The organism is uncultured Maribacter sp. (assembly GCF_947495965.1).
GTDB lineage: Bacteria > Bacteroidota > Bacteroidia > Flavobacteriales > Flavobacteriaceae > Maribacter_B.
Genome location: NZ_CANMBB010000002.1, coordinates 403,700 through 461,370 on the forward strand (window position 1 = coordinate 403,700; position 57,671 = coordinate 461,370).

Consider the following 57,671-nt stretch of genomic DNA (forward strand, 5'->3'; position numbering starts at 1 on the left):
GGAGTTAAGTTTATTAATAAATCTGCCGTAGGAATTAACTCTTGATAAGTACCTACAGTAAATCCGTTTTCTGAAGCATTTTTAAAAGATTGTCTTTTTTCTTTTATAGCTGCATCTCTTAAAGTATAAGAAACATCTAAGCCAGAATCTCTCATATTTAACCCTTGGTTAAGGCCTTGCGCACCACAACCTATAATTACAACTTTTTTTCCTTTCAATGCAGATACACCATCAGAGAATTCTGTAGATTCCATAAACCTACATTTTCCTAATTGTGTAAGCTTATCTCTTAATGATAGTGTATTAAAATAATTTGCCATTTGTGTACTTATTAAGTGTTTTTAATTTATTTAGTTTTGATTAAATTCTTTTAATAATGCCGATATTGGCATTTCTTCTTTGGTAACCGCTATTCTACCAGATCTTACAAATTGCATAATGCCATAAGGTTTTAATAAATCATGCATAGCATCTACCTCATTACGCCTTCCCGTTTTAGAAAGAACAAAAAACTCTCTAGAAACTGTTACAATTTCCGAATTACTTTCTTTTATAATATTTTGAATTTGTCTTTCATCAAAAAGCAAACTCGATTTAATTTTAAACAAAGCAGATTCTTGGTATATAGTTTCATCATTTTTATGATAATAGGCCTTGATAACTTCTATTTGCTTTTCTATTTGACCAACAATTTTTCTAGCATTTTCATTATTTTCTACAATAACAATTGTAAACTTAGAAACCCCGTCTATTTCAGATTTAGAAACATTAAGGCTTTCTACATTAACATGGCGTTTTAAGAAAATCCCTGATATTCTATTTAGTAATCCAACATTATTTTCTGAATAAACCGATATCGTATACGTTTCTTTTTCCATTACTACAAATTCTTTTCTACTTTTTTCTATTATTTTTTTACTGCTAAAATTAATCCTGTAGACCAATTAAATTTAGTAATAACAAAATCTTTACGTTTTTCTAAATATTCTATTAATCCTAAAGCTTTTTCTTGATGTCCTTTTGGCCAATTCGGTTGTTCAGACATATCATCAATTACATAAAACCCACCAATTTCAACTAAATCTAAAATTTCATCTATTTGGCTATATTTTCCAGGCCAAGCATCTGCAAAAACAACATCAAACTTACTACCTTGATGTTGTTTTATCCATTCAGCCCCATCTTGGCATACTACCTCAACACGACAATCTTTCCCAAAATAACCTTTGGCTATTTCTGTTAACTCTGAATCATTATCTACTGTAATCAGTTTAGATTCTTTATCTAACCCATCTATCATCCAGGCTAAAGAAAGACCTATTCCTGTTCCTAACTCTAAAACTCTTGCTCTAGGTTTAGAAGCTATTAATGTCTTTAAAAATGAACCTATGTGTAAATCAGAAGGCATTCCAAAAGAAATATCTTTGGACTTCCTTTCTATCTCTGAAAGAATTTCTGGCTTATTTAAGAGTATTTTATCGTTCACTACTTTAATCTTATTTCTGATACAGAAGCTCCTGAAGGAATCATTGGAAACACATTATCTTCTTTCTCTACGCATACTTCTAAGAAATAAGGTCCTTTAAAAGCTATCATTTCTTCTATAGCAGCTTTTAAATTCTCTCTTTTAGAGATTCTAGTTGCTTTAATATGATACCCTTCTGCAATTTTTACAAAATCTGGGTTTGTCATTACTGTAGATGCATATCTTTTATCAAAAAATAATTCTTGCCATTGGCGCACCATCCCTAAGTGCTCATTATTTAAAACAACTATCTTAACAGGTACATTATGCTGATTTATTACGCCAAGTTCTTGTATTGTCATTTGGTATCCACCGTCTCCAATAATAGCAACAACTTCACGATCCATTGCTCCCATTTTTGCGCCAATAGCTGCTGGTAATGCAAAGCCCATTGTTCCTAAGCCACCAGAAGTAATATTACTTTTACTCTGGTTAAATTTTGCATACCTACAAGCAAACATTTGGTGTTGCCCAACATCTGAGACAATTACTGCTTTATTTTCCGATGCTATGTTTATTTCTTTTAGAACTTCTCCCATAGTTAACCCCTCTTTTGTTGGGTTAAGTTGGTCATTTATTACTTGGTCAAATTCAACTTTATATTTTTCTTTGAATTCATTATGCCAAGCATCGTGCTTATTTTCCTTAATTTTTGGTAAAATTAATTCTAATGTCTTTTTAGAATCTCCTAATACCGCTACATCAGACATTACATTTTTATTTATCTCTGCTGGGTCTATTTCAAAATGAATAACTTTTGCTTGTTTAGCATAATCGTCTAACCTACCAGTAACACGGTCATCAAAACGCATTCCTATTGCTATTAATACATCGCACTCATTTGTTAATACATTAGGCCCATAATTACCATGCATACCAACCATACCTACATTTAATGGATGGTCTGTATCCATTGCAGATAAACCTAATATTGTCCAAGCTGCTGGTATTCCTGCTTTTTCTACTAATGCTTTTAACTCTTCTTCTGCTTTTCCTAAAATTACACCTTGACCAAAAACAATAAATGGCTTTTTAGCGTTATTTATTAATTCTGCAGCAGCATCTATTGCTTCTACTTTTGGTTTTGGAACAGGTTTATAACTACGCACTCCTGTACATTTTTCATAAGAAAATTCAAATTCTTCTAGTTGTGCGTTTTTAGTAATATCTACTAAAACAGGACCTGGTCTTCCAGAACGAGCTAAATAAAATGCTTTAGCCATTATTTCTGGAATCTCGGATGCTTTTGTAATTTGATAGTTCCATTTTGTTACCGGAGTAGAAATTCCAATAATATCTGTTTCCTGAAAAGCATCAGATCCTAATAAGTGTCTAAATACTTGCCCTGTAACACATACCATAGGGGTAGAATCTATCTGAGCATCTGCAATACCTGTAACTAAGTTTGTTGCTCCAGGTCCAGAAGTTGCCATTGCAACACCTACTTTACCTGTTACTCTAGCATAGCCTTGTGCTGCATGCGTAGCCCCTTGCTCATGACGAGCTAAGATATGTGTTAATTTATCTTGAAACTTATATAACTCATCATAAACAGGCATAATTGCCCCTCCAGGGTATCCATAAATTAAATCGACACCTTCTTCTAATAAACAATGAATTATAGCTTCTGCTCCACTAATTTTCATAGTAGTTTTTTTAGTTTCTTTATTTTTTGCTTTTAATGTTTCCATAAGCCATACCCAACAATCTTTTCAGGTTTTTACGGGTTAATTAAATTAATTATTGTTCTAAAACTCATCTGTTACACAACCTTGTGCAGCAGAAGATACTGATCGAGCATATTTATATAAAACTCCTTTTTTAAACTTTAAAGCTGGTTCTACCCATGCTTCTTTACGTTTTGCTAACTCTTCATTAGAAACTTCTACATTAATAGAATTTGTTTCTGCATCAATCGTAATTACATCTCCATCTTTAACTAAAGCAATTGTACCACCTTCTTGTGCTTCTGGAGAAATATGCCCTACCACAAAACCGTGTGTTCCTCCTGAGAAACGACCATCAGTAATTAAAGCCACATCCTTACCTAAACCTGCTCCCATAATAGCTGCAGTAGGTTTTAGCATTTCTGGCATTCCTGGTCCTCCTTTAGGGCCTTCATATCTAATGACGACTACATTTCCTTTTTCTACTTTGCCACCACGTATAGCATCATTAGCATCATACTCACTATTAAAGACTTTTGCTGTTCCTTTAAACAATAAACCTTCTTTTCCTGTAATTTTTGCTACAGAACCATTTTCTGCTAAATTACCGTATAGCATTCTTAAATGCCCTGTTGCCTTAATTGGCTTATCTAAAGGCATAATAACATCTTGACCTTCTTCTAAATCTGGAACATTTTCTAAATTTTCTGCTAAGGTTTTTCCTGTTACGGTTAAACAGTCTCCATGTAAAAGACCATTCTTTAGTAAATATTTTAAAACTGCTGGTATACCTCCTATTCTATGAACATCTTCCATTAAATATTTACCACTTGGCTTTAAATCTGCAATAAATGGTGTAGTATCACTTATATGCTGAAAATCTTTTAACGTAAAATCTATGTCCGCAGCTCTTGCTATTGCCAAGAAATGTAATACTGCATTTGTAGAACCTCCCGTAATAGTTACTAAACGAATAGCATTTTCTAAAGACTTACGAGTAACAATATCTAAAGGTTTTATATCTTTTTCTATAAGAATGCGCATTTGCTTTCCTGCGGCAATACATTCTTCTTGCTTATTATTACTAATTGCTGGATTAGAAGAATTGTAAGGCAAAGACATTCCTAATGCCTCTATTGCAGAAGCCATAGTATTTGCCGTATACATACCACCACAAGCGCCTGCTCCTGGTATAGATTTTTTTATAATGGATTTATAATTTTTTTCATCCATGGTACCTGCTACTTTTTCTCCCCATGCCTCAAATGCAGATACAATATCTAATTTTCTATCTTCATGACAACCAGATGCTATGGTACCACCATACACTAAAATTGCAGGTCTATTTAATCGTAACATTGCCATTAAAGCTCCAGGCATGTTTTTATCACATCCTACAACAGTAACTAGACCATCATAAGACATTCCTTGTACCACCGTCTCCATAGAATCTGCAATAATATCTCTAGATGGAAGAGAAAAACGCATTCCTGGTGTACCCATAGAAATACCATCACTAACACCAATAGTATTAAAAATTAAACCTACAGTTTCCTTAGAGTTGACTCCTTCTTTTACCAATTTTGCCAAATCATTTAAGTGCATATTACACGGATTACCTTCGTAACCAGTACTTGCAATACCTACTAATGGCTTATTAAAATCTTCATCTTTAAAACCAATAGCATATAACATTGCTTGTGCTGCTGGTTGTGTTGGATCTTGAGTAACGTTTTTACTGTATTTATTTAATTCCATTTATACTAATCTTTCTATTTTATATATTCCTTGGATACTCTTAACAAATCAAATATAATTCTTTACTGAAACCAATTTGGTCCATACTTTTTATTGGTTCAAATTCAAGTCTAAGCAATTTTAACTAATAACCTTATAATCAGTAAATTAACACATGCTTTCATATCATATTCAATAGTTTTTACTTCTAATTTTTAAGTCATTAAAAAAGCCTGTATCACATATTTATGATACAGGCTTCCAAACAATAGAATACTATATCATCCCAGTTACGGGACAATAAAAATAGTACTAACTACTGTTCTTGTTAATTTCATAAAGCAATAATAAGTATTCTTTATTTATAAATCAAAAAATTATAAATTATATTTTTTAAAGCAACTTAAAACTAACAGTATCACCGTATTTTTTTTGTGCCAAAACACAAATTGCCCTATCTGTTAACTGTAATACTCTAGGGTAACCCCCTGTTGTTTGCCCATCTTTCATAAGAATAATTAGTTTTCCCGAAGGAGTTAACTGTATTGTTCCGGGCAATGTTGCCGATGTTAACATAGAATAACTTAATCCTTCAATTTCTTCTTTAAGCTGGTATGCCATCCTATCATTCTGGTTAGAAACAGAAAAAGTAGTTGTAAATATTTGTTTTATTTGCGAGGAATTTAAAAGGTTATATTCTGGACCTTTTGCTATTTTTAGTTCCCTTTTATTTAAAATAGAACTTATTTTTAATTCAGAAATTTTCGGGTTAAAATCTTCATACTCGTCATAATTTAACTCTTCCCCTTTTTTAACACAACGAGATTTTGTTATTGGGTAGTAATAAGAAGCGCTATTTAAAACTACTTTAGATTTAAAACCACCTTTTATTGCTAAATAACCTCTAAAGCCTAAGTTTAATTTACCATAAGAAAGTATATCTCCCGTTTTTACTTTATATATTTTGTATGGAGAAATTGGCTCATTGTTTAATGTTACCACAAAATTTGCACCACCAATGCATATATAAGTTGATGCTTTAAATTCTAACGTAGGTCCAGTCATTGTTATCTCTAGAACCGTTGCATTAGGAGCATTCTCCAATAACGCATTTATAGTCTTAGTAGTGTATACATCCATGGAGCCTGATACTGGCACCCCTTTATCTTTAAACCCAAACCTTCCTTGGTCTTGTAAAGTTGTAAACAAACCTTGCTCTATTACTTTAAGCATCTATTTTAATTTTTTGAATAGTATACACTCCAGCTTGATTTTCTATAACACATAAATCATATTCTGCTCTCTCTATAGAAAAGAATTCAACTTTATCTCCTACACTAACAAATATTGGGTTTTCCCTTGTAGCTTCAAACATAGATACAGGACAATTACCAATTATATTCCAACCTCCAGGGGATTGTTGCGGATAAATTCCAGTTTGCTTTCCTGCTAAACCTACAGAGCCTTTTATTACTTTTTGCCTTGGAACCTCCCTTCTACTTACTTCTAAACCCGTTGGCAAGCCTCCCAAATACATAAAACCAGGAAGAAAACCAATGCCATAAATCGTATACGATTTACTAGTGTGCAACGCTATCACTTCTTCCACACTTTTATTCACCTTTGTTGCTACCTCCTCTATATCTATTCCAAAATCAGTAGTATAACACACGGGTAACCTCCATAAATTCTTTTCCCTTTTAATTTCAACAGCACTTTTTTCTGAGTACCATTGCATTATATTATGTTTTAATACATTAAAATTTATTGGAAAATTTCTTTCCACCAATGTTAAAGAATTATATGCCGGTATGATCTCCCATTTCTCTGGAAATAAAAAATTCTTTGTTAAATAGGTTTTAAACTGCAAAATATCTTCCAAAATGGCTTCATCAACAATATTTGGCCATTCTATTAGTATAGCATGCTGTCCAAATGGTCTTATAGAAATGGTATAGTTAGACACTCTTTAGTATATTTAGTTTTGGTAATTCTTTAGAAAGGTAGGTTAAAATATCTAATGCATTAGCACTATCTCCATGAACACAAAAAGTACTTGCTTGTATTGGTATTAAATCTCCTGACACAACTTTTACCTTTTGCTGAAACAACATTATACGTATATGTTCTAAAACAGATTTAGGATTACGTATTAAAGCATTTTTTTGTTTTCTAGATACCAAACTTGCATCCGAATTATAGTTTCTATCTGCAAAGGCTTCATATTTTAGCTTAAAACCTTGTTTTATAGCTTCTCTTGCAATTACCGAATTATAAGGCGAATACAATACAACCTTTTCCTTATAAGCTATAATACTTTCTAAAAAAGTTTGGGCAAGTTCTTTATCCTTAACCAAATCATTATACAAAGCACCATGTGGCTTAATATGATGCAAAACAGCTTTCTTTTCATTTAAGACACCTACAAAATCTCTTATTTGTTCTTTTATAGAATTAACCAATGAGTTTTTGGATATAGCTATAGAAACTCTTCCAAAATTTTCTTTATCTGGGTAAGATGGATGCACTCCTATCTTAACCCCATATTTTATTGCTAAATCTACAGTTACCCTAATAGTGTCTTTTGTACCAAAATGCCCACCACAAGCAATATTACAAGAAGTAAGAAACGGAAACAAGTCAGATTCATTTACAACCCCTTCTCCTACATCGCAATTAATATCTATGTATTTTACACTCATTTAAAACAATCTGTATTGTAAAGATAAAAATTCATTAACAGTAATACCACCCATATACAAACTTAAAGCTACCCAAATTTTAACATTTAAAGTGCAGTTCGTCTAAAAAAATGCAGTTCATCTAAAAGTAGTATGCATTACATCGAAAGAATATAATAATACCAAAAGTACAAGGTTATAATAGTCCCAAATTTTAATGCCCCGATATAAATGACCTGCTTAGAATGCAATAAAGAATTAGGATACCTTGACCATAAAAACGCTATGGAATCTCTTGGTGTAGAACTTTGTGAAAAACACCAAGCGAGAATAGAAAAATTAATAGAGAAAAACAACACACCATTAGAAGCCATACAGTTATACTATGGTTTAAAAGAAGCTGGTATAAGCGCTATGTTAGAATGGTGGGACGGGAAAAAATCCATAGACATTGCAATTTCTAGAGTAAAACTTAATATTGAAATTGACTCTCAATATGACAAACTAAGTCATGAACAAGCTATTAATGATTTAGAAGAAGATATGCATTCTTTTAAAAATGGATTCACAACCATAAGAATTCCGCATGTTCTAATTAGGTATTATTTAAAAGAAACAGTAAATAACATTATAGGTATTATGGAAGGTTTAAAAGCCAATATAAAAACCATATAATTCAAAAAATTAAAGCTATGTCCACAACAAATAAAATACTAAAGACCCCATTACGTATTTCTATTGCTACCTTATTGTTAGGGATGGCTTCCAGAATTTTAAATTGGCCATATGCTTTTCATGTTATCATAGTCTCTTTTATATTAATTGGTGTATTATATACTATTCGTTTTAACAAAAAAGAGAACAAGCAAACTGTAGATTATGTAAAAATGATTTTAGTAGTTTTTTGGACTACAAATGGCGTTCTAAAGCTATTAGATTTTCCATACACTTTGTTTTTTCAAATTGTTACAGCTTTTACATTTATTGCTTGGTTTATTATGGAAGGAACCGCTTATTTTATGGATGAAGATAGAAAAGCAAAAAACACATTAATACAAATTATCTGGAACGTTGCTTTAGTACTAGGTATACTTGCTACAATTGCTGGTGGCTTATTAAATGTTTTACATTGGGAGTATGCAATGCATTTATTATCTGCAGGTATAACGGTAATTACCGGATATATATTAAAAGATCTTTTTATGCCCCAAAAGTTTGAAGACAAAGACCAGAATAACAACGGAGAATATCAATTATAATTTTAAATAAGTCTTTTAACTTTTTGTACGGTACCCAAACTTACTTTACATATTTTAGCGGTACTCCTTAAGGTTTTACCTTTTAAGAGTGTAGCAACCACTTTTTTGTGTTTTTCAAGAACAACTTCTTTAGATTCTACAGAACCTTTTACTCTACCTTTATAAGTTCCCTTTGCTTTTGCAACTGCAATACCTTTTTTTTGCATTTCTAACGCACTTTGTTTTTCCATTTGAAATACATTTGCAAATGCTTTTAATAATAAAACAAAGATTTCATTAGGCTTTCCCTTTACCAAAGACTCTATTCCTAAATTATCTATTTTAATTGTTATCCCTAATTCTTCAAAGATTTTAATCGTAGTTGTAATGTCTTGCAAATTTTTCCCTAATTGATCTATAGAATCTACACTTAAATAGTCTATTTTAAAACCTTCTAGAGTATTTAAAAAATCTAGCAATTCTTTTCCTTTACTTCTTTGTTTAAATGGAATTGCAGCAATACAACAATCTATAAATAATTGCTGATTTTTATATTTTTTTTGGAGTTTTTTTTCTAATGCTTTAGGAAGAGATTCTACTCGTACATACCTTGCTTTCATCCTACAAAATTAAGGCTTAACTAAGATTTGTACTAATTTTAGGGTATATATTTTATACACACTTAATCTAGAAACAAAAATACTTGTAAAATACACATTGTATCATTTTTAAAATAAACTTTAAAATTGATACATTATATATTTTTTACATAAAAAAGTAGTATAATTAAATTAAGATAGCTTAAGCACAATACTCTATTTAACTAAACTTATATAGTTATACACTTCTTCTTTTAAAGAAATAGTCTTATTCACTATATCATTTACTTGTTGTAGTTTTAACTCAACAAAATTAACAGAAAGTCTTAATGTATCTATTAGTTTTAAATGAGCCATTCGTAATAGCTCTAAGTTTAATTTTAGATCCTCAAACTTCTCAAACAATTTATAGGTCTGTGGTTCGCAAGAGTAGGAACATAGGCTATTTTTTAAGAGCATTACATCTCTATAACTACGTTCCATCTTAATTAAACAATTTCCAATTTCGTTTTCTTCATTTAGTTGTCTGCTTTTTATATTTTTTAGTAACATAACTTTTCATTTAAAATTCATATATAATACAATCAAAAAAGTAATTAATCCCCGAAATAAGAAGTATTCGTGGTACTTTTAAGGAAATGCTCTAAAGTCTATACTATGTAAAACCTGAGGTAATTAAAAAAATATTAAAATCTTACACCTAAAGGTAAGAAAAATCTTTATTAAAAAACATGATAAATATCCTTTTAACTTATTTTTTTTAAACGTAAAAGGATATAATAAAGGTAATTATTTCTTACTGTAACCATAGAATTTAGATAATAGAATTTTACACTAACTATTCTTGATTAAGAATTAGTTTCAATTTTAACCCAACCAACCTTCTCTATCTAGGCTACGGTACTGAATAGCTTCGCTAATATGTGTGCCGTTTACTTCTTTTGTATTTTCTAAATCAGCAATGGTACGTGCTACTTTTAATATCCTATCATAGGCTCTAGCAGAAAGATTAAGTCTTTCCATTGCATTTTTAAGCAGCTCTTTAGAAGTTGCATCTAATTTGCAATATTCCCGAATTTGCTTGGTATTCATTTGTGCATTGTAGTGCACGTTTTCTAAATCTTTGAATCGTTCTGTTTGCAATTCTCTAGCAGCTGTAACACGTTTACGTATTTCTACACTACTTTCTCCTTTACGTTCTTCAGAAAGCTTTTCAAAAGGGACAGGAGTAACCTCTATATGAATATCTATTCTATCCAATAAAGGGCCCGATATTTTTCCAAGATACCGCTGCATTTCTGCTGGCGATGAAGTTACTGGAGCATCTGGGTCATTAAAATACCCTCCAGGGCTAGGATTCATACTAGCAACCAACATAAAACTACTAGGATACGTAACCGTAAACCTTGCTCTAGATATTGTTACTTCTCTGTCTTCTAACGGTTGGCGCATGACTTCTAATACACCACGTTTAAATTCCGGTAATTCATCTAAAAACAAAACTCCGTTATGCGATAAAGATATTTCTCCGGGTTGTGGGTATGCTCCACCTCCTACCAGTGCTACATCGGAAATGGTATGATGTGGGCTCCTAAATGGTCTTAAACTCATTAACCCCATATTTTTAACCTTGCCAACAACGCTATGTATTTTTGTAGTCTCCAAAGCCTCATTCAATGTCATTGGAGGCAGAATAGATGGTAAACGTTTTGCCAACATTGTTTTTCCTGCTCCTGGCGGACCAATAAGAATAATATTATGTCCGCCAGCTGCTGCAATCTCCATACACCGTTTAATACTTTCTTGGCCTTTTACATCCGAAAAATCATATTCTGGGAAATCTAAACTTTTAGCAAACTCTTCCCTAGTATTAATTATAGTTTGTTCTAGTGGCGTTCCTTTATCAAAAAAATCTATAACTTCTTTTATATTTTCCACACCATACACTTCTAAATCGGAGACAATAGCAGCTTCTTTTACATTTTCTTTAGGAAGTATAAAACCTTTAAAGCCCTCTTCCCTAGCCTTTATTGCAATGGGCAAAGCTCCTTTTATAGGCTGCAAACTACCATCTAAAGACAATTCTCCCATTATAATATAGGAATCTAAATTATTAGATTCTATTTGGTTTGATGCCGTAAGAATTCCTATAGCAAGTGTTAAATCATACGCAGAACCTTCTTTACGCAAATCTGCAGGCGCCATGTTTATGGTAATCTTTTTTCCTGGTATTTTATAACCGTTGTTTAATAAAGCAGCAGCTATCCTATAATTACTTTCCTTAATAGCGTTATCTGGTAAACCTACCAAATGATACCCAATTCCTTTATCTACATTTACTTCAACTACTATTGTGGTAGCTTCTACACCAAATACAGAACTACCATAAACTTTTGTAAGCATAATCCTATTTACTTTGGACTAAATATAAGCAATGATTTTGAAGTCTCTTGAATCTCTTTTGTATTCAACAACATTTTTCGGAACTGTCCATTTACAAACATCTTTGCTTGATCCTGATAATGAGGACTAAAGGGGTTCCCAGACTGCCCTGTTGGCAATATACTTATACTATTCTCTACATCGGAGAAATCTACAATTCGTCTAGTAGACGGCCCAGAAGTTACTTTATACCTTCCGGTATCATTATATAAAAACCCTAGGTTGTTTATGACTTCCCTAGTGCCATTTACAGGAAATGGTCCCACATTAAAAAAGGAACGCAATGCTTTTACTTTACCAATTGGATGTTCATGTTCTAAAGTGTGTACTTTATTCCACGTCCAATCTTTATAATTTTTTCCAAAATCTTTTTCTAAAGATTTCCATGCTTTATTAAAAGCTGCATATACTACATCTTGTTTTGTTTCTTTCTTTTGAGCAGTACTACTATTATCCCACCATACAGATTCTGATTTCTCTGCCATAGGAGCTATTACTCTTTTTAATAAATGGGTTGCTAAAAATTGAGAATACAATTCTTCTCCCAATTCATCGGAAAAAGTTTCTTCTATAAAACAATAAATCCATCTATGATATATTGTTGCTTCATAGCTATTTAAAGTGTATTCTCCATTCCATTCCTTTAAAACATCTAAAACTTCTATTTGACTTTTATTCAGCAACTTAACATTTACTACCTTACTTAAACCTACAACTACTCCAGGATTAACCGCAGAAGTAACATCTAGCATCATATTACGCACAGATTTCTTATCCCAATCGTTTTTTAGGCCTAATAACTGTGTAATTCTTTTAGCTCTATTTTCTGGCAAATAATAACCAGGATACAACCTACCATTGACAGAATCTGGTTGATTATTGGCTGAATAAACATAGTTCCAAGGTGGATTTATAGCCTTAGGGTTTTCACTAAAATCTAAATATTCAACTCGCTCTTCTTTTCCTTCAGCTCCATTTAAAACCATTTTAGAATGTGTTCCATTTGGTAAAGTGTGTAATTTGGCAGATGCAAACCAAGCTACATTTCCTTCTACATCACCATACATAACATTTAATCCTGGCGCATGAATATTTGGGAGAGCACTTTTAAATTCAACTATAGTATTTGCTTTAGATATGCTATAAAAAGCATCTAGAGCTTTATTCTCGTACAACGTATAGGTCCAAGACATACTAATTGGTTTTTCTCCCATTATTTGCTTAGCTATACCCGTTAATACAGGACCATGCCTTGTTTTTTTATAGGTGAAATTTATTTCTTGCCCGTCTTTTACCTTTATTTTTTTTGTTATGTAGGAGTAAGACTTCCATCCTTCTGGGGTTTTATATTTTGTACTATCTGCAGGGTTCGTTTTTTCATAATAAAAATCCACATCATCATTTTCAAACATTGTTAAACCATACGCTAAGTTTCTATTATGCCCCAAAAGAGGAAAAGGAATTCCTCCTAAATGATAACCGTATTTTTCATAGGTTGGTGTACTTAAATGCGCTTCATACCAAACAGCAGGTTGCGCAAAACCTATATGTGGATCATTTGCAAATAATACGGCACCGCTTTTGGTTTTTTCTGGAGAAATAACCCACCCATTACTCCCTTCAAACAAAGGTAAATTTATGTTTTTCAAAGCATTAGTAACAGACGCACTTACAGAGTTTTTAATTCCTTTTTTTGCTTTTAAAGATTCATAATTTTTTAACCAAACGGTACTAGTGTCTACGTTTATTTCTAAATCCACTAAATAGGCCTCTCCTAATTTATCTTTAATATTGGTAATTAATGGGTCTGTTTTATGCGCCATAGCAAAACTAAATGCCATATACCCCATAGTATTATACATATCTTCTAAACTAAAATTTTGTTTTTTAATTCCGGTTAAATAAAACTCTATTGGCGTAGGACCTTCTTTTATAAATTTATTTACCCCTTCTAAATATGCATTAGATAATTTTACAACAGGACTATCTGTATCTAAACTGGCAACTGTTCTCTTTGTTGCTTCTTCTATATCTAAAGAGAGGAAAAATTTATCTGTAGAAATTAAATCTTTACCAAAAACTTCAGACAATCCACCAGATGCAATTCTTCGCAGTAGTTCCATTTGCCAAAGTCTGTCTTGCGCATGCACATAACCCAGAGCTCTATAAGCATCTTCTTCCGTTTCCCCATAAATATGTGGGATTCCGTATGTATCATAATAAACCGATACTTCTTTTTCTAATGCAGCATCTACTATCTTACCTTCATACTCTGGCTTAAGATGCCAAATTGTTAGATAGCCTATTAAAATTAACACTCCCAACAATAGTAAGACATAAACGGCTATTTTTTTAAATTTCACCATGCTTATTCTTAAGATAAGCGAGTAAGATAAAATTAATTCACCAAAAAAGCACCTAAAAAGATGCTTTAATGATTTACGTTAGGGGAACTATACTTTTCATTAAATAGATATAGAAGCCGCTATGAATATATGATTTATTGACAAGAAGCTATAATACACTGATTAAATACTCTACAAATAGCACCATATAAAAAACTAAACCAAAAAATAACAATAACAGCACTGCTGCTTTTTTTAATCTTATCATTATAATACTACTTTTTATAGATAACGTAGTATTATTCCTACTTATTGTGTTTGTTTATTTAAAATTTTGTAATCCTTTTTTTAGCCATGCTTCATAAGTTGCACTATCTGAAGTTTGTATAGCGCTATTTAAAACTTCTAAATCTGGAGAAAGCAACACATAATATGGCTGAGAAGCTACATTAAAGTTTACATCTTGAAAAGTGCCCCATTTCTCCCCTATTGTTTCTATTGTTTTTACACGTCCAGAATCGTATTTAAATTTAAACTGGGATTCTTTTGGCAATTCTTTTCTATCATCTACATACAAAGAAATCAAAATATAATCTTCTTTAAGTAATTTAAACACTCCCGGCTCACTCCAGACGTTTTCTTCCATTTTCCTACAGTTAACACATGCCCAACCCGTAAAGTCTAGTAAAACAGGTTTATTTACTTTTTTAGCATGCATAAGACCCGCTTCAAAATCTTTAAAGCAATCTAACCCTAAAGGGCAATCGCTTTCTTGTTCAAAAACACTATAAAACTCTGGAGGAGGAAATCCGCTTAACAACTTTAAATTAATAACCTTAGCTGTTCCCAATACCAAATACCCCAAAAAAATAGCACTTACTATTCCCGCAACTTTTCTTCCTGTAGATAATTTTTGCTTAGGACCATCATGAGGGAATTTAAATATACCAAACAAGTATAAGGTTAATAGTAGTGAAAGAACTATCCATATTCCTAAAAATACCTCGCGTTTTAAGAATCCCCAATTCCCTACCAAATCTGCATTAGACAAAAACTTAAGCGCCAAACCTAATTCCAAAAATCCAAGAACGACCTTTACAGTAGTCATCCATCCGCCAGATTTAGGCAAAGAATTTAACCAAGCCGGAAACATTGCAAATAACATAAAAGGCAATGCTAATGCCACACCAAAACCTGTCATTCCCGCAGTTAAATTAGTAGCAACATCGCCATCTGCTAATGCAGTACTTCCTAAAAGCCCCCCTAAAATTGGTCCTGTGCAAGAAAAAGACACTATAGCCAATGTTACTGCCATAAAGAAAATTCCTAAAAACCCTCCTGTTTTGGTAGATGCACTGTCCATTTTATTAGCCCATGAACTTGGCAATGTTAACTCATAATACCCAAAAAAAGAAAAAGCAAAAAACACAAACACTATAAAAAATACTAAGTTTAACCACACATTAGTTGCTATAGTATTTAGTATTTGTGAGTCTACAGAATCGAATAAATGAAACGGTAAGCTTAACAAAAAGTATATTACAATAATAAAAAAACCATATAATAGCGCTCCTACTATTCCTTTAGATTTGTTTTGCGCGTGTTTTGTAAAAAAAGAAACCGTTAAAGGAATCATTGGAAAAACACATGGAGTTAACAAGGCTATTAAGCCTCCTATAAATCCTAAACCAAAAATCATCCAAAGGCTAGAAGTATCTGCACTAATAATAGCATCCTCTAAAATTTCTTTATTTTTTAAATCTAGTTTTAATGCCGATGTCATTGCTAAACTTCGCGCATCCACTGTTTCTTGAGTTTCTACAATAGTTTCTCCGCTTAATGAAAAAGCAAAATTTTCCTCCCTATTCATACAAACCTCTTTACATATCTGAAAAAAGAGCTCTACATTTATTTGAGTAAGAGACGGATTTATAACTTTTATTTTTTGAGTAAATACTGCTTTGTTTTTAAAAAAGGTTTCCTCCACTTCAAAAACGTCACTAAATTCTGTATAGGTTTTATTTTCAAAAGTCTCCCCTATTAATTCGTAGCCTTTACCTGAATTTACAAAAGTAACCTCGGTTTTTAAAGGGCCACCATCTGGAGTATGCTGCGAGTATATATGCCAATCTTTTGCTAAAGTACCTATAAGCACCAACTCATAATCCGTGTCATTTACTTTTTTTATCTCTTGTTTCCAGATTACCGGATTCTCCTCATCTTGTGCTAATCCAGAAAAAGCAGTAACTACCGATAACATTAATAGAAAAATATACTTCATTCTTTTATTTCAAATTTTAAAATATGTTTTGTTTCTGAGGTTATTTTAAAACGATTATCTGCTCGTTTACCAATTACCCAAACAATTTGATTATCACTACAAAGTAACCATTGGTTTTCTTTAGACAAAACATCTATCTTTTCATCTTTAAAAAATTTGGACAACTTTTTTTTCCCTTGCATACCAAAAGGATAAAAATAGTCGCCTTTTTTCCATTTCCTTATCGTTAAAGGATATTTTAACGTTTCTTTATCTACATAAAGCGTGTTTAAAGAGCGTTCTTCTATACTTTCTACTAAACTAATCGCCATTACTACCGGTTCCTTAGTAGCCTCCACACTTTCTTCAACAACAAATTCTTTATTTTGCATTTCTTCTATTGCTGTTAAAAGCAAATAATCTCTACTTTTAACTAGTCTATGGGTTTTAGAATGAATTTCTTTACCAGACATAGCATCTAATAAACCTGCTACATTTTCCCATTCCGTAAATCCGTAATCTTTAAAAAGACCATGCAAATACCCTTTTAAGGGATTTAGTTCTTTAAGCTTGTCTATAGAAATTTTATACCGATTGTTTTCTGACAAAAACAAATTTCTCTTTACCTCACTCAAAGCATTGTTTGCAATTGCTGCAGTTTGCTCTAAATAGTATTGGCTGTTTTTAAAATTATCTAAAAAAGTAGGATGCAACTCTTTTAACAAGGGAATTATTTGATGTCGTATTTTATTTCTTAAATACTTTGTATCTTCATTACTCTTATCTTCTCTCCATTCTAACATATTGGTTTGGGCATATACCATAATTTGGTCTTGAGAAAATGGAAGTAAAGGTCTTTTTATTACATCTGTGTTATATGGCATTCCTTTTAAACCATCTATACCTGAACCTCTAGAAAGGTTAATTATAAATGTTTCCAAATCATCATCTGCATGGTGTGCAGTAACCAAATATTTAATACCATTTTCTTGCTGTATCTTAGCAAACCAATCATATCTTAGCTCTCTAGCTGCCACTTGAATTGAAACTTTATTTAAAGAAGAGTAACTAACTGTTTTAAAATTAGTTGTATGTACTTTTTTACTTATACCTAATCCTAGATTTAAAACAAATTCTTCATCCTTATCACTTTCTTCTCCTCGCAATTTGAAATTACAATGCGCTAACTCAAAATCAAGGTTGGCATTAACACAAAGATGCGCCAAAACAACACTATCTATTCCTCCGCTACATGCCAAAAGAAACTTAGATGTTTTTAATTCTGGAAACGATTTTTTTATATGAGTGTTAAATAATTCTTGCACAATACAAAGGTACTAAAGTCTTTTTGCTAATCCATACTTTAGGTGCTTTCTAATACCTGACGCATTGCTTTAGCTTTTAAAAGACATTCTTCATACTCTTTTTCTGGAATTGCTTTTGCAGTTATTGCTCCACCCACAGCATAGGAAACATACTTTTGTGTAGCATTATAAAGAATACTCCTAATAATTACATTAAAATCAAAGTCTTCTTCTGGTGTAATATACCCTACAGCCCCGCTATAAACACCTCTTTTAAAAGATTCTAACTCCTCTATTATTTCCATTGCAGAAACTTTAGGCGCCCCTGTCATGCTTCCCATTGGAAAAGTTTCTTTTAACACCTCAACTATATTCTTGTCTTTCGGAATCTCTGCCGTGACTGTAGAAATCATTTGGTGCACTTGCTCAAAAGAAAACACCTTACAAAGCTCTTCGACCTTTACAGAGCCTTTGGTTGCACTTTTAGACAAATCATTACGCACTAAGTCTACAATCATTATATTCTCTGCTCTTTCCTTTTCATCTAAAGACAAACTATTTTTTAAGTCATTATCTTCTTTTTCATCTTTAGAACGTTTAGCCGTTCCTTTAATGGGCTGCGAGATAAGTTTACTTCCTTCTTTCTTTATATAACGCTCTGGAGAAGCAGAGAGCACAAACTTATCCTGAATCTTAAGATAGGTTGCAAACGGTGCTTTAGATATTACATTAAGCTTATTATATACTTTTAGAGGATGTATTTCCGTGTCTTCTGCATAAAACTCTTGACAAAAATTTGCTTCATAAATATCTCCTCTATGAATATATTCCAACATTTTATTCACCTTTCTAAAATACTCATCTTTAAAAATACGCAGCTTTATCTTTACGTCTTTAGAAGGTTCCTTTTTATCTTCTATTAACTTTATAGAATTTATATTATCAAAATCTTCTTGAATTTCATCATCTACCATATTCAGGTAAATAAACTCTGCGGTATCCCCTATTATTCTTATAATTTTTTTGGGCTGATAAAAATAAAGTTCTGGAAAAAGTAATCCATCATAATTACCTGAAGATAAACACTCTACATCATTCTTTAAATCATAAGACAAATAACCAAATAACCAATCTTTAGTAGCGGCTTGGTATTCTTTAAAATCTTCAAATGCATTAGCGGCATCTGTTACAAAAGCTGTTAAACCATCTACGGCTAATAAAGCGTCAAAAGAGTTATAATTAGATATATGCTTGTTACTATCTAACCAAGTAACCTCATCAAACTGCTGTGCCCATTGCAAAGCTGCCTTCTTAAATTGACTAATATTAGAAATAGCGTACGCTACTGTTTTTCTCAAATTTTAAGATATTTTACGCGATAATAGAGATTTAAATACTCCGACCTTGTTGTAATTAATACTCAATTACTTTTCATTAATTGATTCGTAACCTAAGCTAATTTACTTAAAAATAAAAGCAAAGCTTCTTGATGTTCTTTAGCAAGCGCTGCATTTGTAATTCCTTTTTTAGCATCAAAATTTACGTGAAACTCTGGCAAAGAAAAGGTAACCACTATTTCTGCTCCCATTCTAGGAAGTGAATTTTCTACTATATGTAATGCACCAATTGCGCCTCTTTTTCCTGGCGATGTAGCCATTAAAAACACTTTTTTACCCTCAAAACAATTACGCTCTAATCTAGAAAGCCAATCTAAAACATTTTTAAAATAAGCAGACGGATTTCCATTATGTTCATTCACAGAAATTATTACTCCATCAGCCTTTTGTATATCTTCTTTAAATTCTACTAATGAGTTAGAAAAACCATTTTCCCTCTCATAATCTTCACTATACATAGGAAAAGGGTAATTTGCCAAATTAAGTAATTGAACAGAATGTTCTTTTGCCAAAGCAACTGTATGCTTTACTAATTTATAATTAATTGATTCTGAAGAATTACTACCCGCAAATGCCAATATAGCTGCCATAGATATAGATTAAAGAGTTTATACAACGAAAATAAAGTAAATACGCTTTAATTGCGAGTTTTTTATATAATTTTGCCGCAATAAAAAACATAAACAATTGTTATTCAATAGAATAACATAATATAGACAAATGAATAAAAATAAGAAACGTCTTTACTTTATAGATGCCATGCGTGCATGGGCTATTCTTATGATGCTACAAGGGCATTTTATAGATGGTTTACTTGACCCTATATTTAGAGATGATTCTAATATTTTTTATTCTATCTGGAAATATTTTAGAGGTATTACCGCTCCAGTTTTCTTTACAGTATCTGGTTTTATTTTTACGTTTTTATTAATTAAAAGCCCCATACAAGGTTTTAAAAATCCTAGAGTAAAAAAAGGAATTATTCGTGGTTTACAATTAATTGGCATTGGGTATTTATTGCGAATCAACTTACTAGGACTTTTACATGGAGAAATATATGAAGCATTTTATGTAGTAGATGTATTACATTGTATTGGACTCTCCCTTCTTGGTATTTTAGCTTTATACTTAGTAACAATTAAGCAAAAAAAATACGTATTTCCTGTTCTTTTAGGATGCTTAGGAACCCTACTTTTTGCACTAGAGCCTATTTACGCTAAAGCTAGTTTTAGTTTTTTACCACAAGCAATGGCAAATTATTTTGCAAAATCAAGCGGTTCTGTTTTTACCATAATCCCATGGTTTGGCTATACCGCTCTTGGAGGATTAATTTCGGTTTTATTTAATAGATATAAAGAAAAAAGCACTTTTTACCCTATAGCCATAACCGGAAGTCTTTTACTTGGTTTAACCTTAATATTCTTTTCTTCGGAAGTATTTATGAGCATTCATAATACCACAGGAATTACTTTGTTTAAATCTATCCATTACAACAACTATCTTTTTATACGTTTTGGTGATGTATTGGTTGTTTTTTCCATTTTTATGTTGGTAAGGAATTTTTTAACTAATAAGACCGTAATTAATTTAGGACAAAGCACCCTGTCTATCTACATTATTCATTTCATAATTTTATATGGTAGTTTTACAGGTTTGGGTTTATACCGCTTTTTTAGTCACTCCGCTTCCCCTACAATAGTAATTCTTGGTGCAATACTATTTATGTTTACATGTTCTTATCTTGCGTTGCAATATGAAAAACAGAAAGGAAAGGTCACAAAAAGAGTTCGAGTATTTACTGCAAAAAAAATCCGAGCTATAGAACCCGGATTAATACTATTTACAAAACTAGTAAAATCTTATAGTTTTAAAGTCCTTAGACTTTTAGGTCTTTTAAAGAATTAAGAATTAGCATGTATAATATCCATTTCTTCTTTAGAAAAATCTAAATTATCTAGCGCCTTTACATTTTCTCTTAACTGGCCCGATGAACTAGCACCCACTAAAACAGAAGAAACTGCTGGCCTATTTAACAACCATGCTATCGCCATTTGAGAGAGTTTTTGCCCTCTTTTATCTGCTAATGCCGCCAAGTTTTTAATTTTCTCTAGATTAGCTTCTACCTGCTTCTTATCTAAATATGTAAAATTCTTAGCCGCCCTAGAATCTTCTGGAATACCGTTTACATATTTATTTGTAAGCATCCCTTGCGCTAATGGAGAGAAAGCAATACAACCTACTCCTTTATCATCTAGAGTATCCAAAAGTCCATCTTCTACCCATCTATCAAAAATAGAATACCTAGCCTGGTGCAGTATAAAAGGAACACGTAATTCCTTTAAAAGCGTTGCAGCTTCTGCCGTTTCTTTAGGCTGATAGTTAGATATACCAACATAAAGCGCTTTGCCTTGACGAACTATATCCGCTAGCGCAACCATAGTTTCTTCTAAAGGAGTGTCTGGATCTGGTCTATGGTGGTAAAAAATATCTACATAATCTAAGCCCATTCTTTTGAGACTCTGATCTATACTTGCCATTATATACTTTCTAGAACCTAAATTACCATAAGGTCCTGGCCACATATCATAACCTGCCTTAGATGCTATAAATAATTCATCTCTATAGGGTTTAAAATCTTTTTTATACAGCATACCAAAATTCTCCTCAGCAGAACCATATGGTGGTCCATAGTTATTTGCTAAATCAAAATGTGTAATACCTAAATCAAAAGCAGTTCTAAGAATTTCTCTTGCGTTATTCTGGTTATCTACAAAACCAAAGTTATGCCATAAACCTAAAGATATAGCTGGCAACAAAACACCACTCTTTCCACATCTATTATACTGCATGGTATTATACCTATTGGAATCTGCAACATACTCTGTTATACCTGATTTGTCATTTATCTGCATAATAATACCTTTCCTTATTTAATCGATAATCGAGATTTAAAAGCTCCTGAGCTTGCCTCGAAATCAAAAATTAATTTTAAATAACTACCCTTTGGGCTTAGCTCAAGACAGTTTGTTATTTTCAAAACCTTAAAGTTACATAGAAAAATGATATTTACTGAGTAAGATTTATGAACAAACGTTTTCATGTTAAAAACTTTTTTTACTTAATAATTGAGATTTAAATACTTCTATGTTTATTCTATGATAGCTTTCAATAATATTTTTATTTGGATTGATTTCAAATTAAAGCCTAAATGCTACCCATGTATTAGATTCCTCTATTTTTAGCGTTTCAACTAAAATAAAACAACTATTTACATGAGTGATAAAAAATTTACCCCCGTTAAATTAGCTTTAGAAAAAGACAAAAGATATGCTTGGTGCACCTGCGGACATTCCGAAACTAATGTGTTTTGCGATGGTTCTCATAAAAAACACGAAAAACCAGGCTCTTTAGTTTTCCAAGTAGAAGAAGACAAAGATGCTAGAATTTGCACTTGCAAACTCACCAGCAATCCTCCTTACTGTGATGGAAGTCATAAATAGCTAAAGCAAAAAAAATCCCGTCTAACTATTAGACGGGATTTTTTTACGACTTTTATTTTAAATTAAATATGTATTGGTCTGTCTTCTGTAGCAGCTAGCGCCGCTTCTTTTACAGCTTCTGCATACGTTGGGTGCGCATGACTCATACGAGCAATATCTTCTGCAGATGCACGGAATTCCATGGCTACTACAGCTTCAGAAATTAAATCTGCCACACGTGCTCCTACCATATGCACTCCTAAAACCTCATCGGTATTTTTATCGGCAATAATTTTTACAAATCCGTCAATATCCATACTTGCTCTTGCTCTACCTAAAGCACGCATAGGGAATTGCCCCACCTTATACGCTACACCAGCTTCCTTCAACTGCTCCTCTGTCTTACCAACCGCAGCAACTTCTGGCCAAGTATATACTACACCTGGAATAAGGTTATAATCTATATGTGGTTTTTGGCCTGCTAAAATTTCTGCCACTAAAGTTCCTTCTTCTTCCGCTTTGTGGGCTAGCATAGCTCCTTTTATAACATCACCAATTGCGTATATGTTAGATACATTGGTTTGCAAATGCTCGTTAACTGCAACTCTACCTCTTTCTTCTTGTTTAATTCCTGCTGCTTCTAAATTTAAGCCATCTGTATATGCATGGCGACCAACAGCTACCAAACAATAATCTCCTGTAAAAGTAACTTCTTCTCCTTTTTTATTATCGGCCTTAACCACTACTTCATTACCGTTACGCTCTACAGATTTTACTTTGTGCGATAATGCAAATTTTATTTTCTGCTTTTTAAGAACTTTTGTTAATTCTTTAGAACATGCTCCATCCATTCCTGGAATAATACGATCTAAATATTCAACAACTGTAACTTCTGCACCTAAACGCTTATATACTTGCCCCAATTCTAGACCAATTACACCACCACCTATTACAATCATATGTTTTGGCACTTCTTTTAATTTTAAAGCTTCGGTAGAAGTAATAACACGTTCTTTATCTATTTTAATAAAAGGTAAACTAGAAGGCTTAGAACCTGTTGCTATGATTGTATTTTTAGCTTGGATAGCCTCTACCGTACCATCTTCTTTTGTTATATTAATATTGGTAGCATCTTTAAAACTACCAATACCTTGAAAAACATCAATCTTATTCTTTTTCATTAAAAAATCAATCCCTCCAGTTGTTTGGTCTACAACTGCTTGTTTACGAGATATCATTTTTTCTAAATTCACCTTAACCTCTCCAGGAATTTCTATACCATGGGTATCAAAATGCTTTATAGCATCTTCATAATGATGCGAAGAATCTAATAATGCTTTAGACGGAATACAACCTACATTAAGACATGTACCACCAAGTGTGGCGTATTTTTCTATAATTGCAGTTTTCATTCCTAATTGCGCACAGCGTATTGCTGCAACATATCCTCCAGGGCCTGAACCGATAACGGCTACATCATATGAACTCATAAAATTGTATTGTTTTTATTCTTAAACAAAATTAGTGTTATTTTCTGATTTTTAAACATCAATTGCTGTTGTATGCTTAACTTCATTAATAATAAATGTGCTTTGTGTGCTTCCTATATTGGCAATTGCAGTTAATTTAGATACCATAAACCCACGATATGCTTCCATATCTTCTACATGAATTTTTAGAATATAATCATAATCTCCACTAACATGGTAACATTCTGCAATTTCCTCTAACTTTAATATTTCACGTTCAAATTGCAAAACATTATCCTTTGTATGTTGTATTAATTTCACATGACACAAAACTACAAATGCTTTATTTACCTTTTTCTTGTCTACTAAAGCTACATAATTAGTTACCACTTTGTTTTTTTCTAATCTCTTAATACGCTCATAAACAGCAGTTGTAGAAAGTCCTAGCTTATTTGCATACTCCTTATTAGTCTTTTTACTATCCTTTTGAAGCATAGCTAATAACTGTCTATCAATTTCATCAAACTTAAACATGTGATTTTTTCTAATTAAACAACAAATAAAGAATTAAATATTAAATATAAACTATAAAAATAATTTATTATAGTTTTATTTTCTATAAAAAATTAAAACTATTGATAAAAACACGGTGTATTTATATTTTTATAACATAAAAAATAATACAATTATGTCAGATAACGCTTCTAACAATTTACAGGACTTACAATATTTTGGAGAATATGGTGGAGTTAACCCTTCTATTTCCGACTCTTCTACCTATACTTTTATTTCTGCAAAAACAATGTTCGATACTTTTGAAGGAAACACCGAAGGCTGTTATTTATATAGCAGACACTCTTCCCCATCAAATTTATACCTTGGAGAAGCATTAGCTGCCATTGAAGGAACAGAAACTGCCAATGTAACTGCAAGCGGAATGGGCGCTATTACAGCTGTAATTTTACAACTTTGTGATACCACTGACCATATTGTTAGCAGCAGAACCATATATGGAGGTACTTATGCTTTTATGAAAAATTTTCTTAAAAAATTTGGAATCACTACTTCTTTCGTAGACATTACAGATATTGATGCTGTTGAAAAATCTATTACACCTAAAACAAAAATGATATACTGCGAAAGTGTTAGCAACCCTCTTTTAGAGGTTGCAGATATTAAAGCTCTTTCTAAATTGGCAAAAAAACACGGAATACCATTAGTAGTAGATAACACTTTTTCTCCGCTTACTATTGCACCAGCTAAATTAGGTGCAGATATTGTAATACACAGCTTAACTAAATTCATAAACGGAACTAGTGACTGTGTTGCCGGTGTGGTTTGCGGTACAAAAGACTTTTGTTTAGCTCTAAAAGATGTTAATAGCGGTGCCGGAATGTTATTAGGAAGCACATTAGATAGTCTTAGAGCATCCTCTATCCTAAAAAATATGCGAACATTACATATACGCATGCAAAAGCACAGTGAAAACGCAAAATATTTAGCAGAGAAATTTGAAGAAGACGGACTTAGAGTGGTATACCCTGGCTTACAATCGCACTCAGGACATGAAACTCTAAAAAAGCAAATGAATAGCAAATATGGCTTTGGAGGTCTACTTACTTTAGATGTTGGCTCCTTAGAAAATGCAAATGCACTTATGGAAATGATGCAAGACCAAAAACTTGGGTACCTAGCAGTGAGCTTAGGTTTTTACAAAACATTATTTAGCGCTCCTGGAACTTCTACTTCATCAGAAATACCAATGGAAGAACAAATAGAAATGGGATTAGGTGATGGACTAATACGGTTTTCTATAGGTTTAGATAACGACATAAAAAGGACTTATGAAATGATGAAAGCCTGCATGCTACAACTAAATATTTTAAAGAAAAATACGATTACTGTATAGAACAATCATCAAATTACCATTTGTAGAACTGTATTCAAAATCGTAATATTACAAGGAAATCAAATAAAGTTACATGCATAACAACAGCCTAAACCCAAATGGTCCTGAAAATGAAAATATTGTAGAAAATAAAGAACTAAACATTTGGGAAGCATTAATCCCTGTGGTTTTTTTAATGTCTTTGCTCGCATACAATATTTTTTTTGCAGATGGGGAATGGCTAGGGGAATATTCTAATCAATTTATCCTGTTAATAGGCGGTTTCTTTGCCGCTATAATTGGTTTATTTAATAAAACTAATTTAAAAACTATGGGAGAAGAAATTTTAGAGAACCTAAAAAGTGTTCTTATACCTATAATGATTTTATTTTTAGTTGGTGCACTAGCTGGTACATGGCTAGTAAGCGGCATTATACCTGCAATGGTTTATTATGGCCTTAAAGTTTTAAGCCCAGAAATATTTTTACCTGCATCTATAATAATATCTGCAATAATCTCTATTGCAACTGGTAGTTCATGGACCACTTCTGCTACTGTTGGTATTGCTCTAGTTGGTATTGGCACCGCTTTAGGAATTCCTTCTGGCATGATTGCTGGTGCTGTAATTTCTGGAGCATATTTTGGAGATAAAATGTCTCCTTTAAGTGACACTACTAATTTAGCACCTGCTATGGCGGGAACCGATTTATTTACCCATATAAAATATATGGCATACACTACAGTACCTACAATTATTTTAACACTACTTGTTTTTACTATTCTAAATTTAAATATTACCACATCTGGCGGTACAGATGTTAGTAGCTTATTAGCAACTATAGATACTACATTTAATATAACACCATACCTATTTATAGTACCTATTATTGTAATTGCCTTAATACTATTAAAAACAAAGCCATTAGTAGCTTTAGGAACTGGAGTTGCATTAGCAGGTGGTTTTGCCATATTTTTTCAGGTAGAAATATTAAACAGCTTATCAGAGTCTAATGTTACTGCCGTATTCAATGCAATTTTTACAGATACTTCTATTGTTACAGATAATGAAAAATTAAATGACTTATTTAGTTCGGGTGGTATGAAAGGCATGCTTTGGACCATATACCTTATTTGCTCTGCAATGGTATTTGGTGGTATAATGGATGCTATTGGGGCTTTAGCAAAAATCACAAGCGCTCTATTATCTATAGCAACAAGTGTTTTTGGACTCTTTGCCAGTACAGTAATAAGTTGCTTAGGTTTAAACACCATTGCAAGCGACCAATATTTAGCTCTTGTTATTCCTGGAAAAATGTTTAAAAAAGCATATGAAGATAAAAATCTTGCTCCAGAAAACCTTAGTAGAACTCTAGAGGATTCTGGCACTGTAACCTCTGTATTAATTCCATGGAATACATGCGGTGCCTATCAATCAGGAGTATTAGGAGTTGGCGTTGCAGAATATTTTATGTATGCTATGTTTAATTGGCTAAGTCCAATAACCACTCTTTTATTTGCTGCTTTTAATATTAAAATAAGAAAAATTATCTCCTCTAAAGCTTAAAAAGTAGGATACAGAATAAAAAAACCATTAAAAATTACGGCTTTATATTTTCACAACCGCTGAAAATTAACAAGTTACAAACAGCATTAGTAAATACTATTATTCAATTAGAATTTTTAATAGTTCCTACATTTTTTTTAGCAAGCTAAACTTTAAATTTGCAGCTTAAATTTAACAGCATAAAAAATTAAAAATGGCTATAGTAGGTAAAAAATTCCCGAATTTAGAAGTAAACGCAATGAACGAAATGGGCGATACATTTAAATTAAATGTATTAGAAGAAGCTCAAAAAAACAAGAAGAAAGTATTATTATTCTGGTACCCAAAAGATTTTACTTTTGTTTGCCCAACAGAATTACACGCTTTTCAGGCTGCATTAGGAGAGTTCGAAAAAAGAAACACACTGGTTATAGGTGCATCTTGTGATACTGCAGAAGTACACTTTGCATGGTTAAACACTGCCAAAGATAATGGTGGTATAGAAGGTGTTACTTACCCTTTATTAGCAGATAGCAATAGAAATTTAGCAGCAACTTTAGGCATCTTAGATGTTACTAATGAGCAATATAATGAAGAAACAGGTGTCGTAACTGTGGACGGAGACAATGTAACATACAGAGCTACATATTTAATAGATGAAGAAGGTACTGTTTTTCATGAAGGAGTAAACCACATGCCTGTTGGTAGAAATGTAAATGAGTTTTTACGTTTAGTAGATGCTTACACACACGTTCAGGAAAAAGGAGAAGTTTGTCCTGCAAACTGGGAAGAAGGTAAAGATGCTATGCAAGCAAACTCTAAAGGTACTGCAGAGTATTTAGCTACTCACGTAAACTAAAAACTACATAAGCATGTTACTAGAATTAGAAAAAGACAATTTAGCAGAAATTATTGCCGAAAATAATAATGTAGTGGTACAATATTCTGCTACTTGGTGTGGTAACTGCAGAATAATGAAACCAAAATTTAAAAAAGAAGCTTCTCTTAATGAAGAGGTTACTTTTATTTTGGCAGATGCAGAAAAATTTCCAGAGTCTAGAAAATTAGCAAACGTAGATAATTTACCAACTTTTGCAACTTTTGTAGATGGGAAATTTAAGAACCAGACACAGACCAATAAATATGATGTTTTAAAAGAACTTGTAAATGAAATTACCAGTAATTAAACACCTTACTAATTTTATTGAGGCTAATGACGAAGATTATATAGTAGAAACTATAGAAACTTTGGAAGACCTTACTGAGGTTTCTTCTCTAAAAGATGAAGAATTAGATGTAATTGGCGAACTAATTTCTAATATGTATGGTGCTTTAGAAGTAAGTAAAGCCGTAAGAGAAGGTAAACCAAAAAAGGAAGCATTAAATGAATTTATGCAACGTGTTGTGGGTGCTATAGACTCATAATCAATTCCTAGTAAATTATTAAAGTCCGTTACCCTAGAGTAACGGACTTTTTATTTATAAAAAAGTTACATATCCCCTTATTATTTTTTAATTTCACAACTTAAACCATAAAAATACTATCATGGCATCTGTAACATTAAAAGGAAACGCATTAACAACTATAGGAAATTTACCAACAGCAGGTACTAAAGCTCCAAATTTTTCACTTACTAAGAACGATTTGTCTACCGCACAATTATCCGATTATTCTGGAAAAAAAATAGTTTTAAACATATTCCCAAGTATAGATACTGGTACTTGTGCACAGTCTGTTCGCCAATTTAACCAAGAAGCAGCAGAATTAGATAACACAGCTATATTATGTATTTCTAAAGATTTACCTTTTGCACAAGCAAGATTTTGTGGTGCTGAAGGAATAGATAAAGTAGAAGTACTTTCAGATTTTAAAGATGGTAATTTTGGAAAAGCTTACCAAGTAGATTTTGCAGACGGCCCACTACAACCACTACACTCTAGATCTGTAGTTGTTATTGATCAAGACGGAACTGTAGTTTACAACGAACAAGTTGCAGAAACAACAGAAGAACCAAATTACAAAGCAGCTTTAGAAGCCTTAATAAATGCCTAAAGAATCTTTTCTTGTGAATAGAATTAAAAGTGTAGGCTTTGCCCTTAAAGGTGCCTTCCTTTTAATAAGAACAGAAGCTAGTATAAAAATCCAGCTTTTTATTGCAATTGTAATGACTATTGCTGGATTCTATTTTAAAATTTCTAATCTAGAATGGATTTTGCAAATATTTGCAATTGGTATGGTAATGGGAATTGAAGGACTTAATACTGCAGTAGAAAAAATAGCAGATTTTATTCATCCAGAATTTGATGAAAAAATTGGTTTTATTAAAGATGTTGCTGCTGGTGCAGTTATGCTAGTCTCTATTGCTTCTACCATAATTGGTCTTATAATTTACTTACCAAAAATTCTTTAAAAAAGAAAATAAACACCTTCAGAGGTAAATTCGTAATTTAGCCCTCAGAATAAAAGATTTCATGGCAAAAAAGGCAAAAAAAACAAAGCCAGCAAGCACTCCTAAGAAAAAGGGAACATTTAAACTATCCCAACAAAATAAAATTTTGTTAGGTAGTATTTTTATTCTTTTTAGTATTGCTCTATTCTTCTCCTTTGTATCGTTTTACTTTACATGGCAAGATGACCAAAGTATGCTGTCTGAATTTGCCAACAGAAATGAAAAAGCAAGTAACTTATTAAATAAGTTTGGTGCCAATATTAGTCACTTTTTTATATATAAAGGTTTTGGTATTGCTTCTTTAATACTTCCTTTTTTACTTTCTATTACTGGCCTTTACCTTTTTTTAGGATTAGAAAAAAAAGGTATTTTAAAAAAATGGATCTGGGGTTTTATTTTTATCATATGGATATCTATTGCTTTAGGCTTTTTCGCTATTAAACGCCCACTACTAGGAGGTTTAGTAGGGTATGAAATGAATGATTTTCTTCAAGACTATACTGGAAAAATAGGAGTCTTATTACTATTACTATTTGGTTTAATATTTATTTTGGTTCGTTTATTTAAATTTTCTCCAGAAAATATAGCCTCCTATATAAAGAGTAAAAAGCAATCTTTAGAATCGGACTTTAAAGCAGGGACCTCTACATCCTCAAAAGAAGAAATAGTTATTCCTTTAGATAAAGGAGAAAAAAACATTGATGTTCCAGATGCTTATACACATAAAGAAGAAATTCCTTCTATTAAAAAAGAGATAAAATTATCCGACGATTTTGAAGTAACTGTACCAGAGGAAGAAAAAGAAGTTATAAAACCTGAGGTCCCAGAAGTTGCCATGGAAGTAGAAAAAGTGGTAGAAGAAAATGAGGAACCATCTAGCATTGCAAAAAAATTAGTCGAAGATTTTGGAGAGTTTGACCCTACTCTTGAGTTAGGAAATTATAAATTTCCTATCCTAGATTTATTAGACAAACACGGTACAACAGGCAGTATTACAATAAACCAAGAAGAATTAGAGGAAAACAAGAATAAAATTGTTGAAACTTTAAAAAACTATAAAATTGGTATTGCACAAATTAAAGCAACTATAGGACCTACAGTTACTTTGTATGAAATTGTACCAGAAGCTGGTGTTCGTATTTCTAAAATTAAAAATTTAGAAGATGATATTGCTTTATCTTTAGCTGCATTAGGAATACGAATTATTGCCCCTATCCCTGGTAAAGGTACTATTGGAATAGAAGTACCTAATAAGAATTCTACCATTGTTTCTATGCGTTCTGTTATTGCGTCTAAAAAGTTCCAAGAAGCAGAAATGGAGCTTCCTATTGCTTTTGGTAAAACTATTAGTAACGAAACTTTTGTGGTAGATTTAGCAAAAATGCCGCATTTATTAATGGCAGGTGCAACTGGACAAGGTAAATCGGTTGGTTTAAATGCCGTACTTACCTCCCTACTCTACAAAAAACACCCTGCAGAAGTAAAATTTGTATTGGTAGACCCTAAAAAAGTAGAACTTACTTTATTTAATAAAATAGAACGCCATTTCTTAGCAAAACTCCCAGATAGCGCAGAGGCTATTCTTACCGATAATGCAAAAGTAATTAATACGGTAAATTCTCTTTGTATAGAGATGGATGACAGATACGAACTGCTTAAGAAAGCAATGGTTCGTAATCTTAAAGAATACAATCATAAATTTAAAACTAGAAAATTAAATCCAGAAGACGGTCACAAATTCTTACCATATATTGTTTTGGTTATTGATGAATTTGCCGATTTAATTATGACTGCTGGTAAAGAAGTAGAAACCCCTATTGCAAGACTAGCACAGTTAGCAAGAGCAATTGGTATTCACTTAATTATTGCAACACAAAGGCCATCTGTAAACGTTATTACGGGTATTATAAAAGCTAACTTCCCTGCAAGAATAGCATTTAGAGTAACTTCTAAAATAGACTCTAGAACCATTTTAGATGCCTCTGGAGCAGACCAATTAATAGGACGTGGAGATATGCTCTACACCCAAGGGAATGATGTAACTCGTATACAATGTGCCTTTGTAGACACTCCAGAAGTAGAAAAAATTACGGAATATATTGGTTCACAAAGAGCTTACCCTGAGGCACATGAATTGCCAGAGTATAGCGGAGAAGAGTCTGGCACAAGTCTTGATAATAACATATCGGAAAGAGATGCAATGTTCCGCGATGCTGCCGAAGTTATTGTAATTGCACAGCAAGGTTCCGCTTCTCTTATTCAAAGAAAATTAAAATTAGGGTACAACAGAGCTGGTCGTATTATAGACCAATTAGAAGCTGCTGGTATTGTTGGCCCGTTTGAAGGTAGTAAAGCAAGACAAGTCTATGTGCCAGATATGATAGCACTAGAAGAAATTTTTAATAATGAAAAAAAGTAAGATTATAATGAAGAAGATATGTATAGCATGCCTAATTTTATTTGCAACTAATTTTGCAATTGCACAAAACTCTCAAAAAGCAAAAGCACTTTTAGACCAAGTATATACTAATGTAAAAAGTTATAAAAACATTTATGTAGACTTTAAAATAGCATTGCATAATTCTGAAGCTGGTATTAACCAAGAAACTAAAGGAAATGTAACTATACAAGGAGACAAGTACCTATTTAACTATTTAGGTGCCAAACAACTTTTTGATGGCTCTAAAGTATACACAGTTGTTCCCGAAAATGAAGAAGTAACTATCGAAAACAAATCGGAAGAGGAAAATACAGTTACCCCTTCTAAAATGTTAACTTTTTACAAAACAGGACACACCTATGATTGGGATATTTTACAAAACGTTCAAGGACGTAAAATACAATTCGTAAAAGTCACTCCAATTGAAACAAATACAGAAATACAATCTATATTAATTGGGATAGATATAGGTACTAATAACATTTATAAAATCATAGAAACAGGAAAAAACAGTACCAAAACCACAATTACTGTTAATTCTTTTAAAACAGACCAGCCTTTATCAAAAACCTTATTTACTTTTGACGAAAGTAAGTACAAGAATGACGGGTACTACATTATAAGAAATTAGAGCAATTGAGAATTCTAGACCGATATATACTATCCAGGTTCACATCCAATTTTGTCAGTTCGTTTATAATATTGATGTTTATCTTCATATTTCAAACGATTTGGCTGTTTATAGATGATTTTGCTGGTAAAGGGTTAGATATTGTTATTATTGGTAAATTCTTATTATACCTAATGCCAGATTTAACAGAAAAAGTATTACCGCTTACCGTATTACTTTCTTCTATATTAACCTTTGGAACATTTGCAGAGAATTATGAATTTGCTGCAATGAAAGCCTCTGGTATATCGCTAGAAAGAGCTATGCTTAGCTTAATTGTTTTTGTAAGTATTCTTGGTGTTGTTACTTTCTTTTTTGCCAATAGCGTAATTCCTGCATCCCAACGAAAAATATATAATCTTAGAAAAAATATTGCGCAAGTTAAACCTGCTGCAATTATTGCCGAAGGAGTGTTTAGTGATTTTGAGGGGATGAGTATTAAGGTAGATGAAAAATCTGGAGAAAATGATAAATTCCTTAAAAATGTTATCATTCATAAAAAAACAAAATTAAACATCAATAGCACTGTAATAAAAGCAAAAAAAGGAGAATTAATTAGTAGTAAAGAATCCGAAATAATACAACTAGTTCTTACCGATGGGCACTATTATGAAGATGTTCAAGCTAAAAAGAATGAAAAAAAATTAAAATACCCCTTTGCTAAAGCTAATTTTGAAACCTACACTATGAATATGGAGGTGCCAGAATTAAATAATGACGATTTAGAAGCCGATAGAGATGTTAGTACCGATAAAATGAAAAACGTTTCTAGATTAAATAAAGATATAGACTCTTTAAAAACAGACAACGTTAGAATTGTTAAAGCTTTCTCTAAGAACATAACGAATAGAATAGGAATGTTCGCAAAAATAAAACCCAAGAAAACAAAAAAAGCCGCAATAACACCCGATGATATTGAAAAAGAAAAGTTTTTAGAAAAAATTAAAGACACAACACCTACTATTTCTAAAATAGATGTAACTGCAGAAGATTTTAATACGGTAGATTTATTTGATGACAGACAACAACTACAAATACTAATTTCTGCAAAAAACAATACCAATAATATTTTAAATACAATTACAGGTAAAAAACAAGAGTTAGAAAAAAGATATAAAATATACAACCTTCACATACTATCCTTACATAAGAAGTTTGCTCTAGCATTTTCTTGCATTATACTTTTCTTTGTTGGTGCACCACTAGGAGCCATAATACGAAAAGGAGGTTTAGGATTGCCTATGGTAATTGCAATAATCTTATTTCTAGTATATTACTTCATTGGGGTTTTTGCTGGCAACTACGCTAAAGAAGGTAATATACATCCAATATTAGGAGCTTGGTTATCCACTTTAATAATGCTTCCTTTAGGAGTATTTTTAACAAGAAGAGCTACAGCAGATAAAGGCATGTTAAATATAGGTGGTATTATTATAGATTTCTTTAAAAGATTGATTCCAAAAAAGAACAAAAAATTAGTTTCTGAATAATGACAAAGGAAAACAACATACAGCTAAATACAATAGAAGAAGCTATTGAGGATATTAGAAAAGGAAAGGTTATCATTGTTGTAGATGATGAAAACCGTGAAAATGAAGGTGATTTTTTAGCTGCAGCAGAATTAGCAACCCCAGAGACTGTAAACTTTATGGCATCGCATGGTAGAGGTTTAATCTGCGCACCACTAACTGAAGGACGCTGTTCTGAGCTTGGGTTACACATGATGGTATCTAACAATACAGACCCTATGGAAACTGCTTTTACTGTTTCGGTAGATTTACGTGGAGAAGGGGTTACTACTGGTATTTCTGCAGCCGACCGTTCTAAAACAGTAATTGCATTAACTAAAAAAGAGACCAAACCACACGATTTAGCTAGACCAGGACATATTTTCCCATTAGTAGCTAAAGAAGGTGGTGTTTTAAGAAGAACAGGACATACAGAAGCCGCTATAGATTTTGCAAGACTTGCTGGCTTAAAACCAGCAGGAATTATTGTAGAGATAATGAACGAAGATGGCTCAATGGCAAGGCTTCCACAATTAATGGATGTTGCTAAAAAGTTCGATTTAAAGATTGTTACCATTGAAGACTTAGTTGCTTACCGTATGGAGCATGATAGTTTAATTAATAAAGAGAACGATTTTACTATTACTACCCGTTTTGGGGATTTTAGATTACGTGCCTATAGACAAACCACGAATAACAATGTACATATTGCTTTAACCAAAGGAAATTGGTCTAAAAACGAGAAAGTACTTACTAGAATACATTCTAACTTAGTAAACAATGATATATTAGGAACATTAACTAGTAACCCTAATAAGAAATTAGAGTTAATGTTTGACGCTATAAACAAAGAAGAAAAAGGTGCTATTATCTTTATAAATCAAGATTTAGAATCTATGAATTTATTGTCTCGATTGGTAGACTTAAAAGAGCTTCAAAAGCAAGGAATCTTTAAAGCTCCTCTTATTGAAATGGATTCAAGAGATTTTGGAATTGGCGCACAAATATTACACAATCTAGATATTTCTAAACTGCGTTTACTAACCAATAGTGCTGCAACAAAAAGGGTTGGTATAATTGGTTATGGATTAGAAATAGTAGAATACGTAGGCTACTAAAACCTTATTCTAAAACACTCTTTAAGGCTTTTACCATTTTTTGTGCTCTTTCTTTTACTTCTTCGGTTGTCCAAGAAAGTTTAATTAAACAAGAAACGTTTCTGCCCACCCACTTATCTGATAAAGAAAAATCTGATTTTGTATAATCTGGCAATTGCTCCTGTACTTCTTTTGGTAATTTCCCTAAAGAGGTTTGGTTCGTTAAATGTTCCCATTTTCTATAATAATGCCAATTATTATGAAACCAATAAAAACAAGCATCTACACCTTCTGCCCCTAAAGCCTTATGTGCTTTTTCTGCTAGTTCTTGTGTTGGTAAAAAGAAACTTAGAAACGAATAATTTTCTACTCCGCCTTCCGGCACCTCTCTAAAAACTATTTCGGGTATAGTCGCTAATCCTTCTTTAATAATAGTATAATAGTGCTCTTGCCTTTCTAAAAAGACATCTAAACGTTCTAATTGAGCTATTCCTACTGCAGCATGCAATTCCGAAATACGGTAATTATATCCTAAAAAAGGATGTGATTCTAATCCCCTATCCTTCCCAACATGGTCGTGCCCGTGGTCCGAGTAATGGTCCGCATTGGTGTAGTACTTTTCATTATTTGTAACAACAGCTCCGCCCTCCCCACTTGTAATAGTCTTCACAAAATCGAAAGAAAAACAACCCAAATCTCCATAACTACCAAGTGGCTTCCCTTCAAAGGTTCCGCCAATTGCTTGGCAAGCATCTTCTAGCAACAACAAATTATGCTTGTCACAAATAGCTTTTAATGCTTTTAAATTTGCCATAGAACCGCACATATGAACTGGCATAACAACTTTAGTTCTTGGCGTTATTGCTTTTTCTACAGCAGCTGGATTAAGGGTTAACGTAGCATCTACATCTACCAAAACAGGAACTGCACCTAACGCCAAAATAGACTCAAAACTTGCCACAAAAGTAAATGTTGGCATTAGTACTTCGTCACCAGCACCAACTCCCGCACTTGCTAGAGCAACCGTAAGAGCAGCGGTACCGCTGCTTACTAGTTGCGTGTATTTAGATTGCATTCTTTTAGACAAGGCACTCTCAAACTCTTTTGCTTTCCATTGTCCATTACGCATACCGTCAAAACCATAGCGCATTAAAACCCCTGTTTCTAAAACCTCATTTACTTGTTTCTTCTCTTCTTCTCCAAATAATTCAAATCCTGGCATACTGTTATGTTCGTTACTTGTTGGCTTTTGGCTTTTAGCTTTTGGCTTTTAAGTAAATTAAAAAAACATTTTTCAATTTACTTCTTACTATTTACTTAATACTATTTACTTAATACTCTGTACTAACTACTAAATTCACTCAATAACTATCACAGATTCCGATACTTCTTTTCTTACTTTTTTAAAATCTGCAAACATATCATCGTCTGCTCTTATTCCTATTGGCAGTACTAATACTGGCTCTAAACTTAGTGGTTCTAATCCTAAAACGTCTTTATAACCTTGCGGAATAAAACCTTCCATAGGGCAAGAATCAATTTTTTCAACAGCGCAAACAGTCATTAAATTACCTAAAGCTATATACGCTTGATGTTTAGACCAAACAAAAATTTCTTCCTCTTTTTTATTTTCAAAAGAAGCAAGCATCATTTTTTTATAAGGTGCTATAATCTCATCACTAGTACCACGAACATCTTGTACTTTATTAAAGTAAGAAATAACGGTATTTTTCATCTCACTTTTTTCAACACAAAGCACTAAAACATGGGAAGCTTGCCCCACTTGAGGTTGATTAAAAGAATGTGGTACTAAATTTTCCTGTATTTTTTTATTATCTACTACTACCATTTTAATTGGCTGCAAACCGTAAGAAGTAGCAGTAAGGTTAAATGCTTGCTTTAATTTTTCAATATTTTCATCGCTAATACGCTTTAAAGCATCAAACTTTTTAACCGCATAGCGCCACTCTAAAGAATCTATTATATTACTCACCTTAATTTATTTAATTAAAAAAACCATAGTTTAATGGACATTATAACAACCATTACTATTAAGAATGTTTTTATTAGCCCGTCTCCTTTGGTAACCGCAATTCTACTTGCAAACCAAGCACCAGAACCATTTCCGATTGCTAAAATTAACCCTATTTTCCAATTTACCTTGTCATTTAGTACAAAAACTGCTAGAGCAGAAAGCATATATACAAAAACCACCATTACTTTTGTAACATTTGCTCTTACCAAATTCATACGATTTACATAGTGTAAAAACAAAATCATAATAAACCCTAAACCAGCATTTATGAATCCTCCGTAAATACCAAAAAGGAAAAACACTACCAACCCTAGCCACAAATACTTCCCTGTTAATCTTTCCTCTAAATCGGTAATTTTAATTTTTGGCTTAAACAGTATAATAAATACCACCGCCATCATTACCATAGAAAGGATTTTATTAAAAGTCTCTCCTTTTATATCTACCGCTAAATTTGCCCCTATAATAGAGCCTAAAAAAGCAGCAATGCCCAAATAAACACTAAAAGGAAATGTAGAAACCCCTTTACTTTTAAACCCAGCAGTAGCTATTGCGGTCTGAATCACAATAGCTACACGATTAGTACCATTAGCTACATTAGAAGGCAACCCTAGAAATATTAATACAGGTAAAGAAAGTAAAGACCCACCACCTGCCAAGGTATTTATAAAACCTACTACAAAACCAACTACTATTAATAAAGGGTAGTAATACCATTCTTCCATTACACAAAAATAAAGCTATATTTTGCGTTCTCCTACGAAACAAATTATTTTAAAAGGCATAAAAAAACCGCAATTAAAAAATTGCGGCTCTCTAAACTAGTCTGCATAATTAGCCAACTACACCTAGTTCTTTTCCTATTTTAGTAAATGCTGCAATAGCTTTATCTATTTGTTCTGTAGTATGCGATGCGGAAATTTGCACACGAATACGAGCTTTCCCTTTTGGTACAACTGGGTAGAAAAAGGCAATAACATAAATACCTTCTCCTAGTAATTTTGATGCAAACTCTTGCGCCAACTTAGCATCCATAAGCATAATTGGAACTATAGGATGTACACCTGGTGTAATGGTAAATCCAGCTTTTTCTATTCCATTTCTAAACCTTTTTGTATTTTTTTGAGATTTATGAATCAATGAATTATCTTTCTTTATCTTATCTAATACTTTAATAGAAGCTCCTGCAATGGCTGGCGCTAGTGTATTAGAAAATAAGTAAGGCCTAGATTTTTGTCTAAGGATATCTACAATCTCTTTTCTTGCTGCTGTAAACCCACCAGAAGCACCACCAAGCGCTTTACCATAAGTTCCGGTAATAATATCAATTCTACCTATTACTTTTTTATATTCATGAGTTCCTCTTCCAGTTTCCCCAATGAATCCTGTGGCGTGACATTCATCTACCATCACCATAGCATCATACTTATCTGCCAAGTCACAAATTTCATCGAGCTTAGCAATTATACCATCCATAGAAAAAACACCATCGGTAACAATTAACCTTCTTCTTGCTCCAGATGAAGCTTTTAATTGCTCCTCTAAAGAAGCCATATCATTATTTTTATATCTATGGCGAGCTGCCTTACACAACCGTATACCATCTATAATACTAGCATGATTTAGTTCATCTGAAATCACCGCATCTTCTGCCGTTAATAAAGGCTCAAAAACACCGCCATTAGCATCAAAAGCAGCAGCATAGAGAATACAATCTTCCATCCCTAAAAAATCTGCTGTCTTTTTCTCTAACTCCTTATGAATATCTTGTGTACCACAAATAAAACGTACCGATGATAATCCAAAACCATGAGAGCGCATAGCATCTATACCAGCCTCTATAACTTCTGGATGTGAGGATAACCCCAAGTAATTATTAGCACAAAAATTTAAAACAGGCTCCCCTAGAGTAGTTTTAATTTCAGCTCCTTGCTTGGTCGTAATTATCCTTTCTTTTTTATACAAACCAGAATCTTCAATTTCTTTTAATTCTACCTGAAGCTGGTTTTTAACTTTTCCGTACATAGTATTCTATAATTGTGAATGTAAATCGTATTTTTTCCTTAATTCCGTAAGCATCTCATTACTAACATCATCTAACCTATAATGCGGCTCCCAATCCCAGTCTTCTTGTGCTTGGGTATCTAGAATAGAACATGGCCAACTTTGCGCAATAGCCCCTCTATAATCCTCTTTATAAGTTATTTTAAAATCTGGATACCATGTTTGAATAGACTTTGCTACCTGCTCTGGTGTAAAACTCAATGCATTTATATTGTAAGAGGTTCTGGTTTTTATCTGGTTTTTAGGCGCTTCCATTAATTCAGTGGTTGCCCTAACCGCATCTGCCATATAAATCATTGGTAATGCAGTATCCTTTTTTAAATAACACTCAAAAGGCACTTTTTGTACTGCTTTATGATAAATATCTACCGCATAATCTGTAGTACCACCACCTGGTAAAGATTGGTGCCCTATAATACCAGGATAACGTAAAGACCTAACATCTAAGCCATATTTTGTAAAATAGTAATTTGCCCATTGTTCTCCTGCAACTTTACTAATACCATAAACAGTTGTTGGGTCTAAACAAAAATCTTGCGGTGTATTAAGTTTTGGAGCGGAAGCACCAAAAACAGCAATAGAACTTGGAAAAAACACCTTATTTACTTTGTATTTACGTGCTGCTTCGAATATAGTAAAGAGGGATTTTAGATTAATATCCCAGGTTTGCAAGGGTTCCTCCTCCCCTTTTGCAGATAAAATTGCTGCTAAATGGTAAATTTGTGTAATAGAATTTTCTTCTATTATTTGCTCTACCGCTACTGTATTTGTAGCATCTAAAGAAAGTAATACATCTTCTTTTTCTGGTTTTACATACAAATCTGTAGCAATTACATTGGCTGCGCCCTTAAGCTCTTGTAATGCCTTTACCAAGACCGTACCTAACTGTCCGCCTGCGCCAGTAACTAATATTTTATCCTTTTTCAATAGATATTATTTAAAGTACAAAATTACATATTTGGTTATTTATGAAAACAAATGCACTGCATATAATCAAAAATTAAGTAAATTTATCTTTTAAATTGATTTTTAAATACACTTATTACTTTTTGAGTATGTTTTTTAATCTTTTACAACTAAAAATAACTGTGATGGAGCAAATAGACGAAACCGACCTTAAGATTTTACAAATTCTACAAAAAGACGCTAAGAAAACAACTAAAGAAATTGCACAAGAACTAAACCTTACTGCTTCGCCCATTTATGAACGTATTAGAAAACTTGAAAAAAGAGGCATTATAAAAAAATATGTGGCTTTACTAGACCAAAGTAAATTGAATATACCGGTTACTGCCATTTGCCTAGTATCACAACGCTATCATAATGAAGGATTTATAGAGAAGTTTGAAGAACAAATTAAAAACCTAAAAGAGGTACAAGAGTGCTACCACATGGCTGGTAAGGTCGATTTTTTCTTAAAAATAAATATTAAAAGTCTTCCTGCCTATCATGAGTTTGTACGCACTAAACTCTCTAAAATTGCAAATATTGGGGTTTTAGAAAGCTATTTTGTTTTAAAAGAAATAACAGCAACTACAGAATACCCTCTTTAACCTACATAATATCAAAAAAAATATAAATACCTATAAAAAAGTAGATTAAAGCAGTATATTACGCTGTTTTTTGTACTTTATACCTACAAAATAAAATACTAGAAATTTAAATACTCTATGCATACTAAAGAATCTGGCCATTATGTTTTACTAACGGATGACAATACGTATTTTGTAGAATACTTATTAGGACACCTAGAACTTAGCCCAAGCATACACCAAGCCATGGTTTTTGAGGACAATGAAACTGCCTTTAATTTTCAGAAGTATTTACGAGAAAAGTGTAATCTTGTTACTTCGGTAAATACATTTATAGACTAATATTTTTCTACTTTTTACGAACTACAAGAGAGCATAGAACACCCTACTTTGTTTCTTGCCCATTCTGGACGTTTTGCGTACCATTTATTAAATTCTGGCTGTTCCTCATAAGGTTTTAAAAACATAGTAAATAATTCATTAAGAATACTATAATCCCCTTTATCTGAAGCATCAATTGCAAGCTGTGCCATATAGTTACGAAGCACATATTTTGGATTTATTTTTTGCATTTTCTCTATACGTTCATCGAAAGACAAGACTTCTTTCTCTAATCTTTCTGCATAGATTGTAAACCACAAATTCCATTTTTCTTTTAACTCCTCTGTAAGTTTTTCTGGAGTGTAAAAAGCTTCTTTAACGACCTCTAATCCTTCTAAAGGAGCATCTATTTTAAAAGCAGCCAACTGTCTATAAAAGATAGTCATATCTGTCTCTGAAGCTTGTAAAAGTTCCTGTAAGGTGTGTAACAATTTTGCATCTCCATCTTGACTCGTAAATACCCCAATTTTAGAAGCAAACATCTCTTGTTCTTTAGCATCATAGGTAGTACTAAAATTATAAAGTATTTCTTCCAAGTCTCCTGCCTCAACAATTAAAGGATATATGGCATTTGCTAATTGATATAAGTTCCATTGCACCACTTGTGGTTGATTTCCATAACGGTATCGTTTATTCTGGCGGTCTGTGGTATTGGGTGTCCACCCTAAATCATAGCCTTCTAACCAACCATAAGGTCCATAATCTATAGTAAGCCCTAAAATGCTCATATTATCAGTATTCATAACGCCATGCACAAAACCAACTCTTTGCCAATGCAATACCATTTCCAAACTTTTGTCTGCTACTTCTTTAAAAAAAGCAACATAAGTCTCTTTTGAAGGTTCCCCTAAATGTGGATAAAAATACTTTATAGTATAATCTGTTAATTTTTTAAGTGTAGCAATATCGTTTCTTGAAGAAAAAATTTCAAAATTTCCAAAACGTATAAAACTTGGTGCAAGCCTTGTAACTACTGCCCCTTTTTCATAAGCAGCATTGCCATTATATAAAACATCTCTAAGTACTTTATCTCCTGTCAGCATTAAAGACAATGCTCTTGTGGTTGGTACGCCTAAATAATACATAGCCTCACTACACAAATATTCTCTAATAGAAGAGCGTAAAACCGCTAAACCATCTGCAGTTCTAGAATACGGGGTTTCTCCAGCTCCTTTTAACTGCAATGCCCAACGTTTATTTGCATGTTCTATTTCTCCTAGATTAATTGCCCTACCGTCTCCTAATTGCCCTGCCCAATTTCCAAACTGGTGCCCACCATAACACATAGCGTAGGGATTAGAATTAGAAAGTATGGCATTACCACTAAAAACCTCTAAAAAGTGTTTACTCTGCGTTTCTTCCTCAGAAATACCCAACGCTTTCGCCATAGAAGGTACTACATGCAAAAGCTCTGGTTTTGCTGTTTTCTTAGGCGTAACATAAGAAAAACAAGCTTCAGATACTTGCCTCCTAGAATTTTCTTTTATAGGATCTGCTGGAAGCTCTTTAGAAAAGGTGTTTTTTAGGTTTAATTTCATAAAAACAAAGGTACGGAAGTAATTTTTTAAGTACGTAGACTACTGTTAAACCTTTGATTATTAAGTGCACAAAAGGACAAGGCTCAGGTTTAGAAAAAAAATATTTATAAAAAACAGAAAAAGTCTTCATTAAAATAAAAAAGCTTTCTATATTTGCACCCGCATTCAGCAAATAGCTGATGAGGCACTCAGGAGAAATGGCAGAGTGGTCGAATGCGGCAGTCTTGAAAACTGTTGAGGGTCACACCTCCGGGGGTTCGAATCCCTCTTTCTCCGCATAGAGAATCACAATTCTCATCAAAAGCCCGTAAAAATTATTTTTATGGGCTTTTTACATTTTCTAAGATATCAAATGATATGATTTAATATCAAATAAAAAAAGGTGCGGTATTTGGGATTGTGTTTAAGATATCTGCAAATAGAACTTAGCGTAATGAAGTAAAATATGCTAAAAAGACTTTAGTGAAAAACCTTCTCTTGTAAGTGATACAAGAAAATGTTTTATATATTTAACATATACCAAACACTAGTATTTTATAAAAATAAAATTATCATATTATCGACTGTAAACCACCTTAATAAATAAGAGACTATCCTAAAATTTGTGTAAGTTTGTGCTTACTATTTTAACGTTAACCACAATTTTAAGAGTTCTATTATTATAACTTTTAATTCGTTGTCATATTATTTTACCATAATTCAAATATAGAGTTTATAACCTGTATTAATTCATCACATTAAAGATAGACACCCAAGTATATTTAGCTTTAATTTTGTAATAAATGCCAACAAAGTTTCTTTTACCATTATAAGTTGACAGCTATATTTTTCTAATATCTACTTATATTAAGAAGATAAGTATCATTTTAGTTACTTAAGCAAGTAATTACAATATTCCATGTATATTTTTTTGTCTTTATAACCAATAACTTTAATTTTATTGTCGCCTTTTTTTAGTCTTATGGTGTCCCATTGAAAAATTATATTTTTTAATGATTTTTTCTTGAAGCCCATATTAATATCGTTTACAAATAATTGAACTTTATCTAAATTGGAATAAACTTTAACAGAAGTAATTTTATTTTCTCTTTCTACTAATCGGCTATTTGTTATGTGTAAAACAGGTAATTTAGACCAATTAGCTTTGTAAAAATAATAAGCGTCTTTTTTTGTTTTTCTATCATGAGATACAAGACCCTTATGATTAATAAAATCTCTATCTCCTCTTTGTACAGCTGTCCAACTAAAGTCAAACATGTTCCAAATGTATTTACACCAGATGTCGTCCCTGTTTTTTATGTCGTTCCAAACATTTTCATGATAGAAAGTTTGGTATTGTTCCGGAAAAAATTTACCACTAATAGGTTCAGGTCTTTCAAAATCTTCTTTTTGTTGTGTAATACACCCTCCTGCACCGTACTCTGCAATACCTAACTTTATTTTCGGAAATTTTTTATGAATTTTATCGGCACGTTTACTGTAGCCATCTTTTACACCGTCTCCATACCAACCATAATATAAGTTCCACGCTTGAGCATCTGTAACAGTATGTAAATCAAAGGCATCAGTATTATCTACAAAAAGTGTATATCTTGTAGTATCTAACGTTTTTACGTGTTTGTTTAAAATTTCTAAATCCTTTTTTGGTATGCGAATTTCATTTCCAAGTCCCCAGCAATAAATTGAAGTTTGATTAAAGTTTTGTTTAATCATCTCTGTAAGTTGTAATTTACAGCTTTCCATATATTTTGGATTATCAGTTGTATAGGGTGGTATATTAGGGATTTCTGCCCAAACCATAATACCGTTATTGCTAAAGTAATCATAAAATTCTTCAGCTTGTTGGTAATGAGCAAGCCTAACGCTAGTGACTCCTAGTTCATTGATAAGGTCAAAATCTTTCTTGTGTTGTTCTGTTGATAATGCAGGGCCGTATCCTTCTATTTCTTGATGTCTATTTACACCATATAATGGATACGCTTCTCCGTTTAGAAAAAATCCTTTTTTCAAATCTATAGTAAAAGAACGCAGTCCTATAGATTGGTTTACAACATCTATTTCCGTTCCATTTTTAGTTAATCTAATACTACAAGTGTATTTGTAAGGGTCTTTTCTTCCTTGCCAAAGATGGGGGCTGTCTAAACTAATTCGTTTCTTAAATAGTTTGTTTTTGTCTTCAGATTTAATAGTTATTATTTCTGAAGAATTAGAAACTTTTTTTCCTTTTGCATCTAACAATACAATCTCTAAACCGTAATTTTCATCTAATGATTTTGAAGATAATATAACTGAAATATCTAAATCTGCTTTTTTAGATGTAATAGCTGTTTGTTCTATGTAAACACCACTTGATGCATAGTCTAAGGGAGATATAGATGCTTGTTGTGTCGTGAAATAGGTGACAGGTCTATATATTCCACCAAATATAGGAAACAAACTTTCAGAAGGGGGAGCAATATCTCTAGAAGGAATGTTTGAAACTTTTACAGCAATCTCATTTTGTATACCTATTTTTAGAGCATTAGTTATCTCAAAACAAAAAGCAGCATAGCCTCCTTCGTGTTTTCCTATGAACTTACCGTTTACAAAAACTTCACTTATTAGAGAAACAGCTTCAAATCGTATATAGTGTCTTTTGTTATTTTGGACTAAAGTGTCTTTAAATTTGTATAAGTAAGTACCAACTCCATGATAGGAATTAACGCCTTCTGTTAAAACGTCTTTAGCATTCCAAGTATGTGGTATGGTTACATTTTTCCAAATTGTTTCTTTATCATTATCAATACCTTTTTTCCAAAAATCTGCTTTAGAAAATTTCCATTCTTTTAATACCTTTGGGTTTCTTTTGGTTAAAAATTCTTGTGCATTAAGTGTTGTCCCACAAATAATCAAAATGATTATATATGCAGCAATTTTTATTAGTTTCATAAATTATTAGGTTTGTAATAACTGATTTTATAAATTCTACTGAATATTAATGGTGTATTCAGAGCTAAAAGTATCTGATGAGGCTGTAATTTTTACTTCTCCAACAGCGTCATTTATTTTTAATAAAACACTTGCTATTCCAGTATCAAAATTAGTTGGATTTTCGCCAATCAATATGGCTTTTCCATTTATATGAAATGTAATTTCTTTTTTGTAATCTGTAATAACTGTTCCATTATCATCTGTAATGTAAGCATAAACAAAAACTGTATCATTACTATTTATAGCCATATTTCCATGGTCTACAGCTAACTTTATTTTTGTTGCTTTTTGTGGTGTTTCTATAGTATGAGAAGCTATTTTTTCATCATTAATGTATCCTATGGCTTCCAATTTACCAGCAATAAAATTAGGTATAGAAAATGTAAATGGCGGGTGGTTTAAATTATTAGAGATACGGTTTTTATCGGGCTTTTGTTTTCCTAAACTTGTGCCATTTAAAAATAACTCTACTTGGTCACAGTTACTAAATATTCTAATATCTAAGGGACTGTTTTTTTTCCAGTTATTTGCAATATGAACCATGGCTTTTCCAAATGGGTCTGTTACACTTCTTTGACTTTGATAAAAGTAGTATGATGGTTTTGGGAGTCTAAAAATATCCATTATTCCAGATGCTTCTAAATCATTTGCATACCCCCTATTGTAATCATACATTACCCAATAACCATCTGCAAATGCCCTTGTGCTTAAGTTATCATTATGTGATTCTTGTATGTTGCTTGCTTGTTGCAACAAGCGCATTTCACCTGCATTTCGTAATTGTCTACTAGATCTATCTTCTTGTAGTAAATCTCCCCAATTATTTTGGTCTAGACCAGCATTCATTGCATAATATTCCCAATCGCCGTATTCAGATACGTTGTAGGGTTTTTTTAATTTCTTATCAAAATGCTCTAATCTATGTTGGCGTGCTTGTAAATAAATATCGTATCCATAAGATTGCCATCCTGCTGAAAAACATTGGTCACCAGGGTATTCTTGATGTGCTATTGATGTTAAAGAGTCAATGAAACTTTTGGGCATCGCAGATTCATTAAGAGATACTTCCCATGCCATAACAGAAGCGTGGTTTCTATCTCTTCGTATTAAATCTCTTGCAGTTTGAAATATGTGTTTTTTAAATTTTTTGTCTTCAGTAAAATATTGCCAACCTAATATAGCATCAATAGTAATAATTCCCAATTCATCACAAGCATCCATAAAGGACGGTGCATGTGGATAGTGTGATAAACGAACATAGTCAAAACCTGCGTCTTTAATTTTTTTTGCATCACGATAATTTGCATTATCCGAAATAGCATAGCCCACATGAGGGTATTCTTGATGTCTGTTTACACCTCTTAAAAATGTTTTTATACCATTTAAGTAGAAATTACCCTCTATAAATTTCATGGTCTTTATACCAATCTTATGTATTTCTTGATCTATTACCTTACCGTCTAGAATAATTTCTGTTTTTAATACATAAAGATTAGGAGTTTGGGGAGACCATAATTTAGGCTCGTTAACGTTTATAATAGTACTAATTACCTTGTCTTTGTTGGCTTCTAAATCTTGAATCTTACTTTGTTCAGAAATTAGTTCACTACCATTACTTAATAGTGTATTTTTTATACTAAAAGAAGATTTTTCTTTATACTCATTTTTTACATGAGTGTCTATTTTTATAGTAGCATGGTTTTGTGATACTTTGGGGTAGGTAACAAATACTCCTCCACTAGCAGTTTTATTTGTTAAGATTGGATCTGTTATATGTAATTTATTTTTTGAGATTAACCAAACATTTCTATGGATTCCCCCATAGGTATTAAAATCAAGAATATTAAGAGGTTTAGGTCCTGTAATTGGGTTATCATTATTATTTAATCTAACCGCAACAGTATTTATTTTATTAAAATTTGCTACATCACTAAAGTCTACAACAAAAGGTAGGTATCCTCCATGGTGTTCTATTAATTTATTATCATTAACCCAAACTTCGGCAATATTCATAGCGCCTTCAAACTTTAAGAATAATTTTTTATCCTTCATTTTATCAGGTATCTCAAAATATTTACGATACCAACAGATACCCTGCCATTGATTATTTACAATCTTTGGTTCTATCTTAGGTGTGTGGGGTAATAAAACTTTTTCCCAATTATTAGAATCTATGCTGTAATTATCATTATTAGGGTCTTCTAATATTTTAAAAGCCCAATCTTTGTTAAAATTTTGTTTTTCTATGTATGCACTTTTACCGTCATTACAGGCTAGTAACGTAAAATAGAATACACTAATTAAGATATATTTGAAGTTGTTCATTTATTACTGGCTATTTTCAATTATTTTTAAACTATTCTTATTATAGTTTTGCTATATAATATGAAGCTGAATTTTAAATATTTAATTCAGTATTGGTTCTAGTTTAAAAAAGGGGCTAATTAAAAATAGCCCCCTTTACATTTAACTGAGAAAAAAAATAAAAGTCTATGTTACAATTACTGTAATGTTATAGTTTTGTTGTTTCCGTTAATGGTTAATGTGTAAGTTCCGTTTGTTCCAATAAATTTGAAATTAGAATCAGCACTACCATCATTTTCAAAATTAGCATCAATGGTATATGCTTGACTTTCATAGTGTGTATAATTATTATTAGTATCCCAAGTTTCAAATATTTGGAAAAATCTAAATATTTTATCATTCTCTAATACAATTTCAGCTGACCAAATTTTATCAGAACTCTGTAAAAATTCTACAGTATCACCATTGAAACCCCAACCTCCAGGAACAGCATCTCCTACGGCCCATAAAGAAGGCAGAGCTTCATACTCTTCTAATGTTATTTTTTTGGTATTAGAGTCTATAGTTAAAGTATACTTTCCAGGTGTTCCAACAAACTTAAAGTTAGCATCACTAGTAGCATCATTCTCTAAATTTGCATCTATTTCATATCCTAAATCAGCATAGTATGTATAATTATTATTGGTGTCCCAAGTTTCAAATGTTTGGAAGAAACGAAATACATCATTGCTTAGTTCTAGATTAGCTTTCCAAACTCCACTAGGCGCTTGAAAGAACTCTACTGTATCCGTATTAAAATTCCAACCTCCAGGAACAGCACCGCCTACAGTCCAAAGAGAAGGAAGTGGTCCTGTGCTATTTAACGTAATTGTTTTATCGTTATCATTAATTTCTAAAACATACTCTCCTTCAGTCCCAATGAATTTAAAATTAGCATCAGTACCTCCATCATTTTCAAAGTTAGCATCTATTGTATATCCTAAATCGGTATAATATGCATGGCTTAATCCACTATCCCAATCATCTTTAGTACTAAAAAATCTAAATGTTTCTTGTTTTATATAAACTGTGGCGCTTCTTACTCCTGAAATTGGAGACTCAAATAAAGTAGCACTATCAAAACTCCATCCTCCAGGTAACGCATTACCCAAAGCATAATATGGAGGAGATGTAATCGCTGATAATATTATTGTTTTTTCTTCAGTATCTATTTCAATATTATATTGTCCAGAAACACCTTCTAAAATAAAATTATCATCATCATCACCAGTTCCTTTTAGTTTTGAATCTATAGTAAATCCTCTGTCTATAAAGTACTGGTATCCAACTCCAGAATCCCAATCTCCTTGAGTTCTAAAAATTCTAAATATATTCTGAGATAAGTTTATTTCGGCCTTATTTTTATTTTCACTACAAGCTAATTCAACAGCGTTATCCCAATTCCACAGAGCATCTGTTACACCATCTCCTAAAATCCACATAGTAGCACAAGAAGTATCTAAAGTGTAATCGTCATTAAATACATTCATTCCTAAAGTTTGGTTACCGTCATTGTCAAATAAAGCGATATTATCCCAATGAGATCCTTGTGCCCATAAGGTAGAACATTCTGTAGATACCCAAGCTGGTTCCCAATACACCATCCCAAATCCATTACCTTCTTTTATCTCTCTTTTTAAATCTAAAAGATATTCTAACTGGCCTTGTTGTGTAGCTGGGTAGGTAGATTTACCTAATATGTTATTAGCAGCATCAGCATTTTCAGTAGTGAAAGGATATCCGGTTTCTACAATCATTACCTTTTTATTATGTGTAGTTGCTAGCGTTGAGATAGCATCTGATAAATCGGCTACGTCAATACTAGACCATTTAGGGTAATAAGAAACACCAATCCAATCATAGTTAACAATATCGTTTTCTTTTGCTTTATTAAACCACCAGATTGCATCTTCTGGTTTTGCTATATGCAGCATTACTTGTACTCTTGCTTCGTGTTTTTTAGAAATATCTCTAACAGCTTGTATTCCCTTTTCTAATATAAATTTATTACGAGTCCAATCTATATCAACAGCTCCTGCTTCTTTATTTAAAATATTAGAATTAATTTCATTACCAACTTGTACAATTTCTGGTAGTAAATCTTTTTGGGCTAAATTATCTAATGTTTCATAAGTATAATCGTAAAGTTTTTGTCCTAAAGCTTCAGTATTATCCACAAGACCTGACCATGCAGCTGGTATAATTTGATTTCCTGGATCTGTCCAAGTATCAGAGTAATGAAAATCTAGCAAAACATCCATTCCCAGTTCTTTAGATTTAGTAATTGTTTTTTCTACATCTTCTATATTGGAATATTGTGTCCATGTAGGATTATTCCATAAACGCACTCTTACTAAATTATTACCTGCATCTTTAAATATGGTATAAGGATTACCATTATTACCTGTTTGATCTTTGTAGGTAGCTCCGCAGTCAATCATTTCGTTTACATATGAAAGATCTGATCCTACGTAGAATTTTTGTTCAAATGGATTTTCAAAATCAGAGCCTATCGTGTCTGTGTTTATTACATCATAAACATTTTCACAAGATATTATCCCTGTTATTAGTATAGTAAAAATTAAATACTTAAATATTTGTCTCATTATTTGGTTATTTTATGTATTAATAATTTGGATTTTGTTCAATTGTACCATTTCCTTCTAATATGATATCAGCTGGTATTGGAAAAAGAGTATGTTTTGCATCAGCACTAGTTGCTCCACGTTCTACAGCTCTATCTATAAACTTGCCATGACGAATTAAATCTTGCCTTCTGTGACCTTCACAGAACAATTCTCTACCTCTTTCATCTAGTATAGCATCCCTAAAATCGTCTTTAGTTAAGCCACTCCAGTCAGAAACACCTGCTCTTGCCCTTACTTGGTTTACGTATTGATAGGCATCTACAGGACCTCTCTGTTCATTAATAGCTTCTGCAACAGATAACAAAACATCTGAGTATCTAAAAATAACCCAGTCTATAGCATAAGAAGGACCACTTCCTAAACCTTCTATACCTTTGTATTTAAGAGGAATTGCTCCTCTTAAACCACTAGTTCTATCTACCAGAGTACCACCTCCACTTGTATATTCAGAAATAATAGTATTGGTTCTTAAATCCCCTGTCTCAAATTTGTCAAAAAACTCCCATGGCATAGAATAACCATACCATCCACCACCACGTTCTATAATAGTGTTACCTGCTAAACCAGATGCATAATCTCCAGGAAACAAGTGTTGAAAAAACCAATTAGGAACAGCATCATTACCTACAATTGCATAAATAAGCTCATTATTACTAGCATTAAGGAATGTATCCTCATAATTATCATTAAGAGAATAAGAACCCGAGTTTATGATATCTTTTCCTATAGTCTCAGCTTTAATCCACTCTTTTTTATGCATATATAGCTTTAATAATAACATTCTTGATAGGCCTTTAGAAGCCCTACCCCAATCTTCACTTCCATTATACGTTTCTGGAAGTTCATCTGTGCTAATTGCATTTAATAAATCTTGCTCTATAATTCCTGTGTATTCTTCGTCAGACCATCTAGGTATAATATCTGTATCACCTAGTGTAATTGGGTTTATTTTCACATTTACAGGACCAAAAAAGTCATATAAAATATACATTAACCAAGCTCTTAATGTTCTAGCTTCTGCTAAGTATCTATTTTTAGTAGCATCATCTACTGTAGAATTTTTAATCTTATCTATTATATCAGTAGCTCTAGCCACATATCTAATTCTAGAGTAAACAGGGGCATTACCTCCTGAATACGTAGCTGGACCCCATGTGAAATTTAAAAGGTTAGCATCCCAATCATTCCAAAGTTCATCTGTTGTAAGTTCACTTCTCATGAGGTAACTCTTATTATTTGCATTATACAAATAATTATACCATATGTCTACACCTGGGTCCTTTCCTCCCCAATCAATTGAGAATGAACTATATAATGCAACCAAGGCAGCATTAAAATCGTTTTCCGTTTTAAAGAAGTTATCAGGAGTTAAATCATTATATACTTTTGCTTCTAATTCATCTTCACAGCTTACTAGTATAAAAAAAGATGCTAGTAGTGTTAGTAAAATAAATTTATTTATTGTAGTAAATTTCATAACGTTTTTTTAAAAAATTAAAACTGAATGTCTAGTCCTAAAGTTGATGTTAATGCCTGAGGATACGGATTGGTTACATCAAATTCGGGGTCAAAACCATCATAATTCGTAAATAATGCTACATTTTGTAGATCTACAAAAAGCCTTAATTTACTAATAGGAATTTTAGATGCCTTATTGAAAGAAAAATCATAACCAATATTAATATTCTTTAATCTTAAAAAGCTTACTTTCTTATATAAAAAGTCTGTACGCTGTTGATCTGTTGGATTGTTTCCAGTATAAGGATTGGTTGCTATACCAGGAAGATAGCCATTAGGATTATCTACAGACCAAGTATCTTTAACACTTATTTGTGTGTTTGATGGTGTTAAACCAGCTACAGTTGTACTAAGGTCGGCTGGCAAGTAGCCAAAAGCTCTTGGAGCACCAGCATTACCATAAGCAAAAGCACTTAAGGTTAGATTTTTGTATTTGAAACTTGTTCCAACACCAAAATTAACTCTAGGGCCCCATGTACCTATTTTTACAACATCATCTATATCTAAGATACCATCCCCGTTTTGATCTACATATCTAATATTTCCAGGAAATGCTCCTGCCATATGGTTAGGCACTTCTTCTAATGACTTTATAATACCATCTGTTTCCCAACCAAAGAAATCGCCTATTTGCCCATTAGGATCAATGTATTTAGCTAAAGGAACATTAGGGTTACGGTCTATCCATTCTGCTCTACTTGTACTAAAGGTAAAATTCGTATTCCATTCAAAATTTTCTGTTATAATATTAGTTGTATTTAACGCAAAATCAATACCCTTTGCACGTGTAGAACCAACATTGGTAACAACTCTTCCAACTGCATTATTTGATGGTAGTGGATCAAAATCTATTAAATCTCTAGCTGTTTTTTGGTAAACTTCAAGGTTACCAGTTATTCTATTGTTAAAGAAGCCAAAGTCTAACCCAATATCAATACTAGCATTTGTTTCCCATGTTAAATCTGGATTAGCAACTTGCGAAAGAACAACACCAGGTTGTACAGTGCTACCAAAAGTAAACTGACCATTTATATCATATAATTGAAGTGCATTATCCGCTAGTACAACATTACCTACTTCTCCATATCCTACTCGTAATTTTAGCTGCGATACTTTAGTATCTTTTAAAAAGTTTTCTTCACTTATTCTCCATGCTGCAGAAATACCCGGAAAAACTCCCCACTTGTTATTTTCTGCAAAATTACTGGCACCATCTCTTCTTAGAACACCATTTAAAACGTACTTTCCATTAATGGTATAATTAATTCTAGCAAATTGAGACAGTCTTGTGGTTTCAGATTTAAAAGAGCTCTGAGTATTTCTAAGTAACTCATTTGCTGCACCGATATTATTAAAACCTAAAGCATCTGTAAAGAACCCTATTCCTTGCATGCTAAAACCTTCGAAAATAGTTTTATAAACACCTGCCCCTAATACTGCAGACAGCGAATTTTTTCCAAACGATTTGTTATATGACAAATAGGACTCTCCCGTATAAGCATCATTCTTATTTGTTGCTAATTGAGCCATGCCATCAGGTAATAATGAATGTTGTGCTGTTGAAGGGATATAGAATTGTCTATTAGCGCTAGTTCTATCCATACTACCTACCGTTGTGAGAGTTAAATTATCTCGCAACTTAATATCTAATTTAGGTGTAATAGAAAATCTATTAGTTCTTAATTTATCTTCTATAGTTAAAAATGCCAATGGATTCATGATTAACGTATTGTAACTTCTAGAGAAATTACCATCTGCTGCTAATGGAGATATCGTAGGAGCAAAAGTATAGGCCGCTTGTAACATATTAAATTTTTCGCTACCACCTCCATTTTCTCCAGAAGACGCATTATTACTATTTACTTGACTAAAATTTGTCTTAATATTAAGGTTAAATTTTTTTCCAAGTTTTTGAATTATGTTAAATCTTCCCGTAAATCTTTCAAAGTCTCCACCTTTTAATATAGCTTCATTATTAAAATAATTAAAAGAAGAATAAATTCTAGTATTTTCACTACCTCCACTAATAGAAATATTATGCTCCTGCACCATCCCAAGCCTAATAATTTGATTTAAATAATTAGTTCCTTCTCCTATATTATTAATATCACTTTGTGAGAAAAAAGGATTAAACGTATCATTTATAGGTACATTTTGCGCACCATAGGGGGCATATTTATTATCAAAAAGATACTTGTCGTAAGCTAAGCGATTATGCTGCAACATAAAGTCTCTAGCATTTAAAAACTGTATATATTTTTTAGGTGTTTGTGTAGATGTAGTTGCTCTGTAACTAACTGTAGTTTTTCCAACTTTACCTTTTTTTGTTGTAATAAATATAACACCATTGGCTGCTGCAGAACCATATATGGCGGTTGTACTTGCATCTTTTATGACATCTACAGTTTCTATATCAGAGGGATTTATAGTTGCCAAAGGGCTCCTATCTACACCACCTGCAAAACCTATATTAGAATCATTAAGGCTTGGCTCAGGAGAGTCGTTTATCATTGGAACACCATCAATAACATAAAGAGGCTCTCCGCTTCCTCTAGGAGAAATATCGGCTCTAATATTTGCGCTTACTCTAGCTCCAGGTTGAGCAGAGCTTAAGCCTAAATTTAAGCCAGATACTCTACCCTGTAGCATCTGATCTACAGATGTTGTGGCAGAATTAGGGATATCATCTATTTTTACATTTGCAATAGCTCCTGTTGTTTCTTTAATGTTAGAAGTTCCATAACCTATAACCACAACTTCATCAAGCATTGAAGAATCTTCCATTAATGAAATATTTAGAGTACTCTTAGATACTACAATTTCTTCAGTTTTAAAGCCTAAATAAGAAAATTGGAGTACGTCCCCTACTTTAGCTTCTATAGTGTACTCGCCATCAAAATTTGTGTTCGTACCCTTCTTAGTACCTTTAAGAACAATGTTTACACCTGGAATTGGTTGGTTTGTTTCTGAATCAGAGACAAGACCTTTAATGCTTAATTCTTGCCCATAAAAAAGAATAGGCAACATAAGAGCAATTAGTAAGGAATATAATTTGAGATAAATTTGATTCCTAGCATTTGGTTTAATTTCATCCATACTTAATAAAGATTTTAGTTTAGTTTAAATAATTTAGTTGGTTACTCATTGCATCAAACACAAAAAGAGTTATAGATTGCAATTAGGCATTTTTAATCAAAAACATAGGGGGTGAAAATCATTTATTAAAGGGGTATTTATTCTAAAAAACCTATTGAATTAAAGGGTTTAGAGACAATCTTATTTTGAAAGGTACTCAGATGGAGGGCTACCAAACCTCTGCTTAAATTGTTTGCTAAAGTATTTTCTATCGGAATATCCTACATGATAACAAGCATCTAAAACAGAAAAGCTATGTTCTTCTATAAGTTTTTTTGCTGTTTTTAGTTTAAAATCACGAACAAAACCAACATAGGACATATTTGTTAAGCTCTTTATTTTTTTGTAAACTACGGAATGACTCATTCCCATTTCATCACAAACAAAGCTTACATTAAGATTTGCAGAGTTTATATTTTCTTCTATAATTTCTATTAGCTTGTTCATAAATACTTCATCAGATTTATTTAGGCTTAGTTCACTAATAGGAACAAGTTCTTTTTTCCAAAATTTTTGATGTAGTAATGTTCTATTTTTTAAAATATTCTTGATTCTACTTCGTAACAATAATTCATTAAATGGCTTTGTAATATAGTCATCTGCTCCAATTTCGAAACCTTCAATTTTATGAGTAAAAGCTGCTCTGGCAGTCAATAATAAGATTGGAATATGACTTGTGCGAATATTAGACTTAAGCTCTTTTGTTAGTGCTATACCATCCATAACTGGCATCATTACATCACTAATAATTATGTCTGGAGGAGTATTAATTATGTGTTTTAGAGCTTCTTTACCATTGGATGCTTCAATAATAATAAAGTCATCTACAAAAAGTTGATAAATATAATTTCGAATCTCTTCATTATCTTCAACTATTAATAATGTTTGATTTTCTTTTATGCCGTTTTCACCCTTTATTATTAATTCTACTTTCTCTAGTTGTACAGGGTTATTAATTAAATAGTCTTTACTGTATATATTATCAATTTTATCTCCAATTATTTGATTTTCTTCAAAGTGTTTATTTCCTTCTTTTAACCTAATTATAAATTCTGTTCCCTTTCCTTTAATACTATCAACAATTATTTCCCCATGATGTAACTCAATTATTTCTTTTGAGATTGATAACCCTAATCCAAACCCAGAATTTATAGCCTTATCATTATTACCTTTAGTTTGATAAAACCGATTAAAAATTTTAGCCAGTTGGCTCTTAGAAATACCTACACCTTTATCTTTAATTTGAATTTCTATACCGTTGTTGTTTTTAAAAATGAAAAATTCAACAACTCCTGATACTTTAGAGAATTTAAAGGCATTTGATAATAAATTATAAAATACTTTTTCAAGCTGATTTTTATCAAACCATACCAATATTTCTTTAGCATTGGTTTTAAAAATAAAATCTATCCTTTTTTCTATAGCCATTTCTTTGAAGGACAGATAAATCTCTTCACAAAATTCTACGATGTCTTCATTTGCAACATATAGTTTTAATTTTTCGTGTTCAAGTTTTCTATAATCTAATAATTCATTTACCAGATTAACTAATTTATTTCCATTCTTTTTTATAGTTTCTGTTGCATTAAGGAAATCACCTTTAATAGATTCTTTATTTTGTAATAACCTGTTTACAGCTCCTAATATTAAAGTTACAGGAGTTCTTATGTCATGAGATATATTTGTAAAAAATTGCTGTTTTAGGTTATATAATTCTATATCTTTTTCATGGGTAAGTTTTTCTAATTTTAAATTAGTTTTTAATTGT

The 57,671-nt window shown here is 32.2% G+C and carries 48 protein-coding genes and 1 tRNA gene (2 of these 49 running past the window's edge); 18 read left to right on the forward strand and 31 right to left on the reverse strand.

The genetic code is table 11. The annotated features are described in order from the left end of the window. From ilvC to pxpA, 8 genes are all read right to left on the reverse strand, one after another. Positions 1-320: the 5' portion of a ketol-acid reductoisomerase gene (gene ilvC / locus Q0820_RS06180; protein ID WP_298486117.1), read on the reverse strand. The gene continues 1,156 nt to the left of window position 1, outside the view; only the first 320 of its 1,476 coding nucleotides appear in the window; it begins with the start codon at positions 318-320; the stop codon falls past the left edge of the window. A gap of 30 nt (positions 321-350) precedes the next feature. Next, a complete protein-coding gene (gene ilvN, locus Q0820_RS06185; RefSeq protein WP_298486118.1) occupies positions 351-878 on the reverse strand; it encodes an acetolactate synthase small subunit in 528 nt (175 codons plus the stop codon). Positions 879-907: 29 nt separating this feature from the next. Next, complete coding sequence (locus Q0820_RS06190) at positions 908-1,486, reverse strand: class I SAM-dependent methyltransferase (RefSeq protein ID WP_298486120.1); 579 nt, start codon at positions 1,484-1,486, stop codon at positions 908-910. Continuing rightward, complete coding sequence (gene ilvB, locus Q0820_RS06195; RefSeq protein WP_298486122.1) at positions 1,486-3,216, reverse strand: biosynthetic-type acetolactate synthase large subunit; 1,731 nt, start codon at positions 3,214-3,216, stop codon at positions 1,486-1,488. Before ilvB ends, Q0820_RS06190 begins: the two co-directional genes overlap by 1 nt. Positions 3,217-3,273: 57 nt before the next feature. Next, positions 3,274-4,950: a dihydroxy-acid dehydratase gene (gene ilvD / locus Q0820_RS06200; protein WP_298486124.1), complete on the reverse strand. Its 1,677-nt coding sequence runs from the start codon at positions 4,948-4,950 to the stop codon at positions 3,274-3,276. Between the two features lie 372 nt (positions 4,951-5,322). Next, positions 5,323-6,162, reverse strand: a complete 840-nt coding sequence (locus Q0820_RS06205; RefSeq protein ID WP_298486125.1) for a biotin-dependent carboxyltransferase family protein — start codon at positions 6,160-6,162, stop codon at positions 5,323-5,325. Next, positions 6,155-6,895 (reverse strand): 5-oxoprolinase subunit PxpB, encoded by a 741-nt coding sequence (pxpB, locus tag Q0820_RS06210; protein WP_298486127.1) that lies wholly within the window; start codon positions 6,893-6,895, stop codon positions 6,155-6,157. The genes Q0820_RS06205 and pxpB overlap by 8 nt, the downstream gene beginning before the upstream one ends. Further along, positions 6,888-7,631: a 5-oxoprolinase subunit PxpA gene (pxpA, locus tag Q0820_RS06215; protein ID WP_298486129.1), complete on the reverse strand. Its 744-nt coding sequence runs from the start codon at positions 7,629-7,631 to the stop codon at positions 6,888-6,890. Before pxpA ends, pxpB begins: the two co-directional genes overlap by 8 nt. 210 nt (positions 7,632-7,841) lie before the next feature. Between pxpA and Q0820_RS06220 the strand changes: the two genes are divergently transcribed. After that, entirely contained in the window at positions 7,842-8,285 is a 444-nt protein-coding gene (locus Q0820_RS06220) for a hypothetical protein (RefSeq protein WP_298486130.1), read from the forward strand. Positions 8,286-8,302: 17 nt separating this feature from the next. Beyond that, positions 8,303-8,869: a hypothetical protein gene (locus Q0820_RS06225; RefSeq protein ID WP_298486132.1), complete on the forward strand. Its 567-nt coding sequence runs from the start codon at positions 8,303-8,305 to the stop codon at positions 8,867-8,869. A 2-nt stretch (positions 8,870-8,871) separates the two neighbouring features. Here the strand turns inward: Q0820_RS06225 and Q0820_RS06230 are convergent, their stop codons facing one another. The 8 genes from Q0820_RS06230 to Q0820_RS06265 all read right to left on the reverse strand — a co-directional run bounded on the left by Q0820_RS06230 (position 8,872) and on the right by Q0820_RS06265 (position 19,785). Further along, complete coding sequence (locus tag Q0820_RS06230) at positions 8,872-9,468, reverse strand: recombinase family protein (RefSeq protein WP_298486134.1); 597 nt, start codon at positions 9,466-9,468, stop codon at positions 8,872-8,874. Positions 9,469-9,663: 195 nt separating this feature from the next. Beyond that, positions 9,664-9,999: a hypothetical protein gene (locus Q0820_RS06235; protein WP_298486136.1), complete on the reverse strand. Its 336-nt coding sequence runs from the start codon at positions 9,997-9,999 to the stop codon at positions 9,664-9,666. A gap of 315 nt (positions 10,000-10,314) precedes the next feature. After that, entirely contained in the window at positions 10,315-11,850 is a 1,536-nt protein-coding gene (locus tag Q0820_RS06240) for a YifB family Mg chelatase-like AAA ATPase (protein WP_298486138.1), read from the reverse strand. 8 nt (positions 11,851-11,858) lie between these two features. Next, positions 11,859-14,255 carry a penicillin acylase family protein gene (locus tag Q0820_RS06245; RefSeq protein ID WP_298486141.1) on the reverse strand — a complete coding sequence of 799 codons (2,397 nt, stop codon included), beginning with the start codon at positions 14,253-14,255 and terminating at the stop codon, positions 11,859-11,861. A 301-nt stretch (positions 14,256-14,556) separates the two neighbouring features. Continuing rightward, on the reverse strand, positions 14,557-16,515 hold the full coding sequence (locus tag Q0820_RS06250) for a cytochrome c biogenesis protein CcdA (RefSeq protein ID WP_298486143.1): 1,959 nt from the start codon (positions 16,513-16,515) through the stop codon (positions 14,557-14,559). Then, complete coding sequence (gene tilS, locus Q0820_RS06255) at positions 16,512-17,819, reverse strand: tRNA lysidine(34) synthetase TilS (protein WP_298486145.1); 1,308 nt, start codon at positions 17,817-17,819, stop codon at positions 16,512-16,514. Before tilS ends, Q0820_RS06250 begins: the two co-directional genes overlap by 4 nt. A 38-nt stretch (positions 17,820-17,857) precedes the next feature. Beyond that, entirely contained in the window at positions 17,858-19,156 is a 1,299-nt protein-coding gene (locus Q0820_RS06260) for an anthranilate synthase component I family protein (RefSeq protein ID WP_298486147.1), read from the reverse strand. A 92-nt stretch (positions 19,157-19,248) separates the two neighbouring features. After that, positions 19,249-19,785: an NAD(P)H-dependent oxidoreductase gene (locus tag Q0820_RS06265; protein WP_298486148.1), complete on the reverse strand. Its 537-nt coding sequence runs from the start codon at positions 19,783-19,785 to the stop codon at positions 19,249-19,251. Positions 19,786-19,915: 130 nt separating this feature from the next. Here Q0820_RS06265 and Q0820_RS06270 point away from each other — a divergent pair, with 130 nt between their 5' ends. After that, positions 19,916-21,100, forward strand: a complete 1,185-nt coding sequence (locus tag Q0820_RS06270; protein ID WP_298486149.1) for a heparan-alpha-glucosaminide N-acetyltransferase domain-containing protein — start codon at positions 19,916-19,918, stop codon at positions 21,098-21,100. Here the strand turns inward: Q0820_RS06270 and mgrA are convergent. Next, the gene (gene mgrA, locus Q0820_RS06275; protein ID WP_298486151.1) at positions 21,097-22,107 is read right to left on the reverse strand and encodes an L-glyceraldehyde 3-phosphate reductase; all 1,011 of its coding nucleotides are present in this window, start codon (positions 22,105-22,107) and stop codon (positions 21,097-21,099) included. The two genes, Q0820_RS06270 and mgrA, sit on opposite strands and share 4 nt — an antisense overlap. 360 nt (positions 22,108-22,467) lie before the next feature. Here mgrA and Q0820_RS06280 point away from each other — a divergent pair, with 360 nt between their 5' ends. After that, the gene (locus Q0820_RS06280) at positions 22,468-22,695 is read left to right on the forward strand and encodes a CDGSH iron-sulfur domain-containing protein (protein WP_121067037.1); all 228 of its coding nucleotides are present in this window, start codon (positions 22,468-22,470) and stop codon (positions 22,693-22,695) included. A 62-nt stretch (positions 22,696-22,757) separates the two neighbouring features. Here Q0820_RS06280 and lpdA read toward each other — a convergent pair whose 3' ends face one another. Further along, complete coding sequence (gene lpdA / locus Q0820_RS06285; protein ID WP_298486153.1) at positions 22,758-24,164, reverse strand: dihydrolipoyl dehydrogenase; 1,407 nt, start codon at positions 24,162-24,164, stop codon at positions 22,758-22,760. Positions 24,165-24,215: 51 nt separating this feature from the next. Further along, positions 24,216-24,677 (reverse strand): Lrp/AsnC family transcriptional regulator, encoded by a 462-nt coding sequence (locus Q0820_RS06290; protein ID WP_298486154.1) that lies wholly within the window; start codon positions 24,675-24,677, stop codon positions 24,216-24,218. 154 nt (positions 24,678-24,831) lie between these two features. On the opposite strand from Q0820_RS06290, the gene Q0820_RS06295 reads away from it, so the two are divergent. The 11 genes from Q0820_RS06295 to ribB all read left to right on the forward strand — a co-directional run bounded on the left by Q0820_RS06295 (position 24,832) and on the right by ribB (position 35,760). Continuing rightward, positions 24,832-26,052: an aminotransferase class I/II-fold pyridoxal phosphate-dependent enzyme gene (locus Q0820_RS06295; RefSeq protein WP_298486156.1), complete on the forward strand. Its 1,221-nt coding sequence runs from the start codon at positions 24,832-24,834 to the stop codon at positions 26,050-26,052. A 73-nt stretch (positions 26,053-26,125) separates the two neighbouring features. Beyond that, positions 26,126-27,595: a Na+/H+ antiporter NhaC gene (gene nhaC / locus Q0820_RS06300; protein ID WP_298486158.1), complete on the forward strand. Its 1,470-nt coding sequence runs from the start codon at positions 26,126-26,128 to the stop codon at positions 27,593-27,595. 193 nt (positions 27,596-27,788) lie between these two features. Beyond that, complete coding sequence (locus tag Q0820_RS06305) at positions 27,789-28,433, forward strand: peroxiredoxin (protein WP_298486159.1); 645 nt, start codon at positions 27,789-27,791, stop codon at positions 28,431-28,433. A 13-nt stretch (positions 28,434-28,446) separates the two neighbouring features. Then, complete coding sequence (locus Q0820_RS06310) at positions 28,447-28,761, forward strand: thioredoxin family protein (protein WP_298486161.1); 315 nt, start codon at positions 28,447-28,449, stop codon at positions 28,759-28,761. After that, positions 28,742-28,999 (forward strand): hypothetical protein, encoded by a 258-nt coding sequence (locus Q0820_RS06315; protein WP_298486163.1) that lies wholly within the window; start codon positions 28,742-28,744, stop codon positions 28,997-28,999. The genes Q0820_RS06310 and Q0820_RS06315 overlap by 20 nt, the downstream gene beginning before the upstream one ends. A gap of 121 nt (positions 29,000-29,120) precedes the next feature. Next, the gene (tpx, locus tag Q0820_RS06320; protein WP_298486165.1) at positions 29,121-29,627 is read left to right on the forward strand and encodes a thiol peroxidase; all 507 of its coding nucleotides are present in this window, start codon (positions 29,121-29,123) and stop codon (positions 29,625-29,627) included. Continuing rightward, positions 29,620-29,985: a diacylglycerol kinase family protein gene (locus tag Q0820_RS06325; protein WP_298486167.1), complete on the forward strand. Its 366-nt coding sequence runs from the start codon at positions 29,620-29,622 to the stop codon at positions 29,983-29,985. Before tpx ends, Q0820_RS06325 begins: the two co-directional genes overlap by 8 nt. Before the next feature lie 61 nt (positions 29,986-30,046). Then, positions 30,047-32,443 (forward strand): DNA translocase FtsK, encoded by a 2,397-nt coding sequence (locus tag Q0820_RS06330; RefSeq protein WP_298486169.1) that lies wholly within the window; start codon positions 30,047-30,049, stop codon positions 32,441-32,443. Between the two features lie 7 nt (positions 32,444-32,450). After that, positions 32,451-33,095: an outer membrane lipoprotein carrier protein LolA gene (locus Q0820_RS06335; RefSeq protein WP_298486170.1), complete on the forward strand. Its 645-nt coding sequence runs from the start codon at positions 32,451-32,453 to the stop codon at positions 33,093-33,095. 26 nt (positions 33,096-33,121) lie between these two features. Beyond that, positions 33,122-34,624 carry an LptF/LptG family permease gene (locus Q0820_RS06340; protein WP_298486705.1) on the forward strand — a complete coding sequence of 501 codons (1,503 nt, stop codon included), beginning with the start codon at positions 33,122-33,124 and terminating at the stop codon, positions 34,622-34,624. Continuing rightward, the gene (gene ribB / locus Q0820_RS06345; protein WP_298486172.1) at positions 34,624-35,760 is read left to right on the forward strand and encodes a 3,4-dihydroxy-2-butanone-4-phosphate synthase; all 1,137 of its coding nucleotides are present in this window, start codon (positions 34,624-34,626) and stop codon (positions 35,758-35,760) included. The genes Q0820_RS06340 and ribB overlap by 1 nt, the downstream gene beginning before the upstream one ends. 4 nt (positions 35,761-35,764) lie before the next feature. On the opposite strand, the gene Q0820_RS06350 is transcribed toward ribB, so the two are convergent. The 5 genes from Q0820_RS06350 to Q0820_RS06370 form a co-directional block, all read right to left on the reverse strand. After that, entirely contained in the window at positions 35,765-36,961 is a 1,197-nt protein-coding gene (locus tag Q0820_RS06350; RefSeq protein WP_298486173.1) for a DegT/DnrJ/EryC1/StrS aminotransferase family protein, read from the reverse strand. Between the two features lie 135 nt (positions 36,962-37,096). Then, a complete protein-coding gene (locus tag Q0820_RS06355) occupies positions 37,097-37,732 on the reverse strand; it encodes an NAD(P)H-dependent oxidoreductase (RefSeq protein WP_298486175.1) in 636 nt (211 codons plus the stop codon). Positions 37,733-37,746: 14 nt separating this feature from the next. Beyond that, a complete protein-coding gene (locus Q0820_RS06360) occupies positions 37,747-38,499 on the reverse strand; it encodes a sulfite exporter TauE/SafE family protein (RefSeq protein ID WP_298486177.1) in 753 nt (250 codons plus the stop codon). Between the two features lie 109 nt (positions 38,500-38,608). Then, the gene (kbl, locus tag Q0820_RS06365; RefSeq protein ID WP_298486179.1) at positions 38,609-39,799 is read right to left on the reverse strand and encodes a glycine C-acetyltransferase; all 1,191 of its coding nucleotides are present in this window, start codon (positions 39,797-39,799) and stop codon (positions 38,609-38,611) included. A gap of 6 nt (positions 39,800-39,805) precedes the next feature. Continuing rightward, a complete protein-coding gene (locus Q0820_RS06370; protein WP_298486181.1) occupies positions 39,806-40,765 on the reverse strand; it encodes an NAD-dependent epimerase/dehydratase family protein in 960 nt (319 codons plus the stop codon). A 164-nt stretch (positions 40,766-40,929) separates the two neighbouring features. On the opposite strand from Q0820_RS06370, the gene Q0820_RS06375 reads away from it, so the two are divergent. Together Q0820_RS06375 and Q0820_RS06380 are read left to right on the forward strand one after the other, a co-directional pair. Continuing rightward, on the forward strand, positions 40,930-41,391 hold the full coding sequence (locus tag Q0820_RS06375; RefSeq protein ID WP_298486182.1) for an Lrp/AsnC family transcriptional regulator: 462 nt from the start codon (positions 40,930-40,932) through the stop codon (positions 41,389-41,391). Between the two features lie 117 nt (positions 41,392-41,508). Then, positions 41,509-41,712 carry a hypothetical protein gene (locus Q0820_RS06380; protein WP_298486184.1) on the forward strand — a complete coding sequence of 68 codons (204 nt, stop codon included), beginning with the start codon at positions 41,509-41,511 and terminating at the stop codon, positions 41,710-41,712. A gap of 14 nt (positions 41,713-41,726) precedes the next feature. Here the strand turns inward: Q0820_RS06380 and Q0820_RS06385 are convergent, their stop codons facing one another. Beyond that, positions 41,727-43,289 (reverse strand): YdiU family protein, encoded by a 1,563-nt coding sequence (locus Q0820_RS06385; RefSeq protein ID WP_298486186.1) that lies wholly within the window; start codon positions 43,287-43,289, stop codon positions 41,727-41,729. 191 nt (positions 43,290-43,480) lie between these two features. Between Q0820_RS06385 and Q0820_RS06390 the strand changes: the two genes are divergently transcribed. Next, positions 43,481-43,565, forward strand: a tRNA-Ser gene (locus Q0820_RS06390). A 594-nt stretch (positions 43,566-44,159) separates the two neighbouring features. On the opposite strand, the gene Q0820_RS06395 is transcribed toward Q0820_RS06390, so the two are convergent. From Q0820_RS06395 to Q0820_RS06420, 6 genes are all read right to left on the reverse strand, one after another. Next, positions 44,160-46,217 (reverse strand): glycoside hydrolase family 2 TIM barrel-domain containing protein, encoded by a 2,058-nt coding sequence (locus Q0820_RS06395; protein WP_298486187.1) that lies wholly within the window; start codon positions 46,215-46,217, stop codon positions 44,160-44,162. Positions 46,218-46,253: 36 nt separating this feature from the next. Beyond that, on the reverse strand, positions 46,254-48,584 hold the full coding sequence (locus Q0820_RS06400; RefSeq protein WP_298486189.1) for a glycoside hydrolase family 2 TIM barrel-domain containing protein: 2,331 nt from the start codon (positions 48,582-48,584) through the stop codon (positions 46,254-46,256). 176 nt (positions 48,585-48,760) lie between these two features. Further along, positions 48,761-51,208 (reverse strand): glycosyl hydrolase 53 family protein, encoded by a 2,448-nt coding sequence (locus Q0820_RS06405; RefSeq protein ID WP_298486192.1) that lies wholly within the window; start codon positions 51,206-51,208, stop codon positions 48,761-48,763. 19 nt (positions 51,209-51,227) lie between these two features. Continuing rightward, positions 51,228-52,727 carry a RagB/SusD family nutrient uptake outer membrane protein gene (locus tag Q0820_RS06410; protein WP_298486194.1) on the reverse strand — a complete coding sequence of 500 codons (1,500 nt, stop codon included), beginning with the start codon at positions 52,725-52,727 and terminating at the stop codon, positions 51,228-51,230. 17 nt (positions 52,728-52,744) lie between these two features. Continuing rightward, positions 52,745-55,864: a TonB-dependent receptor gene (locus Q0820_RS06415; RefSeq protein ID WP_298486196.1), complete on the reverse strand. Its 3,120-nt coding sequence runs from the start codon at positions 55,862-55,864 to the stop codon at positions 52,745-52,747. Positions 55,865-56,044: 180 nt separating this feature from the next. Continuing rightward, positions 56,045-57,671: the 3' portion of a hybrid sensor histidine kinase/response regulator transcription factor gene (locus Q0820_RS06420; protein ID WP_298486197.1), read on the reverse strand. Its footprint extends 2,441 nt past the window's final position; the window shows 1,627 of its 4,068 coding nt (coding positions 2,442-4,068); its start codon lies beyond the right edge, outside the window — the gene reads right to left on this strand; the stop codon is at positions 56,045-56,047.

What these genes read in the sequence shown, in the direction of transcription:
- Q0820_RS06245 (WP_298486141.1), bottom strand. Translation starts at nt 14,255, where the DNA reads ATGGTGAAATTTAAAAAAATAGCCGTTTATGTCTTACTATTGTTGGGA.
- tpx (WP_298486165.1), top strand. Translation starts at nt 29,121, where the DNA reads ATGGCATCTGTAACATTAAAAGGAAACGCATTAACAACTATAGGAAAT.
- nhaC (WP_298486158.1), top strand. Translation starts at nt 26,126, where the DNA reads ATGCATAACAACAGCCTAAACCCAAATGGTCCTGAAAATGAAAATATT.
- Q0820_RS06270 (WP_298486149.1), top strand. Translation starts at nt 19,916, where the DNA reads ATGAATAAAAATAAGAAACGTCTTTACTTTATAGATGCCATGCGTGCA.
- Q0820_RS06360 (WP_298486177.1), bottom strand. Translation starts at nt 38,499, where the DNA reads ATGGAAGAATGGTATTACTACCCTTTATTAATAGTAGTTGGTTTTGTA.
- Q0820_RS06240 (WP_298486138.1), bottom strand. Translation starts at nt 11,850, where the DNA reads ATGCTTACAAAAGTTTATGGTAGTTCTGTATTTGGTGTAGAAGCTACC.
- Q0820_RS06415 (WP_298486196.1), bottom strand. Translation starts at nt 55,864, where the DNA reads ATGGATGAAATTAAACCAAATGCTAGGAATCAAATTTATCTCAAATTA.
- Q0820_RS06290 (WP_298486154.1), bottom strand. Translation starts at nt 24,677, where the DNA reads ATGTTTAAGTTTGATGAAATTGATAGACAGTTATTAGCTATGCTTCAA.
- Q0820_RS06235 (WP_298486136.1), bottom strand. Translation starts at nt 9,999, where the DNA reads ATGTTACTAAAAAATATAAAAAGCAGACAACTAAATGAAGAAAACGAA.
- Q0820_RS06295 (WP_298486156.1), top strand. Translation starts at nt 24,832, where the DNA reads ATGTCAGATAACGCTTCTAACAATTTACAGGACTTACAATATTTTGGA.
- Q0820_RS06410 (WP_298486194.1), bottom strand. Translation starts at nt 52,727, where the DNA reads ATGAAATTTACTACAATAAATAAATTTATTTTACTAACACTACTAGCA.
- Q0820_RS06265 (WP_298486148.1), bottom strand. Translation starts at nt 19,785, where the DNA reads ATGGCAGCTATATTGGCATTTGCGGGTAGTAATTCTTCAGAATCAATT.
- Q0820_RS06400 (WP_298486189.1), bottom strand. Translation starts at nt 48,584, where the DNA reads ATGAACAACTTCAAATATATCTTAATTAGTGTATTCTATTTTACGTTA.
- Q0820_RS06335 (WP_298486170.1), top strand. Translation starts at nt 32,451, where the DNA reads ATGAAGAAGATATGTATAGCATGCCTAATTTTATTTGCAACTAATTTT.
- lpdA (WP_298486153.1), bottom strand. Translation starts at nt 24,164, where the DNA reads ATGAGTTCATATGATGTAGCCGTTATCGGTTCAGGCCCTGGAGGATAT.
- Q0820_RS06230 (WP_298486134.1), bottom strand. Translation starts at nt 9,468, where the DNA reads ATGAAAGCAAGGTATGTACGAGTAGAATCTCTTCCTAAAGCATTAGAA.
- Q0820_RS06350 (WP_298486173.1), bottom strand. Translation starts at nt 36,961, where the DNA reads ATGCCAGGATTTGAATTATTTGGAGAAGAAGAGAAGAAACAAGTAAAT.
- Q0820_RS06380 (WP_298486184.1), top strand. Translation starts at nt 41,509, where the DNA reads ATGCATACTAAAGAATCTGGCCATTATGTTTTACTAACGGATGACAAT.
- ilvD (WP_298486124.1), bottom strand. Translation starts at nt 4,950, where the DNA reads ATGGAATTAAATAAATACAGTAAAAACGTTACTCAAGATCCAACACAA.
- Q0820_RS06205 (WP_298486125.1), bottom strand. Translation starts at nt 6,162, where the DNA reads ATGCTTAAAGTAATAGAGCAAGGTTTGTTTACAACTTTACAAGACCAA.
- Q0820_RS06330 (WP_298486169.1), top strand. Translation starts at nt 30,047, where the DNA reads ATGGCAAAAAAGGCAAAAAAAACAAAGCCAGCAAGCACTCCTAAGAAA.
- Q0820_RS06310 (WP_298486161.1), top strand. Translation starts at nt 28,447, where the DNA reads ATGTTACTAGAATTAGAAAAAGACAATTTAGCAGAAATTATTGCCGAA.
- Q0820_RS06315 (WP_298486163.1), top strand. Translation starts at nt 28,742, where the DNA reads ATGAAATTACCAGTAATTAAACACCTTACTAATTTTATTGAGGCTAAT.
- Q0820_RS06280 (WP_121067037.1), top strand. Translation starts at nt 22,468, where the DNA reads ATGAGTGATAAAAAATTTACCCCCGTTAAATTAGCTTTAGAAAAAGAC.
- mgrA (WP_298486151.1), bottom strand. Translation starts at nt 22,107, where the DNA reads ATGCAGATAAATGACAAATCAGGTATAACAGAGTATGTTGCAGATTCC.
- Q0820_RS06305 (WP_298486159.1), top strand. Translation starts at nt 27,789, where the DNA reads ATGGCTATAGTAGGTAAAAAATTCCCGAATTTAGAAGTAAACGCAATG.
- Q0820_RS06250 (WP_298486143.1), bottom strand. Translation starts at nt 16,515, where the DNA reads ATGAAGTATATTTTTCTATTAATGTTATCGGTAGTTACTGCTTTTTCT.
- ribB (WP_298486172.1), top strand. Translation starts at nt 34,624, where the DNA reads ATGACAAAGGAAAACAACATACAGCTAAATACAATAGAAGAAGCTATT.
- kbl (WP_298486179.1), bottom strand. Translation starts at nt 39,799, where the DNA reads ATGTACGGAAAAGTTAAAAACCAGCTTCAGGTAGAATTAAAAGAAATT.
- Q0820_RS06405 (WP_298486192.1), bottom strand. Translation starts at nt 51,208, where the DNA reads ATGAGACAAATATTTAAGTATTTAATTTTTACTATACTAATAACAGGG.
- pxpA (WP_298486129.1), bottom strand. Translation starts at nt 7,631, where the DNA reads ATGAGTGTAAAATACATAGATATTAATTGCGATGTAGGAGAAGGGGTT.
- Q0820_RS06220 (WP_298486130.1), top strand. Translation starts at nt 7,842, where the DNA reads ATGACCTGCTTAGAATGCAATAAAGAATTAGGATACCTTGACCATAAA.
- Q0820_RS06395 (WP_298486187.1), bottom strand. Translation starts at nt 46,217, where the DNA reads ATGAAACTAATAAAAATTGCTGCATATATAATCATTTTGATTATTTGT.
- Q0820_RS06385 (WP_298486186.1), bottom strand. Translation starts at nt 43,289, where the DNA reads ATGAAATTAAACCTAAAAAACACCTTTTCTAAAGAGCTTCCAGCAGAT.
- Q0820_RS06375 (WP_298486182.1), top strand. Translation starts at nt 40,930, where the DNA reads ATGGAGCAAATAGACGAAACCGACCTTAAGATTTTACAAATTCTACAA.
- Q0820_RS06225 (WP_298486132.1), top strand. Translation starts at nt 8,303, where the DNA reads ATGTCCACAACAAATAAAATACTAAAGACCCCATTACGTATTTCTATT.
- Q0820_RS06325 (WP_298486167.1), top strand. Translation starts at nt 29,620, where the DNA reads ATGCCTAAAGAATCTTTTCTTGTGAATAGAATTAAAAGTGTAGGCTTT.
- ilvB (WP_298486122.1), bottom strand. Translation starts at nt 3,216, where the DNA reads ATGGAAACATTAAAAGCAAAAAATAAAGAAACTAAAAAAACTACTATG.
- ilvN (WP_298486118.1), bottom strand. Translation starts at nt 878, where the DNA reads ATGGAAAAAGAAACGTATACGATATCGGTTTATTCAGAAAATAATGTT.